This window comes from Actinoplanes xinjiangensis, from assembly GCF_003148685.1.
GTDB lineage: Bacteria > Actinomycetota > Actinomycetes > Mycobacteriales > Micromonosporaceae > Actinoplanes > Actinoplanes xinjiangensis.
Window position 1 is genome coordinate 1 of record NZ_QGGR01000012.1, and the last position, 57,671, is coordinate 57,671.

At 72.0% G+C, this 57,671-nt stretch carries 45 protein-coding genes and 1 riboswitch (1 of these 46 running past the window's edge); of the genes, 22 read left to right on the forward strand and 23 right to left on the reverse strand.

Annotated features, from left to right (window positions below; translation table 11 throughout):
• Window positions 1-102 precede the first annotated feature (102 nt).
• Window positions 103-1,770: an AfsR/SARP family transcriptional regulator gene (locus BC793_RS25440; RefSeq protein ID WP_158319360.1), complete on the forward strand. Its 1,668-nt coding sequence runs from the start codon at window positions 103-105 to the stop codon at window positions 1,768-1,770.
• A gap of 3 nt (window positions 1,771-1,773) precedes the next feature.
• Here BC793_RS25440 and BC793_RS25445 read toward each other — a convergent pair whose 3' ends face one another.
• Together BC793_RS25445 and BC793_RS25450 are read right to left on the reverse strand one after the other, a co-directional pair.
• Entirely contained in the window at window positions 1,774-2,517 is a 744-nt protein-coding gene (locus BC793_RS25445) for a hypothetical protein (protein WP_146246440.1), read from the reverse strand.
• A 201-nt stretch (window positions 2,518-2,718) separates the two neighbouring features.
• Window positions 2,719-3,897, reverse strand: a complete 1,179-nt coding sequence (locus tag BC793_RS25450) for an FAD-dependent monooxygenase (RefSeq protein WP_109596485.1) — start codon at window positions 3,895-3,897, stop codon at window positions 2,719-2,721.
• Window positions 3,898-3,971: 74 nt separating this feature from the next.
• Here BC793_RS25450 and BC793_RS25455 point away from each other — a divergent pair, with 74 nt between their 5' ends.
• The gene (locus BC793_RS25455; protein WP_109596487.1) at window positions 3,972-4,514 is read left to right on the forward strand and encodes a TetR/AcrR family transcriptional regulator; all 543 of its coding nucleotides are present in this window, start codon (window positions 3,972-3,974) and stop codon (window positions 4,512-4,514) included.
• An 82-nt stretch (window positions 4,515-4,596) separates the two neighbouring features.
• Here the strand turns inward: BC793_RS25455 and BC793_RS25460 are convergent, their stop codons facing one another.
• From BC793_RS25460 to BC793_RS25495, 7 genes are all read right to left on the reverse strand, one after another.
• Window positions 4,597-5,220: a maleylpyruvate isomerase family mycothiol-dependent enzyme gene (locus BC793_RS25460; RefSeq protein ID WP_109596489.1), complete on the reverse strand. Its 624-nt coding sequence runs from the start codon at window positions 5,218-5,220 to the stop codon at window positions 4,597-4,599.
• A gap of 96 nt (window positions 5,221-5,316) precedes the next feature.
• Window positions 5,317-5,763 carry a MarR family winged helix-turn-helix transcriptional regulator gene (locus BC793_RS25465; RefSeq protein ID WP_109596491.1) on the reverse strand — a complete coding sequence of 149 codons (447 nt, stop codon included), beginning with the start codon at window positions 5,761-5,763 and terminating at the stop codon, window positions 5,317-5,319.
• A 126-nt stretch (window positions 5,764-5,889) separates the two neighbouring features.
• Window positions 5,890-6,648, reverse strand: a complete 759-nt coding sequence (locus tag BC793_RS25470) for a class I SAM-dependent methyltransferase (protein WP_109596493.1) — start codon at window positions 6,646-6,648, stop codon at window positions 5,890-5,892.
• A 247-nt stretch (window positions 6,649-6,895) separates the two neighbouring features.
• Window positions 6,896-7,450, reverse strand: a complete 555-nt coding sequence (locus tag BC793_RS25475) for a TetR/AcrR family transcriptional regulator (RefSeq protein WP_109596494.1) — start codon at window positions 7,448-7,450, stop codon at window positions 6,896-6,898.
• Window positions 7,451-7,459: 9 nt separating this feature from the next.
• Complete coding sequence (cydC, locus tag BC793_RS51575) at window positions 7,460-11,884, reverse strand: thiol reductant ABC exporter subunit CydC (protein ID WP_249037391.1); 4,425 nt, start codon at window positions 11,882-11,884, stop codon at window positions 7,460-7,462.
• Between the two features lie 212 nt (window positions 11,885-12,096).
• Window positions 12,097-13,077: a cytochrome d ubiquinol oxidase subunit II gene (gene cydB, locus BC793_RS25490; protein WP_109596496.1), complete on the reverse strand. Its 981-nt coding sequence runs from the start codon at window positions 13,075-13,077 to the stop codon at window positions 12,097-12,099.
• A 12-nt stretch (window positions 13,078-13,089) separates the two neighbouring features.
• Entirely contained in the window at window positions 13,090-14,502 is a 1,413-nt protein-coding gene (locus BC793_RS25495; protein ID WP_109596498.1) for a cytochrome ubiquinol oxidase subunit I, read from the reverse strand.
• Window positions 14,503-14,575: 73 nt separating this feature from the next.
• On the opposite strand from BC793_RS25495, the gene BC793_RS25500 reads away from it, so the two are divergent.
• From BC793_RS25500 to BC793_RS25510, 3 genes are all read left to right on the forward strand, one after another.
• Window positions 14,576-14,932, forward strand: a complete 357-nt coding sequence (locus tag BC793_RS25500) for a BlaI/MecI/CopY family transcriptional regulator (protein ID WP_109596500.1) — start codon at window positions 14,576-14,578, stop codon at window positions 14,930-14,932.
• Window positions 14,929-15,837 (forward strand): M56 family metallopeptidase, encoded by a 909-nt coding sequence (locus tag BC793_RS25505; RefSeq protein WP_109596502.1) that lies wholly within the window; start codon window positions 14,929-14,931, stop codon window positions 15,835-15,837. Before BC793_RS25500 ends, BC793_RS25505 begins: the two co-directional genes overlap by 4 nt.
• 139 nt (window positions 15,838-15,976) lie before the next feature.
• Window positions 15,977-16,109: riboswitch (cyclic di-AMP (ydaO/yuaA leader) on the forward strand.
• A gap of 16 nt (window positions 16,110-16,125) precedes the next feature.
• Complete coding sequence (locus BC793_RS25510) at window positions 16,126-17,115, forward strand: C40 family peptidase (protein ID WP_249037392.1); 990 nt, start codon at window positions 16,126-16,128, stop codon at window positions 17,113-17,115.
• A gap of 48 nt (window positions 17,116-17,163) precedes the next feature.
• Here the strand turns inward: BC793_RS25510 and BC793_RS51580 are convergent, their stop codons facing one another.
• Entirely contained in the window at window positions 17,164-17,526 is a 363-nt protein-coding gene (locus tag BC793_RS51580; protein ID WP_239169918.1) for a MarR family winged helix-turn-helix transcriptional regulator, read from the reverse strand.
• On the opposite strand from BC793_RS51580, the gene BC793_RS50305 reads away from it, so the two are divergent.
• Complete coding sequence (locus BC793_RS50305) at window positions 17,506-18,432, forward strand: epoxide hydrolase family protein (RefSeq protein WP_146246442.1); 927 nt, start codon at window positions 17,506-17,508, stop codon at window positions 18,430-18,432. The two genes, BC793_RS51580 and BC793_RS50305, sit on opposite strands and share 21 nt — an antisense overlap.
• 1 nt (window position 18,433) lies before the next feature.
• Here BC793_RS50305 and BC793_RS25520 read toward each other — a convergent pair whose 3' ends face one another.
• Window positions 18,434-19,114 carry a DivIVA domain-containing protein gene (locus BC793_RS25520; protein WP_109596508.1) on the reverse strand — a complete coding sequence of 227 codons (681 nt, stop codon included), beginning with the start codon at window positions 19,112-19,114 and terminating at the stop codon, window positions 18,434-18,436.
• A gap of 252 nt (window positions 19,115-19,366) precedes the next feature.
• Between BC793_RS25520 and BC793_RS25525 the strand changes: the two genes are divergently transcribed.
• The 5 genes from BC793_RS25525 to BC793_RS25545 all read left to right on the forward strand — a co-directional run bounded on the left by BC793_RS25525 (window position 19,367) and on the right by BC793_RS25545 (window position 23,926).
• On the forward strand, window positions 19,367-20,653 hold the full coding sequence (locus BC793_RS25525) for an AAA family ATPase (RefSeq protein ID WP_109596510.1): 1,287 nt from the start codon (window positions 19,367-19,369) through the stop codon (window positions 20,651-20,653).
• 34 nt (window positions 20,654-20,687) lie between these two features.
• A complete protein-coding gene (locus tag BC793_RS25530) occupies window positions 20,688-21,695 on the forward strand; it encodes a tetratricopeptide repeat protein (RefSeq protein ID WP_109596512.1) in 1,008 nt (335 codons plus the stop codon).
• A gap of 89 nt (window positions 21,696-21,784) precedes the next feature.
• Complete coding sequence (locus tag BC793_RS25535; protein ID WP_109596514.1) at window positions 21,785-22,519, forward strand: phosphatase PAP2 family protein; 735 nt, start codon at window positions 21,785-21,787, stop codon at window positions 22,517-22,519.
• A 38-nt stretch (window positions 22,520-22,557) separates the two neighbouring features.
• The gene (locus BC793_RS25540; protein ID WP_109596516.1) at window positions 22,558-23,235 is read left to right on the forward strand and encodes an HAD family hydrolase; all 678 of its coding nucleotides are present in this window, start codon (window positions 22,558-22,560) and stop codon (window positions 23,233-23,235) included.
• 49 nt (window positions 23,236-23,284) lie between these two features.
• Window positions 23,285-23,926, forward strand: a complete 642-nt coding sequence (locus BC793_RS25545; RefSeq protein WP_109596518.1) for a tyrosine-protein phosphatase — start codon at window positions 23,285-23,287, stop codon at window positions 23,924-23,926.
• A 169-nt stretch (window positions 23,927-24,095) separates the two neighbouring features.
• On the opposite strand, the gene BC793_RS25550 is transcribed toward BC793_RS25545, so the two are convergent.
• On the reverse strand, window positions 24,096-25,286 hold the full coding sequence (locus tag BC793_RS25550) for a LolA family protein (protein WP_109596935.1): 1,191 nt from the start codon (window positions 25,284-25,286) through the stop codon (window positions 24,096-24,098).
• Between the two features lie 118 nt (window positions 25,287-25,404).
• Here BC793_RS25550 and BC793_RS25555 point away from each other — a divergent pair, with 118 nt between their 5' ends.
• The 4 genes from BC793_RS25555 (at window position 25,405) to BC793_RS25570 (ending at window position 29,216) form a co-directional block, all read left to right on the forward strand.
• Window positions 25,405-26,328, forward strand: a complete 924-nt coding sequence (locus tag BC793_RS25555) for a dioxygenase family protein (protein WP_109596520.1) — start codon at window positions 25,405-25,407, stop codon at window positions 26,326-26,328.
• 54 nt (window positions 26,329-26,382) lie between these two features.
• The gene (locus BC793_RS25560) at window positions 26,383-27,063 is read left to right on the forward strand and encodes a response regulator transcription factor (RefSeq protein ID WP_109596522.1); all 681 of its coding nucleotides are present in this window, start codon (window positions 26,383-26,385) and stop codon (window positions 27,061-27,063) included.
• Window positions 27,064-27,116: 53 nt separating this feature from the next.
• A complete protein-coding gene (locus BC793_RS25565) occupies window positions 27,117-28,418 on the forward strand; it encodes a sensor histidine kinase (protein WP_373871209.1) in 1,302 nt (433 codons plus the stop codon).
• A 66-nt stretch (window positions 28,419-28,484) separates the two neighbouring features.
• The gene (locus BC793_RS25570) at window positions 28,485-29,216 is read left to right on the forward strand and encodes a Pr6Pr family membrane protein (RefSeq protein WP_109596526.1); all 732 of its coding nucleotides are present in this window, start codon (window positions 28,485-28,487) and stop codon (window positions 29,214-29,216) included.
• Between the two features lie 128 nt (window positions 29,217-29,344).
• Here BC793_RS25570 and BC793_RS25575 read toward each other — a convergent pair whose 3' ends face one another.
• Together BC793_RS25575 and BC793_RS25580 are read right to left on the reverse strand one after the other, a co-directional pair.
• Window positions 29,345-34,528, reverse strand: a complete 5,184-nt coding sequence (locus tag BC793_RS25575) for an Ig-like domain-containing protein (protein WP_109596528.1) — start codon at window positions 34,526-34,528, stop codon at window positions 29,345-29,347.
• A gap of 196 nt (window positions 34,529-34,724) precedes the next feature.
• A complete protein-coding gene (locus BC793_RS25580) occupies window positions 34,725-35,765 on the reverse strand; it encodes a helix-turn-helix transcriptional regulator (RefSeq protein ID WP_109596530.1) in 1,041 nt (346 codons plus the stop codon).
• A 143-nt stretch (window positions 35,766-35,908) separates the two neighbouring features.
• Here BC793_RS25580 and BC793_RS25585 point away from each other — a divergent pair, with 143 nt between their 5' ends.
• Complete coding sequence (locus tag BC793_RS25585) at window positions 35,909-36,370, forward strand: VOC family protein (protein WP_109596532.1); 462 nt, start codon at window positions 35,909-35,911, stop codon at window positions 36,368-36,370.
• Window positions 36,371-36,534: 164 nt separating this feature from the next.
• On the forward strand, window positions 36,535-37,521 hold the full coding sequence (locus tag BC793_RS25590; protein ID WP_109596534.1) for an SEC-C metal-binding domain-containing protein: 987 nt from the start codon (window positions 36,535-36,537) through the stop codon (window positions 37,519-37,521).
• Window positions 37,522-37,678: 157 nt separating this feature from the next.
• On the opposite strand, the gene BC793_RS25595 is transcribed toward BC793_RS25590, so the two are convergent.
• From BC793_RS25595 to BC793_RS25610, 4 genes are all read right to left on the reverse strand, one after another.
• The gene (locus BC793_RS25595; RefSeq protein ID WP_146246443.1) at window positions 37,679-38,656 is read right to left on the reverse strand and encodes a Clp protease N-terminal domain-containing protein; all 978 of its coding nucleotides are present in this window, start codon (window positions 38,654-38,656) and stop codon (window positions 37,679-37,681) included.
• Window positions 38,657-40,143: 1,487 nt separating this feature from the next.
• The gene (locus BC793_RS25600; protein ID WP_203896134.1) at window positions 40,144-40,533 is read right to left on the reverse strand and encodes a hypothetical protein; all 390 of its coding nucleotides are present in this window, start codon (window positions 40,531-40,533) and stop codon (window positions 40,144-40,146) included.
• A gap of 891 nt (window positions 40,534-41,424) precedes the next feature.
• Entirely contained in the window at window positions 41,425-43,110 is a 1,686-nt protein-coding gene (locus BC793_RS25605) for a serine/threonine-protein kinase (protein WP_109596537.1), read from the reverse strand.
• A gap of 134 nt (window positions 43,111-43,244) precedes the next feature.
• Window positions 43,245-44,603 carry a family 43 glycosylhydrolase gene (locus BC793_RS25610; RefSeq protein ID WP_109596539.1) on the reverse strand — a complete coding sequence of 453 codons (1,359 nt, stop codon included), beginning with the start codon at window positions 44,601-44,603 and terminating at the stop codon, window positions 43,245-43,247.
• 107 nt (window positions 44,604-44,710) lie between these two features.
• Here BC793_RS25610 and BC793_RS25615 point away from each other — a divergent pair, with 107 nt between their 5' ends.
• Window positions 44,711-45,178 (forward strand): peroxiredoxin, encoded by a 468-nt coding sequence (locus tag BC793_RS25615; RefSeq protein ID WP_239169916.1) that lies wholly within the window; start codon window positions 44,711-44,713, stop codon window positions 45,176-45,178.
• A 5-nt stretch (window positions 45,179-45,183) separates the two neighbouring features.
• Here BC793_RS25615 and BC793_RS25620 read toward each other — a convergent pair whose 3' ends face one another.
• A complete protein-coding gene (locus BC793_RS25620; RefSeq protein ID WP_109596543.1) occupies window positions 45,184-46,272 on the reverse strand; it encodes an acyltransferase family protein in 1,089 nt (362 codons plus the stop codon).
• On the reverse strand, window positions 46,269-47,372 hold the full coding sequence (locus BC793_RS25625) for an alpha/beta hydrolase (RefSeq protein WP_146246444.1): 1,104 nt from the start codon (window positions 47,370-47,372) through the stop codon (window positions 46,269-46,271). The genes BC793_RS25620 and BC793_RS25625 overlap by 4 nt, the downstream gene beginning before the upstream one ends.
• A 122-nt stretch (window positions 47,373-47,494) precedes the next feature.
• On the opposite strand from BC793_RS25625, the gene BC793_RS25630 reads away from it, so the two are divergent.
• Window positions 47,495-48,646, forward strand: a complete 1,152-nt coding sequence (locus tag BC793_RS25630; protein ID WP_109596547.1) for a sensor histidine kinase — start codon at window positions 47,495-47,497, stop codon at window positions 48,644-48,646.
• Window positions 48,643-49,320 (forward strand): response regulator transcription factor, encoded by a 678-nt coding sequence (locus BC793_RS25635; RefSeq protein ID WP_109596549.1) that lies wholly within the window; start codon window positions 48,643-48,645, stop codon window positions 49,318-49,320. The genes BC793_RS25630 and BC793_RS25635 overlap by 4 nt, the downstream gene beginning before the upstream one ends.
• Before the next feature lie 15 nt (window positions 49,321-49,335).
• Here BC793_RS25635 and BC793_RS25640 read toward each other — a convergent pair whose 3' ends face one another.
• Complete coding sequence (locus BC793_RS25640) at window positions 49,336-50,700, reverse strand: glycoside hydrolase family 10 protein (RefSeq protein ID WP_109596551.1); 1,365 nt, start codon at window positions 50,698-50,700, stop codon at window positions 49,336-49,338.
• A 295-nt stretch (window positions 50,701-50,995) separates the two neighbouring features.
• Here BC793_RS25640 and BC793_RS25645 point away from each other — a divergent pair, with 295 nt between their 5' ends.
• Complete coding sequence (locus tag BC793_RS25645; protein WP_109596553.1) at window positions 50,996-54,154, forward strand: LamG-like jellyroll fold domain-containing protein; 3,159 nt, start codon at window positions 50,996-50,998, stop codon at window positions 54,152-54,154.
• A 19-nt stretch (window positions 54,155-54,173) separates the two neighbouring features.
• Here BC793_RS25645 and BC793_RS25650 read toward each other — a convergent pair whose 3' ends face one another.
• Window positions 54,174-55,643 carry a hypothetical protein gene (locus BC793_RS25650; protein ID WP_109596555.1) on the reverse strand — a complete coding sequence of 490 codons (1,470 nt, stop codon included), beginning with the start codon at window positions 55,641-55,643 and terminating at the stop codon, window positions 54,174-54,176.
• A 97-nt stretch (window positions 55,644-55,740) separates the two neighbouring features.
• Between BC793_RS25650 and BC793_RS25655 the strand changes: the two genes are divergently transcribed.
• On the forward strand, window positions 55,741-56,991 hold the full coding sequence (locus BC793_RS25655; protein WP_109596556.1) for a low temperature requirement protein A: 1,251 nt from the start codon (window positions 55,741-55,743) through the stop codon (window positions 56,989-56,991).
• Between the two features lie 6 nt (window positions 56,992-56,997).
• On the opposite strand, the gene BC793_RS25660 is transcribed toward BC793_RS25655, so the two are convergent.
• Window positions 56,998-57,671 carry the 3' portion of a transketolase-like TK C-terminal-containing protein gene (locus BC793_RS25660; protein ID WP_109596558.1) on the reverse strand. The gene runs 1,663 nt beyond the window's last position, so 674 of the gene's 2,337 nt are visible here — the last part of the coding sequence; its start codon lies beyond the right edge, outside the window — the gene reads right to left on this strand; the stop codon is at window positions 56,998-57,000.

Sequence of the window (57,671 nt, forward strand, 5' to 3'; positions counted from 1 at the left end):
GGTGGGGGTGCGTCGGGCGGGGGTGCGTCGGGTGGGGGTGCGTCGGGTGGGGGTGCGTCGGGTGGGGGTGCCTCCGGCGGAGGCGCGCCGGGTGGGGGGGCGGTGAAGGCGGCGGAGAGCGCGCGGCGACCCGCCGAGGCCGGGCGGTTTCTCGCCGAGGCGGCGCGGATCTGGGCGGACGTCGGTGACCCGGTCGCCGCCGCCCGGGTGGACCTGGCGCTGGCCCGCACCGGCGCCGGTCGTGCCCCGATCGCCGCCCGGGTGGTCGCCGAGCACCGGCTACGCGCGCTCGGCGCCGACCCGTCGTCCGGCACCCGTTCCCTGGCCGGCGCCCCGGCCCGGCCGCCGGTGACGGTGCGGATGCTCGGCTCGTTCGCGGTGCTGCACGGCGACGACCCGGTCCCGGTCGCCGCCTGGCAGAGCCGCAAAGCCCGGGACCTGCTCAAACTGGTGATCGCCCGGCGGGGTCGGCCGATCACCCGGGACGCGCTCGGCGAGGCGCTGTGGCCGGGCGAGGCGAAGGTCGCGAACCGCCTGTCGATCACACTGTCGGTGCTGCGCGGCGTCCTGGACCCGGACCGTGGCCGGCCGGCCGATCACTACGTGACCGCGGGTGCCGGTGGCCTGGCCTACGACCCGCACACGCTGGCCGTCGACGTCGACGCGTTCCTGCAACTGGCGCACGCCGGAACGGCCGCCGCCCGGGAGGGCCGCGCGGACGAGGCGCGGGTACTGCTGTCGGCGGCGGACCTCGCGTACACCGGTGAGGTGCTGGCCGACGAGCCGGACTTCTCCGGCGCCGGGCCGCTGCGGGCGGAGGTACGGCTGGCGCGCCTGGCGGTGATGCGGGCACTCGGCGGCGTGCACGTGGCCGCCGGTGACCTGGACAGCGCGGCGTGGGCCTGGTCACGGCTGCTGGCCGACGACCCGTACGACGAGGACGTCGCGTTGCGCCTGGTCACCGAGCTGACCGCGGCCGGGCGGCACGGGGAGGCGGCCCGGCAGCGGCGCCGCTACGAGGTGCGGATGCGGGAGCTGGGCATCCCCACCCACAGCGGACCAAAGGCCGCTTCCGATGATCGGTGGCGTGACTTCTGGAACCGTATGGACTTCGACGGACGCGTGGGTGTTCATGGCGCTCGGCGGTACGAGCGAGGACGACCCGAGTCCGCTCAGCGAGATCATCACCCGGGCCGACGCGATCGAGCACGCCGTCCTGGAGAGGGCGGAGTTCACCACGTCGGCCGGCCGGCTGATCGCCGCCGGTCTGGTCGCGTCCGGCGGCGGTGGCTGGTGGCTGACGACGGCCGGGCAGGAGCTGTACGCCGAACGGACCCGGCGCAGCGGCTGGCGCGACAATCTCCTCCGCGGTCTGCGCAGACTCGGGCCGCCACCGGAGGCACCGCTGACCGTGGAGCCGGACGAGTTCGACGGGGCGGCCGGCCGGTGAATGACGACGACAACCCGGTCGAGGCCCTGATCCGGCACAACATCGAGGCGCACGACACGCCGCAGGTCCGGTTCCTGCAGAACCTGATGACGGTGCTGCTCGTGGTGTCCGGCGCCGGCGCGATGGCGGCGGGCGTGTGGCTGCTGGTCACCGGCACGCTGATGATCAGCGGCGTGATGGCGATCCTGGTCGGGGCGTTCCTGATCTTCTGGGGGCCGTATTCACGCCGCCAGATCCGGGCGGACACCGAACGCAAGGCCGCGGCGGTGCGCTACCAGCTCGACCAGGCCAAGGCGTGGCGACGGCACAACGGCTTGTGACGGTTACCAGTCCATCCACCCGTCGACAGACGGTTTACGCAGGTAGGGCGGCTCGTCGAAGTCGATGGCGGTGAGCCATGCCTCCTCGGCGACCGCCCGGTGGCCGAGCGTCCGGGTCAGTTCCCGCACCACGAGCGGCATGTGTGCCGCCCCGAACACCACGGCCACCTCGATCTCCTCACCGGCGAACGCGCCGTCGATCTCGTGGATGACGCCCAGCAGCAGCCGGTCCCGCTCGGTCAGCCCGTCCGGGCCGACCGTCTCGCCGGGCATCGGCGCGAACACGGTGCTGTCGTCGATGTCGAGGGTGTCGTCGGCGATCCAGTCGTCGCGCCCGGAGAGCGCCATCTGGAGGGCCAGCCGCGGCGTGGAGACGATCACGTCGGCCCAGCCGATGTCCGGCATCCGGCGGTCCGGGTCGGGCGGTGGAGCGGTGTGCGCGTCCGGGAAGACGATCGGCACGCCCAGCGCGCCGTAGTCGATGTCCTGGTGCACCAGCTCACGGCCGGCCCGCTGCCGGGTCAGGCGCATCGCGGTCACGTACGCGTACCCGGTCGAGCTGGGCCCGTCGTACTGTTCGGCGATGACCGCCTGGCAGGAGCGCAGCCGCTGCCAGATGGACCAGTAGTAGTCGGGGTGGCCCAGGTGGATCGTCGGGATGACGACCCATCGCAGGCCGCCGTCCGGGCGCTGGAAGACCCGCACCGACGTCCGGAAGCCGGTGGCGCTCCACTCGGTCAGCCGCATCCCGTCAGGGTAGGAACGCGGCGCCAGGCGAAACCCCGCCACGGCCGTCGCCCGGTCCACCCCGCGGCACAGCGCCAGGCGATACGCCGCCACGGTCGTCGGCCGGTCCGCCCCGCGGCACCGCAGCCCCCGGAGTGCACTGCTCTAGCCCGGAGTGCACTGCTCTCCGGGCAGGTCACGTCAGGCCTGCGCGGAGATGGTTCATCGCAGCACCAGGCCGTCGAGCATGGCGGCCGGGCCACCGCCGAACGACGTGAGACGGCGCCGCGCCGGGCCGGGCAGGCGCGGGATCAGCCGCATCGCCTGCGCGGTCGCCCACACCTGGAGCCGGCTGCGCGGCACGATCGCGTCGAGGACCTTCGGGCCGATGCGGCGGCTGTGCCGCACCGGACCGGCCAGCGCCTGCTCGTACCGGTGCAGGGCCGTGGGGATCTCGCCCGCGGTGACGTCGCGCAGCTCCGCGGCCAGCACGTAGGCGCCGGCCGCGGCCAGGCTGGTGCCGCCGCCGACAGCCGGGCCGGGACCGTATCCGGCGTCGCCGACCAGGGTGACCGGCCCCCGCGACCAGCTGTCCATCCGGATCTGCGAGATGTCGTCGAGATAGAAGTCGCCGGCCCCGGCGGCGTGCTCCAGGATCGCGCTGACACGCGGCCCGAGTCCGTCTCCCACCAGGCGGGTGAGCTGGTCCGGGCCGCGCCGGTCAAGGGGAAGATCTTCGGGTGTACGGACGAGGAACAGTGCTCTCGACAGTCCGGGGGTGAGTGTCGGGTAAACGGTGGCGGCGAGGTCGGGCGCGGTGAACGCGGCGACCGTCGGTCCGGTGCCGAGCACGTCGGGCAGCGTGTAGACGGCCAGGTAGGCGCCGAGGAACCGGCGGTGGTCGGGTTCCGGCCCGAAGGTGAGCGCCCGCACCCGGGAGTGCAGCCCGTCGGCACCGGCGACCAGGTCGGCCTCCACCGTGCTGCCGTCGGAGAGCACCGCTCGCGCCCCGTCCAGCTGCTCGATCACCGTCTCGAACCGGTAGTCGACGTCGTCACGGGTGGCGTCGTGCAGCATCCCGGCGAGCGTGCCGCGCATGATCTCGACGTGCCGGCCGGAGATGCCGCCGGCCAGGTCCGCGGTGGCCAGCGAGATCGGGTCCCGGCCGGTACGGAACAGGGTGATCGTGTCGTTGGCGGTACGGGCGGCGGTGACCCGGGGGAGCAGGCCCATCCGTTCGATGACGTCGACGGCGGGGCCGAACAGGTCGACCGCGTGGCCACCGTCGCCAGCGCGGATGCCGGCGGCCTTCTCGACGACGGTGACCTGCCATCCGTGGCGGTGCAGCCAGTAGGCCAGTACGGGGCCGGCGATACCGGCGCCGGAGATCAGCGCGTGCACGGGTGCTCCTCCCGGTCGTTTGTTTACCTATCGGTAAGTAAACAACATTGTCGCCAGTTGGCTAGACTCCCGGCGTGCCACGTGCCCGCACCACCGAGACCGCCGACCGGATCCGCAGCGCCGCGCTGGAGCTGATCGCCAGCAAGGGTGTGCACCAGGTCAGCCTGCGGGAGATCGCCGAGCGGGTCGGTGTCAGCAAGCCGGCGCTCTACTACCACTTCGCGTCCCGGGAGGAACTGGTCCGCAGCCTGGTCCAGCCGTTCATCGACGACGTGGAGGCGGCACTCGCGCCGTTCGGGGACGGCGCCGACCCGCGGGAACTGCTCGGTGCCTACTTCGATGTGACGTACCGGCATCGCGAGATCACCGCCATGATCATGCGCGAGCCGAGCATCCTGGCGCTCGTCGACCTCGCCGCCGCGGTCGGTCAGTGGCGCAGCCGCATGGTCGCCATCCTGACCGGTTCTGATCCCTCGCTCGAGGCGACGGTCCGGGCGCAGATGGCCATCGGCGGGCTCGGCGACTGCACCGTGGTGCTGCCGGACGCACCAGCCGACGCACTGCGGTCAGCCGTCCTCGACGCGGCATGCGGCCTCCTGCTCCGCCCCGCCACCTGATCCACTCCGGCCCGATGTTCGCCCGTGGCAGGCGTGCCGATGCGGCCGGGTGTCGGGGCGGTCCGACCGACACCGGCGGCTCTTATCGCAGCCGCGTGACCCCGGGGCCGGACAGGTCGGCCAGCGCGGCCCGCCGCCCGGTGATCGCCATACCCAGCGCCTCGGCCGGCCCGGAGACCAGCGCCCCGTCACCCGCCGCCCAGTCGATGTCGGTGGCCACCAGCCGGAGCCCGGCCAGGCGGCCCGGCGGTGTGAGTGCCGGCGCGGCCGCGGGCGAGGTCAAATAGTCGAGCAGGATCCGCCAGTGCTCCACGGGCACGTCGGCGTCCAGACCGAGTGGCCGCGCGATGTCCCGCAGGTGCACGCACGTCTCAGCGAACGGTCCCATCGGCCCGACGCGGGGCGGGTCCACCCGGTCCCCGGCACGCGCGCGGAGGAGGGTGGTCAGCTCACCGCGGGGTCGCTGTGCCAGCCGGCGGGTGAAGTGGTCGACGGTTCGCGCGGTGTCACCTCGATAGCGGAACGAGGCGAGGAAGAAGCGTCCGAATCCGATCAGCATCGGCTGAACGAAGTGCGCGGCCAGGTGATGCACCGTCCAGCCGTCGCACAGCGTCTCCTCTGTCCAGGCCGCATCGTCGAGCCCGTCCAGGAAGTCGGCGATCATCAGCCGGTTCGCCGTGGTCAGCCGGTAGACGTCGGCGGTCATGACGAAAGAACCTCCACGGAGACGTCAGGGTTCGAGGTGGTCACCCGGACTGTGATCATGGCCGGCGCCGCGCGGCTGGAATCGCTCCGCGGGTGCTCACGTCCGGACCTCGGCACGGACATCGCGGCTCAGGGCGGCCAGCACCCGTAGTGCGGTGGTGATCTCCTCGGACGTGCACTCGGCGGCCATGCGGTCCAGACGGGACAGCTCGCCCTCGCGGATCCGGGCGAACAGCTCCGCGCCGGCCGGGGTGGTGGCGATCAGCACCGACCTGCGGTGGGCTGGATTGATGCGGGACTCGACCCAGCCGAGCCCGGCCAGGTCGTTGACGTGCCGCTGGATGCCCTGGCGGGCCAGGTCGAGGCGGTCAGCGATGTCGGGGACGGTCATCGGGCCCTGCTCGGCGAGCATCTCCAGCACGGCCCGCATCCCGACGCTCACGCCGTCGGCCCGCAGGGAGGCCTCGACCACCCGTGCCGAGTTGAGGACGAGTGGCCGGACGTGCCGGAGGATCTCGTAGACGGTCGCGCCTCGCTCGGACATGACAACAATGATGTCATATCCAGTCAAGGCGATTCCTGCCAGGCCCTCGCCGAACTCGCGCCGCGACGTGATCGCGTCGAAGTGTTCACACCGCGCCTGGCCGGAGGCAACCGCGGCGGATCGCCATCACCCGGTGCCGCGTGTCGCCTCGATCAGCGTGCGCGACGAGTGGGCCACGAATGCGCCGTGCTCCCGGATGTGCGCGTCCAGCCGGAGCAGCTGTTCCCGGTAGCGGTCCACATCGAAATCCGGAACCCACCACACGCACTTGCGCAGAGCCCAGACGACCGCGCCGACATCGAAGAACTCCATCCGGCAGCGGGCGGTCCGCAGGTCCACCACGTCCAGCCCGGCCGTGCGCGCCTCGTCCGCCTCCCGTACCGGATCGCGGGCCAGACCCTCCCGCGGCAGCGGCTCGAGAAACCACTCGATCAGCTCGAACGCCGACGCCGGCCCGACGTGCTGCGCGAGATAGGTGCCACCCGGAGCCAGCACCCGGGCGATCTCCGCGAAGTCCGGCCGTACCGGATGCCGACTGCTGACCAGCTCGAACGTCCCATCCGCGAACGGCAGCCGCGCTCCCGGAGCCACCTCGGCGACCTCGACGCCGCGCGGCCCGAGCAGCCGTCGTGCCCGTTCGGCGTTCGGCGCCCAACCCTCGGTCACCGCCGTCCGCGGCGGCAGTACCGGCATCTCCGCGAGGACCTCCCCGCCGCCGGTGTCGAGATCCAGCGCCGATCCGGCAGCCTTCAGGCGCTCGGCGAGCAGCCGCGCATATCCCCACGGCGGCCGCTCCTCGGTGGCCCGCCCGTCCAGCCAGCCGAATCCCCACCCGCCGACGTCCGCCTCGACCCCATCAATCAAAAGCTCATCAAAGGTACGCACACCGACTCCCGTCCTCGACCTGTCGGCAGTGTTCGCCCCATCCCGGCCGAGCGCACCCGATTTCCCCGCCCGCACCCGCCGCCCCGCGCCCCGCTTCTGCCCCGCCGCTCAAGTGGTCCGCCTTCGGTCTGGCTTGCGTTCCCTCCAGCCGAGCCCGACGAGCGTCGCTTCGCGCCGCCGGCACAGCTGTCGCAGCGATAGGGCACCACTGCCGTCGAAGACGCCATCCGCCGACCCTACCGACGGTTTACGGCGCTTCGGTCGGCCGTACCATCTCGGTTATCCAATCGACGGCGACCGACGCCTGCGCCGGCGTTCCGGAGTAGAGGCCGTTGACGACGAGCCAGATCCGGTCGGTGAGCAGTGCGTCGCCGCCCGCGCCGAGCACGAGGCGGTCCATCTGGGCGCGGCTGTCGGCCAGGTAGGCCTGGGCGACGCGGGCGGGTTCGTCGGTCTCGCCGGGGAACTCGGTCAGATAGTTGCGGAAGGCGCAGCCGCGGTATCCGGGCCGGCGGACGCTGTCGGCGATCTCGGTGACCAGCGCGAGCAGGCGGTCGACCGGGTCGGCGGACCAGCGCAGGGCTTCGGTGACGGCGCGTTCGCGTTCGTGGCGGGTGAGGTTGAGATATGCCGCCGCCAACTCCGCTTTGCTGGGAAAATGCTTGTACAGCAGGTTCTTGCCACATCCGGCCGCCTCGACGACCTGGGCCATCCCGACGGCGCGGACGCCGAACTCGTAGAAGAGCCCGGCGGCCGCGGTCAGGATGGTGTCCCGTGTGCCGGGGGCCGGCGTCCGCGCCATATGATCACTTTAACGGACTGATCGGTCCAATCCGACATTCTTCTCTTTGAGCCCGTTCGCGTCGAGTTCGAGAACCCGGTCGACCAGATCGAGGCCATCCGTACGATGCGCGAGCACCAGCACGGTCCGCCCCGACGCGGCACTCAGCAGGTCCATCATCATCTCCCGCGCGCCCGCCTCGTCGATCCCCTCGGTCGGCTCGTCCAGAATCAGGAGCGCCGGATCCGCGAGCAGTGCTCTCGCGGTCGCCAGCCGCCGCCGCTGCCCGCCGGAGATCGTGCCCCCACCGGCGCCGAGCCACGCATCGAGATCCATCCACCCGAGACCGACCCGCGCCAGCACGGCCCGCAACTGCGGATCGGTCGCCGCAGGCGAGGCAAGACGCAGATTCTCCCGTACGGTCGACGCGAACACATGCCCCGTCTCCTCTCCGACGAGGACCGCGGCCCCGCTGACCTGCACGTTCCCGGCCGTCGGCGGCAGCAGCCCGGCCAGCACGGCCGCCAGCGTCGACTTCCCGCACCCCGACCGCCCCATGATCGCCGTCCGCGACCCGGCCGTCAGCTCCAGCGTCACACCGTCCAGCACCGGCACCCGCCCCGCATCCCACCCCGCCACCAGACCACTGACCCGGACCACCCCGCCGCCCATCGCGCCGGCGTTGGCCACGCACTGCTCACCACTGACCCGGCTCGCGCTGTCGCTCGGCGTGCCGGCGTGGGTCATGTCCCGCTCACCGCTGGTGGCCGCGGAACCACTCTCGATCAGAGGGGCGATAAGCTCACCGCTGTCGACCGCGGGACCGTTTTCGATCAGGCTGGCGACGCGCCTTCCGGCTCCCGCGGCCCGCCGCCGGGCGATCGCCGCCTCCGGCAGTGCCACCACGGCCTCGCCGAGAACGACCACGCCGAGCAGCACCACCGCGCTCCATTCGGCGGTGAGCCCACCGCTCCCGAGCACCACCGCGACCCCGGCGACCGCCGCTCCCCACCCGACATGGGCGACGGCCGCGGCGAGTCCGGCCCCCCGCGCCGCCCGCGACTCCAGGTCGGCGAGGGCTCGGCTTCTCTTCCCGGGTACGTCCGGACGCCCCCCACCGCCGGCCAGTTCCTCCACCCCGTCAACGGTTTCGACGACGGCGTCCCGCAGCGCGGCCCGTGCCGCGCCGGTGGCCGCCTCCTGCCGGTCCGCCTGCCGGGCCGCGACCATCGGGGCGAACAGCCCCGCGACCAGCAGACCGACCGCCATCGGCACCGCGGCCCCCGCCGCCACCCAGGCGACCACCGCGACGGCGAGCCCGGCCGTGACCGCCGCGGCGATGAGCGGCAGCCGCCCCCGCAGCAGCCCCTCGGTGGCCGCATCCACATCGTCGACGAGCCGGGTGAGCAGGTCCCCGCGCCGGTGCAACCGCGGTCCCGGAACGTGCGGAATCAGACCCGCATACACTGCGGCCCGCCGTCTACCCAGCCGCGCAAACGCCACCTCATGGGACACGAGCCGCTCCAGATACCGCAGGAGGGGCCGGGCGACGGCGCTGCCCCGGACCAGTACCACCGCCGTCGACAGACTGAGCACCGGCGGCAACGACGACGCCCGGACCAGCAGCCACGCGGCGGCCCCGGTCAGCACGATCCCGGCGACCGACGATCCGGCCCCCAGCCCGGCCGCCACCCAGAGCCGCGCCCACCACCGCCCGCCCGCCGTCTCCCGCCGCTCAGTCCGACCATCCGCCGAAGCCGCCGCCTCAGCGTCGTCGGGCCGGCTGGCCGTGGCCGCTGTCTCAACGCCACACAGGCAGCGCCGAGCGCCGCCCGCCGTCCCTCGGCTGGTCCCCACCGCTGTCTCGACGCCGTCGAGACAGCGGTGAGAGCCAGCCGGATGCCCCTGGCTGGTCGTGGCCGTCGTCTCGACCGCGTTGAGACAGCGGTGGGAGCCAGCTGGATGTTCTTGGCTGGTCGTGGCCGTTGCTTCGGGAGTGTGGAGACAGCGGTGGGAGCCAGCCGGATGCCCCTGGCTGGTCGTGGCCGTCGTCTCGACCGCGTTGAGACAGCGGTGGGAGCCAGCTGGATGTTCTTGGCTGGTCGTGGCCGTTGCTTCGGGAGTGTGGAGACAGCGGTGGGAGCCAGCCGGGTGTTGCTGGCTGGTTGTGGGCGTTGTTTCGGGGGTGTTGAGGCAGCGGTGGGAGCCAGCTGGATGTTCTTGGCTGGTTGTGGGCGTCGTTTCGACGGCGTCGAGACAGCGGTGGGAGCCAGCCGGGAATTCGGAGTCGGTGGGGGCGGGCGGGGTGCCGGCGGGGGGTGTTGCTGCCCAGGACGGGAGTTCGAGGGGGTTGGTGAAGGCGGCGGTGACGGCGAACCGGGACAGGACGGTGCCGGCCGGCGGGTGCACGTCGACGATGCGGTCGGCGGCGGCCAGCAGGGCCGGGCGGTGGGCCACTACCAGGACGGCGCAGCCCTGCGCGGCGAACTCGTGCAGGCGTTCGATGACCTGGTGTTCGGCGGCGCTGTCGAGGTGGGCGGTCGGTTCGTCGAGCAGCAGGGTGACCACCGGCGCGGTGTCGCAGTCGCGGTGGGCGGCCACGGTGCGGGTGGCACGGTGCAGCAGAACCGCGAGGGCCAACCGTTGGCGCTGGCCCGCGGAGACTCCCGCGACCTGCTCGCCGAGCGGGGTCTGGGCGGTGACCTCGCCGGTCAGGCCGGCGAGGTGCAGCGCCTCGCTCATCTCGGCGGCGGTGGTGTCCGGCGGGAACGCGTCGGCCACCGTCCGGGCGTGCGGCAGGCTCGGCCGTTGTGGCAGGTAGAACACGCTTCCGACGGCGATCGCTCCAGCTTCGGCCGGGTGGAGTCCGGCCAGGACCCGTAGCGCCGTGGTCTTGCCGGCGCCGGACAGGCCCCGCAGCGCGACGACCTCACCGGCGCGGACGGCCAGCTCCGGCAGATGCAGCGCGTCTTCGAACGCGTTCGGGTAGCGGGCCCGGATGCCGGCCGCCCGGACACCCCAGCGTCCAGCCGCGGCACGGCCGAAGAGGGGCGTCGCCGTGGTGATCCGCCCCGACTGCCCGAACGGATCGCGGGTGTACGGGGTGACGTGACCGAAGGCGGACGACAGCCCGGTGACGTCCCGTGAACGCCCGGCCGGGACGGCAGGCCCGAAGGCAGCTGACGGCGGTTCGGGCGTTTGCGGGCGGTAGTGGACGGGAGCGGGTGCCGGTAGTTGCGGTTCGAGGGCTCGCACGCGGTGGGCGGCAGCGGCCGACGGCGGTTCCGGTTCGAGGGCGTGGGGACGGTGGTGGGTGAGTGCGGGTGCCGGTGGTTGCGGCTCGGGGGCTTGTGGGCGGTGGGCGGCGGGAGCGGGTGACGGTGGGGTGGGCCTGGACGGAGAGGGGGCCGCGGCCGGGGTGGCATGGTCCAGAGGAGAGAGGATCTCGTCCACGTCGGCGATGACGGCGCCGGCGTCGGTGGAGGCGTGGTAGCGGGCCGCCATCTCCCGCAGTGGGCGGTAGGCCTCGGGGGCCAGGAGGATCACCAGGAGAGCGGGGCCGAGTTCCATCGAGCCGGCCGCGACCCGCAGGCCGGCCTGGACCGCGATCAAGCCCACCGCCAGGGTGCCGACCAGGTCGAGGGCGGTCGACGACAGGAACGCCACCCGCAGCACCCGCATGGTGGCCGCCCGATGCCGGTCGGTCAGGTCGGCTATGACGTCGATCTGGCGTTCGGCGCGGCCGTACATCTTGAGGGTGGGAAGGCCTCGCACGACGTCGAGGAAGTGGCCCGCCAGGCGGGAGTCGGCTGCCCAGCGCTGTTCGGCGCGGGCCTTCGTCGCCCAGCCGATCAGTGCGCCGAGCAGTGGGATCAGCGGCAGGGTGAACAGGGTGACGGTGGCGGAGGCCGGGTCCACTACGGCCATGATCACGACGACCAGCGGCGGGAGCAGGAGGCCGAGGACCAGGGCCGGCAGGTATCCGGAGAACCACGGGCGCAGCGCTTCCAGGCCACTGCCGAGGACGGTGGTCAGCCGGCCGGTTCCGTAGGCCGCCACCCAGGCGGGGCCCCGGCGCACCACGCGGTCCAGCAGGGACTGCCGTAGTTCGTGGGTGACGCGGGCGGCGGTCCGCTGGGCGACGACCTGCTCGGCCCAGGACAGTGCGCCGCGTGCCGCGAAGGAGACCGCCAGCACGATGATCGCCGCGCCGGTCGTGGCCGGGAGCAGGTGGCTCAGGGATTGCGCCGGGGTGCCGGCCAGCACGCCCGTCGCGCCGGCGGTCAGCGCGGTGACGATGCCGCAGAGCGCCACCGCGATGGCGATGGTGGTCAGGGCCTGACCGAACCCGATCAGGGCGAGCACGGCGACCCCGCCCCGGCTGGCCCGCGCATGCCGCAGCAGTCGCGGATCAACCGGCCCCCGGGCAACCCGCCTGACGGCCGCCGAGGGCACCGAGGGCACCGAAGACGGTGAAACGTCGGCCCGCGGGGTGGCGGTAGGCGGAGCGGCGGCCGGTGAAACGTCGGCCCGCGGGGTGGCGGTAGGCGAAGCGGCGGCCGGTGAGGCGGCAGCAGGCGGAGTGGCGGCAGGCGGAGGGGTTGTCGGGCGGGCGGCGGGTGACGGACCTGCGGAGGAGCCCGGGCCGCGGGCAGGCGGGGTGGCGGTCATGAGGCGACCCGTTCGCTGGCCACCCGGCGGCGGAAGACCCAGTAGGACCAGGCCTGGTAGACGAGGACACCCGGCAGGATCAGCACGCCGGCGATCGTGATCAGGCGCAGGGCTTCCGGGCCGGCGGCGGCGCTCGTCCTGGTCAGGGACCAGGCCGGGTCGAGGGTGCTGCGCAGGACCACGTCGCCGTGAGTGGTGAAGACGGTGACGACCGTGGCGGCCACGGCGAGGGCGACGGCGGTGAAGGACATCGCCTCGCGGGTGCGCCGGGCCAGCAGGCCGGCGGCGAAGACCACGGCCGCGGCGGCCAGGGTGAGGCGGCTGCCCGTACCGATGCCGATGAGCAGAAGGGTGACGGCGCCGACCGTGCCGGTGTGGCGGGCGAGGTCGCGTGCCCGGCGGCGGACCGGGCCGGTGGTGCGCAGGGCGAGGAACGTGGCGCCGAGCAGCACCGCGGCGAGCAGTGCGGCCAGCGCGCCGAGGCCGGCGGCGGGGGTGGCCAGGGGGCCGAGGCTGCGGCCGAGGCCGGTTCCGGTGACCTCGCCGTCGGCGCGGAGGGCGAGACCGTCGACGAGGATGCCCAGGACGGCGCCCCAGAGCAGGACGATGCCGGTGGACGAGCCGGCCAGGAGCAGGTCGGCGCGGCGCCGCCAGGACGGGGAGTCGTGTTTGCCGCGGAACTCCAGGGCCACCCCGCGGACGGCGAGGAGCAGCAGGATCGCCACCATCGGCAGGTAGAGGGCGGACATCAGGGCGGCGTACCAGGCGGGGAAGGCGGCGAACGTGACACCGACGGCGGCGACCAGCCAGACCTCGTTGCCGTCCCAGAACGGGCCGACGGTCCGGATGGCGGCGCCCCGTTCGTGTTCGTCGCGGCCGAGGACGGGGGAGAGCATGCCGACGCCGAAGTCGAAGCCTTCGAGGACGAAGTAGAGGACCCAGGCGAGGACGAGTACCGCGAACCAGAACGTGATCATGGAAGGTCGCTCCTAGTAGGCGGGAACCGGTTCGGGCTCTTCCGCGGCGGAGACGGGCGGGGCGAGCGGCTTGCGGGACAGATGGACGACCAGGCGGCACCAGACGACCGCCAGCAGGCCGTAGACCAGGGTGAACCCGGCCAGGGACGCGATCACCTCGGCGCTGGTGAGGCCGGGGGAGATGCCGTCGGCGACCTTGGAGATGCCGAACGCGAGCCACGGCTGCCGGGCGGTCTCGGTGAAGACCCAGCCGAACGTGTTGGCGGCGGCCGGCAGCAGCGGGGCGAGGAGCACGAACCGGCGCAGCCATCCGGGCGTTCCACGCCCGGGCTGCAGGAGATCCGGCAGCAGCGGCAGGCGGCGGGTGGTCTCCCAGGAGGACCAGAGGTGGTACGCCGCCAGCGCCATCCCGAGCACGCCGGCCCCGATCATGAGCCGGAACGTCCAGAACGCGACCGGGATCATCGGCACGTAGCTGCCCGGCCCGTACTGGGCGACGTAGGCCGCCTGGAGGTCGTCGATGCCCTGTACGGTCCCGCCGAACGTCCCGGTACCGAGGAAGGACAGCAGCCCGGGGATCTCGATGCTGAAGAACGGCCGGTCGTGCCCGAGTTCGCCGATCGCGAAGACCGAGAACGGCGCCGACGTGGTGGTCTCGTAGAGGGCTTCGGCGGCGGCCATCTTCATCGGCTGCACGGCCGTCATCACCTTGCCGAGGTGGTCGCCGCTGATCGCGGTGACCGCCCCGCCGACCAGCAGCATCCACGCCCCGGCCCGGGACAGCGTCCGGTAGGCGGCGTCGGCGGAGACCCGCCAGATCCCGATCGCCATCAGCAGCCCGCCGCCGGCCATCGCCGCCCCGCCCATGGTGTGCGGGAACGCCGCGAGCACCACCTCGTTGGTGAGCAGTTCGGTGAAGCTGGTCAGGTGGGCCCGCCCGGTGGCCGGGTCGAGGGCGTAGGCGACCGGGTTCTGCATGAACGAGTTGGCGGCCAGGATGATGTACGCCGACAGCAGTGTCCCGACCGCGACGATCACGATGGTGGCGGTGTGCAGCAGGCGGGGCAGCCGGTCCCAGCCGAAATACCACAGCGCCAGGAACGTGGCCTCGAGGAAGAACGCGAGCATCCCCTCGATGGCGAGGGTGGGCCCGAAGACGTCGCCGTAGAAGCGGGCGAACGCGCTCCACCCGAGCCCGAACTGGAACTCCTGGACGAGCCCGGTCACCACACCGACGGCGAACGTGACGATCAGCAGCTTGCCGGTGAACTTCGTGAGGTGCAGGTACTTCTCGTTCGCCGTCCGGATCCAGGCGATCTGGAACCCGGCGGCCGCCGACGCGAGCGATATCGACACCGGGACGAAGAGGTAGTGGTAGATCGTCACGACCGCGAACTGGAGCCGGGTCAGGTCGAGCACGTCCATGGTTACCCCTCTACGACGGTTCGTAGTAGATACTACGACGCGTAGTACGACGTGGTGAAGTAGAGTGGGTCACATGGCGAGGAACGACCTTGAGCGCGAGGTCATGACGAAGTTGTGGGACGCGGGCGAGCCGCTCACCGTCCGGCAGGTGCACGACCTGCTGAGCCGGGAGCGTGACCTGGCGTATACGACCGTCATGACCGTTCTCGACCGGCTCGCCAAGAAGGGCCTGGTCACCCAGCAGCGAGCCGACCGCGCCTACCGGTATGCCCCGGCGCAGACCCGGGAGGAGATGACCGCCGGCGTGATGCTCGACGCGCTCAGCTCCACCCCCGACATGGACGCCGCGCTCGCCTACTTCGTCGGCCGGTTGCCACCGGAGGCGCTGCGGGCCGCGATCGAGAAGGCCACCCGTAACATCGAGCGGTGACCGCCCTCCTGCTCGGCGCCCTCGGGCTGACGCTCTCGCTCCTGGCGCCGAGGCTGCTGGCGGGCGCCCGCTGGACCGACCGGGCCCCGGTCGCGGGGGTCCTGCTCTGGCAGTCACTGACGCTCACCGCCGTACTCTGTGCTCTCGGTGTGGTCCTGGCCGCGCCCGAAGAGGTCGCGCGCGCCGCCGGGGCCCGCCATCCGGAGACGGTCGCCGCGCTGCTGTTCTCCCTCGCGGTGGCCGCGACCATCGTGATCCGGCTGATCGTCTCGCTGATCCGGGTGAGTTCCCGGGCCCGCGCCCGCCGTGCCCGGCACCGGATGCTCGTCGACCTGCTCGACCGCGTCGAACAGCACGAGGGCCTCGGCGGCGAGGAGGTGCGGGTGCTCGACGGGGCGCTGCCGCTGGCCTACTGCGTGCCCGGGCGGGAGCCGCGGGTCGTGCTCAGCGACGGGGTGCTGCGGACCCTGGACCGTGAGCAGGTCGACGCGGTCCTCGCCCACGAGCGGGCCCATCTGCGGCACCGGCACGAGCTGGTGATGGAGTCGTTCACCGCGTTCTACCGGGCGGTGCCCGGCCCGCTCCGGTCGAAGGCGCCGCTGGATGCCGTACATCTGCTGCTGGAGATGGTGGCGGACGACGCGGCCCGCCGCCGGACCGGATCGGCGCCGTTGCGTGCCGCGCTGGCGCGGCTGATCGACGCCGTCCCCCTTGCGGAGGAGGTGACGGCCGACCCGGCGGGTGAATCGCGGCGCCGCCGGCTGGCCCGTCTGGACGGTCCGGTCCGGGGCTCGACGGCCCTCACCGCGGCGGGGGTGAGCGCCGCCGCCGGCCTGCTGGTACTACCCACCGTCATCGTGGTGGTGCCCTGGCTGGCGCGGGCCCTCCACAGCTGGCCGTTTTAGACCACGCTGCGTATCGCTGACGGTGCGTACAGTTCGGCGGGCTGTGCGACCTTCATTTGCCGTCTTGATCCGAGTACGGTGGTCCCCGGTCCGCCCAGCCCCCCATCGGCCACCCGGCCGATCTGGCGGACCACCGCCTAATCGCGCGTGGCCGAAACGGCCGGGTGCGAGCCGGGGAACCGAGCACCTGGGGTGAAGCCGCGGCGACGCGGCCGGGCAGACTTCCCGCCCGAACCCGTCAGCTAACCCGGTCGGCGGCTGAACGGGAAGAAAGGACAACGCACCAGCGTGAAACGGATTGGCGCGCGTCGCACCGGCCTCATGCGCGTCCTGCTGTGCGCGGCGGCCGCGGCCGGAATCCTGGTCACGGGTCCGACCGTCGCTCATGCCGAGCCCAGTCCCGGCCAGATCGAGAAACAGATCGACGAGGAGTGGAACCAGCTCGAGCCGGTCATCGAGGATTACAACGGCACCCACACCAGGCTGGTCAAGTTGCGCAAGCAGCAGAAGGATCTGGCGAAGACGCTGGCTCCGCTGCAGGCGCAGGTGGACGCCGCGATGGTGGAGGTGCGAGGCCTCGCCGTCGACGCGTACATGCAGGGTTCACCCAGCATGGTCAACGCGATGGTGCTGACCGGTTCGCCGACGGGCATGGTGGACAAGCTCACGCTTCTCAACCAGCTCGCCACCAACCGGGAGGCGTCGATCGCCGAGGTCGCGAAGCTCCGTGACAAGTACGCCGCCGACAAGGCCAAGGTCGACCAGCTCGAGTCCGAGATCGAGGTCCGCGACACCGATCTCGGTACCAAGAAGGTGGCCATCGAGAAGGAGATCACGAAGCTCCAGAAGCTCCGGATCTCGGCCTACGGCAAGGCGAACGCCGACGACGGGGAACTGCGCACCGGCCCGTGCCCGGTCGACTACACGAACGACAAGGGCGGCCGTGCCGCTCAGCGGGCGTGTGACCTGATCGGCAAGCCTTACGTCTTCGGCTCGAACGGCCCGAACAGCTACGACTGCTCGGGTCTGACGCAGGAGGCCTGGGCTGCGGTCGGCGTGCATCTCGAGCATTACACGAAGGATCAGTGGGGCTCCACCAGATCGGTGAGCCGGAGTGAGCTGAGGCCGGGTGACCTGGTCTTCTACTACTCCGACGTGCACCATGTCGGCCTCTACATCGGTGGCGGCAAGGTGGTGCACGCTCCGAGCACGGGCGACCACGTGCGGATGGCCACGATCGACCGGGGACCCATCGCCGGTTATCGCCGGCCTGCCTGACGAAACCCCCGCGAAAAGGTCGCCGTCCGAAACGACGGCGGCCTTTTCTCATCTCGTACGGCTGTGATGCTCCACCAGCCGGCGCAAGAGGCCGGCGAACCGCGCGCGTTCCTCGCCCGACAGTGGCGCGAGCAGATCGTCCTGGATCGCCTCCACCCGCTCGGTCAGCTCACCGGCCCGCTCCCGCCCGGCCGCCGTGACCGCGACGACGTTGCGCCGCCGGTCCGCCGGGTCGGGGGAGCGCTGCACGAACCCGGCCGTCTCCAGGTCGTTGAGCGCCCCCACGAGATCGCTCAGGTAGATCCCGGTGCGCCGCCCGAGCGCCGCCTGACTGGCCGGCCGGTCCGCCGGACCCGCTGGCCCGACGCGTACGGCATCACCCTCGACCGGGTGCGTGCCCTCGCCGAGCACTGGCTGGCGTTCGACTGGCGCGCCCACGAGGCCGAGCTCAACGCACTGCCCCAGCAGGTCACCGAGCTGCACGGCGACCGGGTGCACTTCTTCCACGTACGCTCCGGGAATCCCCATGCCCTGCCGTTGATCCTCACCCACGGCTGGCCCGGCTCCACGGTGGAGTTCCTGGACGTCGTCGGCCCGCTCAGCGAGCACTTCCACCTGGTCGTTCCGGCGATCCCCGGATTCGGCCTGTCCGGCCCGACCACCCGGCCCTGGGGCGTCGCGCGCGTCGCCGCGGCCTGGGCCGAACTGATGGCGCGCCTCGGCTACCCCCGCTACGGCGCCCAGGGCGGCGACTGGGGTTCCGGCATCGCCCGCGCACTGGCCGCCGTCGCACCGGAGAACGTGGTCGGTGTGCACGTCAACTACCTGCCCACGCCGGGCTCTCCGGACGGCCTGGGCCCCGCCGACCGGGAGCGGCTGGCGAAGACGATGCGGCTGGCCGCCGAGCGGCACCCCCACCAGATCCTGTTCGCGGCGACCCCGCAGACCCCGGCCTACGCGCTCAACGACTCACCGGCCGGGCTGCTCGCCTTCCTGGGCGAGAAGTTCGACACCTGGGCCGACCCGGCGACCCCGGTTGCCGACGACCGGATCGTGGCGGACGTCGCCCATCACTGGCAGTTCCGGACCGCCGGCTCGGCCGCCCGCCTGGTCAAGGAGAGCGGCCCACCGGAGACCAACGGTGTCCCGCTGGGTGTCGCGGTCCTGCCCGGCGACATCGTCCAGTCCGTCCGCCCGCTGGCCGAGCAGCGGGCGAACATCGTGCACTGGACCGAGTTCCCCCGGGGCGGCCACTTCGCCGCCCTGGAGGTCCCGGACCTGTTCACCGCGGACGTGACCGCGTTCTTCACCAGGTGAGTCAGGCCGGCGGCAGGGCCGGCGCGCCACCCTCCAGATCGTGCAGCTGCTGGACCACGTGCTGACCCAGCGCCGACCGGTAGTCCTGGGCCAGCTCGTCGAGCCGCTCGATCTCGGCCACCATCGCGGCCCGGTCCCGGGCCACCTCGTCCAGCGCCTCGGCGTGCAGGCGCCGGGCGTCGGCCTCGATCGTGTCGGCCGTCCGGATCGCGTCCCCGGTCATCTGATCGGCCTGGGCCCGCGCGCTGACCAGCAGATCGTCCGACTCGCGCTGGGCGTCGCGGACGTGCTCGTCGGCGGTGCGGTGCGCCATCCGCAGCACCCGGTCGTCGATCGCCGCGACCGGCCTGGGCTGTGCCGACGCGCGCACCTCGTCATGCGCCCGCTCCAGCTGGACCTGCATCTCCCGGGCCTCGTGCTCGGCCCGGGCCAGGCCCTCACGCATGTGCCGGAGATGGGCCGCCAGCTCGGCGACCTCGCTGTTCAGCACCGTGGTGTCGGCCACACCGTTGGAGACCTCACGCAATCGGGCGGTCAGCGCCCCGTTCTCATCGAGCAGGCGCAGCATCTCCTGGCTCGCTTCCTCGAGGAGAGCATTGACCTCCTCCTCGTCGTAGCCGCGCTTGCCGATCGGCGGCTTCCTGAAGTCCACGTTATGGATGTCTGCGGGAGTGATCGGCATCCTTTACCTCGCTTCCCGGCGTCCCTGACGACAGCACAACGCCCGGGGAACCGGTTTCGGCACGGCGGCACAGTGGTCCGGCGTGGACGGGCGCTGGCGAATCGTATCCGCCGTCCGCCAGTCCAGCAGGCGTAAGCGGGCCGCGATCACCCATGAGCGGACGCAAAAGACCAGGTCGGCGCCATCTGTGCAGAATCCGTCACTCGGTGGCCCCGGCCGGGTGACATGGGGGGCGGGGCATAATCGCTTGTCATGAGTGATGCCTTGATCAACAGCCTGGTCGCCGCCGTCGAGGCGCGACCCGACGACCTGACGCTGCGGCTGCACCTGGCCGAGTTGCTGGTCGCGGCCGGCCGTGGCCCGGAGGCGATCGGGCACGCCGCTCAGATCCTGGCCCGTGAGCCCGGTCACGAGGCGGCTCGGCAGCTGATGGCCCGCGCTCTCGGTGGCGGTGCTCCGGGCGTACCGCCGCAGGGGTCCGCGCAGGATCCGCCCGCGGAGAGCGCGGCAGCCACGCCGGCCGCCGGACCGGCCGCGGAACCCGCCCCGGGCCGGGCCGGCATCGACTGGGCCGCGATGGAGGAGCAGTTCGGGGACGTGGTGCCACCGCGGTTCGCGCGGGCCGACGGCGAGCCGGACCCGGTGCGCGGGCACGCCGACCGGGCGTTCGACGTCGAGCGGTCCACCGTGACGCTCGCCGACGTCGGCGGCATGACCGACGTGAAGAAGCGGCTCGAGGTGTCGTTCCTGGGCCCGCTGCGCAACCCGAAGCTGCGCACCCTGTTCGGCAAGAGCCTGCGCGGCGGCCTGCTGCTCTACGGCCCGCCCGGATGCGGCAAGACGTTCCTGGCCCGGGCCGTCGCCGGCGAGATGGGTGCCGCGTTCATCAGCCTGAGCATCACCGACGTGCTGAACATGTGGATCGGCAGCTCCGAGCGCAACCTGCACGACCTGTTCGAGTCGGCCCGCGGGCACGCGCCGTGCGTGCTGTTCCTCGACGAGATCGACGCCCTCGGCCACAAGCGCAGCCAGCTCCAGTCGTCCATGCGGACCGTGGTCAATCAGCTACTGACCGAACTCGACGGTGTCGACGGCGGCAACGACGGCGTGTTCGTGCTGGCCGCCACGAACGCACCGTGGGACGTCGACTCGGCGCTGCGCCGCCCCGGGCGTCTGGACCGCACCGTCCTGGTGCTGCCGCCGGACGACCCGGCCCGCGCGGCGATCCTCGAATACCACCTGCGGGGCCGGCCGGTCGCCGGCATCGACCTGGACGCGGTCGCCGCCGCCACCGAGCACTACTCCGGCGCGGACCTGGCGCACCTGTGCGAGACCGCCGCCGAGTACGCGATGCGCGACTCCATCGACACCGGCGAGATCCGCATGATCAACCAGGCCGACATGCTGGCCGCCGCCCGTGAGGTGCGCCCGTCCACCGACGCCTGGTTCGCCACCGCCCGCAACGTGGCGATGTTCGCCAACGAGAGCGGCGCCTACGACGACCTGGCCGCCTACCTGAAGAAGCGCAAGATCCGATGAGCGCCGCCGGCCGGCTCGAGAGACGCACGATCCGATGAGCGCAGCCGCCGCCCGCGCGCGGGCGCTGGCCGGTGTCGGCCGCCTGGAGCAGGCCGAGACCGCGGTCCGGGAGGGACTGGCCGAGACCCCCGCCGACGCCGAGTTGCTCGGCCTGCTCGCCGGGCTGCGCCGGTTGCGGGGCCACTACGCCGACGCGCTGGAGTTCGCCGACGCCGCGGTGAGCGTGGCACCCGGGCAGCCGGTCGTGCACATCGAGCGTGCCGAGTGCCTGCTGCTGCTCGCCCGGCCCGGTGACGCGGAGGCCGCGGCCCGTGAGGCGGTGCGCCTGGCGCCGGACCGGCCCGAGCCGCACCGCGCGCTGGCCCGCTGCCTGGTGCTGCGCCGGGAGTTCGGCGCGGCGCGGGCGGCGGCCGGCCGGGCGGTGGCGATCGCGCCGCACTCGGTCCCCGACCTGATGACGCTGGCCGAGGTGGAACGCAACGCCGGCGACCGCGACGCCGCGCGGCGGGCGGCGGCACGGGCGCTGGCCGAGGACCCGGAGGACGCCGAGGGCCGCTGGATGATCGCCCTGCTGGACGCGGAGAGCCTGCGGGTCCGGGAGGCGATGCACGGCCTGCGGCAGCTCGCCGCCGACCACCCCGACCGGTACGGCGCCCCCGCACTGGCCTGGCCGGTCCGCGGTCTGCTCGCCGGACTCCGCCGGGGGACGCCGGCCGGGCTTCCGGTGGTGGCCGTGCTGGCCCTGGCCGACCACTGGTGGGAGCCGGCCTCGCTGCTGGCCAGGGGCACGGCGGCCGTGATGGCGCTGGTCACCGTGGGCCTGGCACTGCGGGTGCTGCTGCCGGCGGGCCGTCTGCCGTGGCTGTGCGTGGGCCTGCTGCCGGCGCGCACCCGCCGCGCGATCGGCGCCGGGCTGCTCGCCGCGAGCGGTACGGTCCATCTTCTTCTCTGGTACGCGGTGAGCCCCCACCCGCTCACCCTGGCGCTGGCGGCCGTCGCGGTGGCTGTGCTGCTGGCCGCCGGTGCCGTCGAGCGCACGTGAACGGGGGGTTACCTCACTCTTTCCTCCACGAATCTTGCACAAACTGCAAGATCGGCGGATGCTGTGCCCCTTGATCAACGGGGGGCGGTATGGCGAGCGATACACGACGGTTGTCCGCGCTCCGGGAACTCGCCCTGATCGCCGCCCTGTTCCTGGTCTACAAGGCGGCGCGGCTCGGCGCCGACGGCCATGTGGACGAGGCGTTCCGCAACGCCCGGGCGATCTGGGACACCGAACGTCTGCTGCGGCTCCCCGGTGAACTGGCCGTTCAGCAGTCCCTGCTCGGCTGGAACGGCCTGATCGAGGTGGCGAACAGCTACTACGCGTACGTCCACTTTCCCGCGACCGCAGCCTGCCTGATCTGGCTCTACCGGTGGCGGCCCGCCCACTACCGGTGGACGCGCAACGTCATCGTGCTACTCACGGCCGGTGCGCTGGCCGTACATTTCCTGATTCCGCTCGCACCGCCGCGCATGCTCACCGACACCGGCATGCTCGACCTCGGCCGTCTCTACGGCCCCGCCGTCTACGGCCCGCCGGAGACCGACCAGATCTCCAATCAGTACGCGGCCATGCCGTCCCTGCACGTCGGCTGGGCCCTGGTCGTGGCGGTCGCCCTGATCGCCGCCACCACGAGCCGCTACCGGGCACTGTGGCTGCTCCATCCGGTGATCACGCTGCTGGTCGTGGTCGCCACCGGCAACCACTACTGGCTCGACGCCCTCGCCGCGGCCGCCCTGCTGGCCGGCGCCTACGCCCTGCTGCGCCACCAGCGCCCGCTACGGCTCCCGGTCCCACCGAACCCGCTGGCCGCCGTCGGGTAAGTTGATCCACCGTGATCGACACCGCTGCAACTCCGCCGGTGACGCGTGCTGAGACGCCGCTTCGGGCGATCGTCTTCGACCTGGACGACACGCTCGTCGATCAGGTGACCGCCTCCGGCGCGGCCGTCGTCGCCTGGGCCGCGACACTCGGTGTCACCGGGCCGGACGTGCCCGGCCGCTGGGCGGCGCTGTCCGAGCGGCACTACGCCCGCTACCAGCTACGCGAGATCACCTTCAGCGGGCAGCGGCGCGAACGGGTGCGCGAGTTCCTGGGCGCCGAACTGAGCGATGCCGAGGCGGACGGCCTGTTCGCCGGCTACCTGGAGCGTTACGAGGCCGGCTGGACCGTCTTCGGCGACGCCATCCCGGCGCTGCGCCGCGTCCGGGCGGCCGGGCTGACCGCGGCCGTGCTCACCAACGGCGACGAGGGCCAGCAGCGCCGCAAACTCGACCGGCTGGGCCTGGCACCCGAGATCGATCTGATGGTGGCGTCGTCGTCGCTCCCGGCCGGCAAACCCGACCCCCGGGCCTACCGGCACGTCGTCGACCTGCTCGGGGTCGCGGCCGGAGCGGCGCTGATGGTCGGCGACTCCCTGGTCAGAGACGTCCGCGGTGCCCTGGCCGCCGGTCTGCCCGCGGTCCTGCTCGACCGCTTCGACGCGCACCCCACCACCGACGTACGCCGCATCCGCACCCTGGACGAGCTGACCTTCTGACCCCGCCCCGCGCGGCGGTCCAGCCGGCACGCCGGTCTAGTTTCGAACGGTGCGACTCGACTGGCCCGGCTGCCTCAACGCCCGCGACCTCGGCGGCACCCCGACCCGTGACGGCGGCCGCCTCCGCGACAACGCCCTGATCCGCTCCGACAGCCATGCGCTGCTGACCCCCGCCGGGATCGCCATGCTCCGCGAGCGGCCACCGGCTCTGATCCTCGACCTGCGCTGGCCGCGCGAGTGCGCCGAGGCCCCGAGCCCGTTCGCCGCCGAGGCGTGGTACCGCAACCTGCCGCTGCTCGCCGACCCGCTCGGCTACGACCCGCCCGACGACACCTACGCCCCGATGCTCGACCACAACGCTGAGCGGGTGGCCGCGGCCGTGCACGAGATCGCGGCCGCCCCACCCGGCGCCGTGATCATCCACTGCCACGGGGGCCGGGACCGTACCGGTCTGCTGGCCGCCGTCCTGCTCGGTGTCGCCGGTGTCGCCCCGGACGACATCGCCGCCGACTACGCGGCCACGCCGGGCACCGACGCCGCCGCGATGAGCCACACCCTCCAGCACGCCGAGACCCGTTACGGCGGCGTGGAGCAGTATCTGCTGAGCCACGGCGTCAGCGCTGCCGAGATCACCACGGTCCGGCGCCGTCTGGTGCCCGGCTGGCTGTCACCGTTGTCTCGCGGCGTTTGAGACGTCGGTGGGGGCCAGCCGGATTCGCTGGTGTCCGGCTGGCTGGCTGTCACCGTTGTCTCGCGGGGCTTGAGACGTCGGTGGGGGCCAGCCGGGCCTGTTGACGGTCCGCACAAGCGAACTGCCGCGCCGTGGAGAGCCGGCGCGGCAGTTCGAGCGGGGTGGTGCCTTACTTGGCGGCGGCCGCCTCGTACAGGGCCTCCGGGGTGACGGCGCCGGCGAGGATCCGGCCGTCGTCGGTCATCAGGACCGTGAACAGCGAGCCCGCCAGCAGCTTGCCGCTGCCCCAGGCGCCGCTGACCGGCTGGAGCGTGCCGAGGAACTGCTCGGCCAGCTGCGACGCCTCGGCGCCCTCCGCGCTCTGCTCGCCGGACTTGCCGGTGAACTCGCTCAGGTCGTCGAGCCGCGGACCCTTGGCGACGGCGATGCTGGTCCAGCCCTCACCGACGACCTTGAAGTCGTTCTTCTCGGCGCCGGCCTCACGGGCGGCCTTCTCAGCCTCCGCGGCGGCCTTGTGCGCGTCCTTGCCGGCCTCCTTCGCCATGTCCTCCGGGATGGCCTCCTCGGAGACCTTGGCGCCGGGCGGCGGGTTGAACGCGAACTGCTGGTCGTCCGGCACCGTGAAGTCGATCTGCTCGAACGCCACCCGGATCGCCGGCTTGGTGGTGTTCTTCGCGTAGACGTCGACGCGCAGCGGGATGTGCTCCTTCGCGTCGATCGCCAACCGCACCTGACCGACCAGCGAGTCGGCGTCACGTGGGCTGATCACCAGCTCGTAGGCGTCCCGCCCGGCCACCTCGGCCGCGCCGGTCGTCTCGACCCTGGTGGTGCCGTCGATCGCGGCCAGCGCCGCGTCGGCCGCCTGCTGCGGGCTCACCGCGAGGGCACTCGCCGACGGCGCCGCCTCCCGGGTCGTCGCGCCGGCCGGCAGCTTGACGTGCGTACCGGTGTTCTCCTTGCTGTCCCAGACCCACACGTCGGAACCGTTGCGGATCACGTCGGTCTCGCTGCTCGTGCCGAGCAGGGAGAACCGCATCTTCTCCTCACCCGCATACCACAGGCGAGCGGTGTTGCTCCCGGCGATCAGGCTGGTCAGGTTGCCGCTGCCGCCGGTCGCGTTGCCGAGCAGCCCCGCGATGCCCGGCAACCCGAGATCGGCGCTCTGCACCACGGTGCCGGAGAACCCTGACGGGTCGGCGCTCTGCAGGTCGACGAGCAACTGTGCGGCACTGCGCTCCGGCAGCGCCGGATCGGCGTTCGCCACGATCGTTCCGGCCGCTGCGCCGCCCCCGATGACCACAACCGCCGCAGCCGACGGGATCAGCCAACGCAATGCAGGCCTTGACCTCAACACGGACACGATGTCCACCTCCCGAATCTCTGCCACCACTGTGCGCCGGAGCCGCTGTGATCCGGCTGAGAAGGTCCCCTAGGGGATGGCCCCCGGATAGCTTTATAGACGACAAAAGGGGACTTAGATGAATACCTACCAGGGTCGCCCGTTGCCCCGGCCCGGCGAGGACGTCGTCGATCAGGGGCTGGCCTTCGACCTGGCGACTCTGCGGCGGCGGCAGGCGCTGCGGGTGTTCGGCCTCGGCGCGGTGGCCCTCGGCCTCGGTGGATGCGGCAGGGCGGAGGACACGACGGCGTCGACCGGGATCGGGCCGCCCGGCGAGATCCCGGACGAGACGGCCGGCCCGTACCCCGGCGACGGCTCGAACGGGCCGAACGTGCTCACCGGCAGCGGGGTGATCCGCCGCGACATCACGTCCAGCTTCGGGACCGCGACCGGCAGGGCGGCCGGTGTGCCGATGACCCTCACCCTCAGCCTGAAGGACCTGGCCAACGCGGGCGCCGCCTACGCCGGGCCGGCCGTCTACGTCTGGCACTGCGACCGGGCCGGGGCCTACTCGCTCTACTCCGAGGGCGTCACCGGAGAGAACTACCTGCGCGGCGTGCAGATCGCCGACGACGCCGGCGAGGTGACCTTCACCAGCATCTTCCCGGCCTGCTACACCGGGCGGTGGCCGCACGTCCACTTCGAGGTCTACCCGGACCAGGCGAGCATCACCGACGCGTCGAAGGCGATCGCCACGTCCCAGGTCGCGCTGCCCAGGGAGACCTGCGACGAGGTCTACCAGCAGACGGGGTACGAATCCTCGGTCACCAACCTCGCCCAGGTCTCCCTCGACAGCGACAACGTGTTCGGTGAGGACTCCGGCGCGCTGCAACTGGCGACCGTCACCGGCACCCCGATGAGCGGCCTGGTGGTGACCCTCGAAGTCGGCGTGGACACCACGACCACCCCGACGGGCGGACAGCTCAGCGGGGACGGGGCACCCTCCGGTGCGCCGCCGTCGGGGGGACCGGGCGCACCGGGCGGGGCGCCGCCGAGCCGCTGAGAGATCGCTGAGAGCCGCACCGGGAAACGGGCGCCCACGTGGCAGGGTGTGGGAGTGCGGGTGCTGGTGGTGGAGGACGAGGCGCGGCTGGCTGCCGCGCTGCGACGGGGCCTGCAGGCCGAGGGTTTCGCGGTGGACGTCGCCGCCGACGGTCAGGACGGCCTGGAGATGGCCCGCCACGGCGGCTACGACGCGATGATCCTCGACGTGATGCTGCCGCGCCTGTCCGGCTACCGGGTGGTCCGGCAGCTGCGCGCGGAACGGCACTGGCTGCCGGTGCTGATGCTCAGCGCCAAGGACGGCGAGTACGACCAGGCCGACGGCCTCGACTGCGGCGCCGACGACTATCTGACGAAACCGTTCTCGTACGTCGTGCTCCTCGCCCGTCTCCGTGCCCTGCTGCGCCGCGGCGCCCAGGCCCGCCCGGTGGTGCTCGCGTTCGGTGACGTCGAACTCGATCCGGCGGAACGCCGGGTCCTCGTCGGCGGCGCCGAGGTCACCCTGACCACCCGCGAGTTCGCGCTCCTGGAATATCTGATGCGCCGCCCCGGGCAGGTCGTCTCCAAGACCGAACTGCTCGACCACGTCTGGGACGCCGCCCTCGACACCGCGCCGAACGCCGTCGAGGTGTATGTCGGCTACCTGCGCCGCAAGATCGGCCGCGATCGCCTGGAGACGGTCCGTGGCGCGGGTTACCGTCTCGCCGTCGTCGAGCCGGGCACCCCGGTGGGCTGATGCGCCGCCCCGGCCTGCGCCGCATCAGGGAGCTGAGCCTGCGGGCCCGCCTGCTGCTCGTCTCGGCGGCCGGGCTCACCCTCGGCCTCGCCGCCGGTGGGGTGCTGCTCACCGTCGTCCTCGGCTCCGCGCAGCTGCGCTCGGTGCACAGCGAGGCCATGAACACCGCGCGCGGCGTCGCCGACCTCGTCGACCAGAGTTCGCTGCCCAACCCGATCCCGGTCACCCCCGGCATGCAGGTGCAGGTGATCAACGCGGACGGCTCGATCCGCGCGGTGTCCGCGACCGCCGACCGCCTGGTGCCGATCCTCTACGACCACGAGCTGGCCGACCTGGAGGACGGGGACAGCCGCACCATTCCCGGCGCGCGGATCGGGGAGCGCAGCGACGTCCGGGTCGTGCAGGTCACCGCCGGGCCGCCGACCGCCCCGCTGCGTATCCTCGTCGCCCGTCCCATCGGGCAGATCACCCAGAGCGTGCACATCCTGCGGATCACCCTGCTCATCCTGTACCCGCTGCTGGTGGCGCTGCTCGCGGCCGGACTGTGGCGGGCGCTCGGAGCCGCCCTGCGGCCGGTCGACGCGCTGCGGGCGGGCGCCGAGGAGATCACCGGCGGGACCAGGGCCGGGCGGTTGCCCGTACCCGACTCGAAGGACGAGGTGCACCGCCTCGCGGTGACCCTGAACGACATGCTGCACCGGCTGGATTCGGCCCGCGCGCGTCAGCGTGCCTTCGTCGCCGACGCCGCCCACGAGCTGCGCAGCCCGCTGACCAACATGCGCACCGAGTTGGAGGTGGCGCAGCGGCTGCCGGACGACACCGACTGGCCGGAACTGGCCGAGGACCTGCTCGCCGACGTGCAGCGCCTGTCCCGGCTGGTCGACGACCTGCTGCTGCTGGCCCGCTCGGACGAGGGCGTGCCCAGCACCCGCCTGGAGGAGATCGACCTCGCCCAGTTCGTCGGGGAGGCCGCCGAACGCTACCCGGGCGTCGAGTTCGACGACCCCGGCGTGCGGTTGCCGCTGCTCGTCGAGCCGGACGCCCTGGCCCGGGTGGTGACCAACCTGCTCGACAACGCCTGCCGGCACCGGCGGTCCCGCGTCACGGTGTCGGCGGCGTCCGACGGCCCGCACATGGTCGTCGTGGTCACCGACGACGGGCCGGGCATCCCGGAGGCGGACCGCGAGCGGGTCTTCCAGCGCTTCACCCGCCTCGACGACGCCCGCGCCCGCGATGCGGGCGGTTCCGGCCTCGGCCTCGCCATCGTCCGGGAGCTGGTGCGCCGGCATCGCGGTTCGGTCACCCTCGGCGACGCTCACCCGGGCCTTCGGGTCGAGGTACGGCTACCGAAGTAGTAGAGCCCGGTCACCTGCGGCGGGGTGGCCGTAGCGCCGTCTGCAAGATCAAGCTTTACTACCGGGGTGAATGGATCTCGCGTCTACGCCCGGCTGTGGCATGGGCTTCTCGCTGTCGTGGTGCTCGGCTCGCTGGTCACCCAGATCGCTCTGACGGCGCAGGGATCGCCGGGCCCGGACGGGGTCGTGCAGCCGGTGATCACCCGGTTCGTTCGGCTGTTCAGCTACTTCACGATCCAGAGCAACATCCTCCTGCTGATCGTTTCGGTGACGCTGGCCCGGAATCCCGACCGCGACGGGCGGCTCTGGCGGGTGATCCGCCTCGACGCGGTCCTGGGCATCATCATCACCGGCCTGGTGTACGCGACGGTGCTGGCCGGCACGTCGAACCGGTCCGGTGCCGGCTGGTGGTCCAATCTGGGCTTCCACTACGTCGCGCCGTGGTGGGCACTGCTCGGCTGGCTGCTGTTCGGGCCACGGTCGCGGATGGACCGGCGGACGCTGTGCTGGGCGGTGCTCTGGCCGGTGGCGTGGATCGGTTACACCTTCGCCCATGGTGCGGCCACCGGCTGGTATCCGTACCCGTTCACCGACGTCACGAAGCTCGGCTCCCCGGCGGTGCTGATCAACCTGACGGCGGTGGTGGTGATCACGCTGCTCTTCGGGGCGGTCCTGCGGCTGCTCGACCCGCGCCTTCCGTCAGCCCGTCCGGCCGAGCCGGCTGCTCCCATGGTGCCGAGCCCACGTTCCGGCGTGGAGAGCCCGAGTGCTTCCCAATCTGGCACGAGGACCAGGTGAGCTACCTGGAGACGCCGACCGACGACGGTGGTACGGCGGTCGCCATCGACCACGACGGCCGCGTCACCGGCGACGTATGGGCGCCGCCAGGCCCCGGTGTCCGAAACAGCGGCCCGGGCCGCTGTCCGTCAGTGATCGCGCACGCCGGATCGAGTTCCCGCGTAGCCCCCCGTGTACAGCACGGCCCCGAGGAGGCAGGCCAGGCAGCCGATAGTGACGGAGACCAGGTCCGGGCCCGTACCCGGCAGGTCGGGTTCCGGCCGACCGTCCGGGGGTGGTGGTGACGTCTGCGGCGGCGTCGTTTCCGGCGGGCTGGCGGTGGGCGAAGTGGGCGGGAGGCGCGTGGGTGCCCGGCTGACCGGGACGGTGGGGACCGGCGCTACGACCGTCGGCGGCGCCGGCGGGGTGGTGGGCGCGGTGGGTGGGGTCGGCGCCGAGGTCTCCGGGGTCGGCGACGCGCCGGCCGGTGGGGCTACGGTCACGACGATGGTGCCATAGGCGATGTTGCCGTCCGCGTCGACGATCTCGTAGCTGAACCGGTCGACGCCGGTGAAGCCGGGTTCCGGCGTGTAGGTGATCGTGCCGTCCGGGTTGAGCCGTACCGACCCGTGCTGCGGTTGGCCGACCTGGCCCACGGTCGCCGGGCGGCCCTGCTCGTCGGTGCTGGGCAGCGGTATGTGCACCGGCCGGTCCGATGGTGTGGAGACCTCGCGGTCCGGGGCGGTCGGTGGCTCGCCGACGGTGACGGTCACTGTCGCGCCGGTCTGCGCGCCGTCCGCGGTGGCGGCGGTGTAGGTCAGGACCGCGGCACCGGAGAACCCCTGCGGTGGTGTGTAGATGACCTGCTGGTCGTCGTCGGCCCGGGCCTTGCCGTGGTCCGGTTGCGTCACCGCGACGATCCGCAGGGTGCCGCTGGGGTCCAGGTCGTTGGCGAGCACCGGCACGGTGACGGGGCTGCCGTACGGGGTGAACCGGGAGTCGGCGACCGCGTACGGAATCTGGTAGGTGACCGTCAACGCGACCGTCGCCTCCGCCGTCGCGCCCTGGTCGTCGCGTATCGCGTACCGGAGATGGTCCTGACCGCTCCAGCCGGCCGGCGGCGTGTAACGGACCCGGTCCCCGGCCCGCCTCGCGGTGCCGTGCTCAGGTGTGCCGATCGTGTCCAGGAGGAGGGTCTGGCCCGGGTTGTCGTCGGTGTCGTTGGCCAGCACGTCGATCAGTACCGGGCGATCGGCGAGGGTGGCGGCGGCGTCGTCACGGGCGACCGGGGGCGCGTTGGCGACCTGGACGGAGACCCGCGCGGTGGCGGTGTTGCCGATCGGATCACGGACCGTGTAGCGGAAGGTGTCGGTGCCGGTGAATCCCGGCCGCGGTATGTACCGGACGGTGCCGGGTGTGGGCAGTGTGGTGAATCCGTGCCCCGGCACGGCGGTTCCCGCTACGTCGAGCGCCTGCCCTTCGGGGTCCGCATCGTTGATCAGCACCGCGATGTCCACCGGAGTGGAGGGTCCGGTGCTCGCCGTGTCGTCGGCCGCCGCCGGGGCGGCGTCGATGGTGATCGCCACGGTGGCCGTGTCGGTGCCACCCAGATCGTCGCGCAGCAGGTATTCGAAGGTGTCCGCTCCGGTGGCGCCGGGTGCGGGGGTGTACTCGAACGTGCCCGCCGCGGTCGGTACGGCGGTGCCCCGTGGCGCCGCGCCGGCGGAGTACACGGTCAGTGGCTGGCCGGTGTTGGCGTCGCGGTCGTTGTCGAGCACCGCGAGGGTGGCGATGCCCTGCTGCGCGACGGTGTAAGTGTCGTCGGCGGCCACCGGCGCGGCGTTGCGGACCGTGATCGACACGAGGGTGGCGAAGCCGGCCGTGTGCGGGTCCTCAGCCGTGTAGGCGAAGCCGTCGATCCCGGTGAAGCCGGAGTCGGGCGTGTAGAGCAGGGACCCGGTCTGGCCGGCGGTGACCGTGCCGTGTGCGGCGGCGGTCCAGCCGGAGACGGTCAGCGGCTCGCCGTTGGGATCGCTGTCGTTGGCGAGCACGTCGATGGCGACCGCCGTGTCGGTGTCGGTGACCGCGGCGTCCGGCCGGGCCACCGGGAACGCGTTGACCAGCTCGAGCGTCACGGTGGCGCCCGAGGTGCCGAGGCGGCCGTCGTCGATCGTGTAGTGGAAGGAGTCGCCGCCGGACCAGCCGGGCGCCGGGCGGTACTCGACGAGGCCGCCGCGGACGGTCGCCGTGCCGTGCCCGGGCGGCGTGTCGATCGTGACGGCGAGCGGGTCGCCGTTCGGGTCGTCGTCGTTGGCCAGCACGTCGATCACGGACAGCTGCCCGGTCGGCAGGGTGACCGCCTCGGTACGGGCGGTGGGCGGCGCATTGAGGACGGTGACCGTGATCGTGGCGGTGCCGGTCCCGCCACGGTTGTCGGCGATCGTGACGGCGAACGTGTCCGAGCCGGACCAGCGGTCGTCGGGGGTGTAGGTGAGAGTGCCGTCCGGATTGTGTACGACCAGCCCGTGGGCTGCCGCCGTGATGCCGGCGACGTGCAGCGGATCGTTGTTGGCGTCGGTGGCGCCGGTGAGAGCGCTGAACGTCGCCGGTGTGCGGTAGGCGGTGCTCACGCTCGCGGCGGCGGCCACCGGGGCGGCGTTGGCGACCACGACCGTGATGTGACCGGTCGCCGTGCCCCCGTGGTTGTCGGCGATCGTGTAGTCGAAGACGACGGTCCCGGCGAAGCCGGCCGCGGCCTGGTAGACGACGTCGTCGCCGGACGGGGTGGCGGTGCCCGATGACGGCGGGTCGACACCGGTGAGGGTGATCGGGTCCAGGTTGCCGTCCGCGTCGTTGGCCAGCGCCGGGATCGTCACGCTGTCGGCGTGGGCGACGATGGCCAGGTCGTCGCTCGCGGTGGGCGCGGCGTTCGCCACGTCGACCAGGATCCGGGCGTTCGCGGTGTCCCGGCCGTCGCTGACGGTGTAGCCGATGGCGGCCTGCCCGACGAAGGTGAGCGACGGCTGGTAGGCGACCGTGCCGTTGCCGGCGATGCGGACGGTTCCGGCGCCGCTCTGCGGACCGCTGACCGCGGTCACGGCCAGCGTGTCACCGTTGGCGTCGGTGTCGTTGCCGAGCACCGAGACGATCACCTCAGTGCCGGACGGGGTGGCGTCGGCGTCGTCCCGGGCGACCGGCACGGCGTTGGCGGTCCGCACGGTCACCGTACCTCTGGTGGCGCCGCCGTCCGCGTCACCCAGCACGTAGGTGAACGTGTCGTCGCCGGCCCATCCGGCCGTCGGCGTGTAGGTGATCGTCTGGTCCGCCTCGACCACCGCGGCGCCGTGCCCCGGAGAGGTGCCGATCGACACCGTCAGCGCGTTCGCCGGCCCGTCCGGGTCGTCGTCGTTGCCGAGCACCGCGATGTTGGCCGGCGTCGTGTTCGTGGTCGTCGCCGTGTCGTCGACGGCGACCGGCGCGCGATTGACCAGGAACGTGGCCGTGGCGGTGTCGTTCGCGGCGTCGGTGTCGCCTCCGGTGCCGGTGGTCGTCAGGGTCGCCGCAGGGGTTGCGGAGGCGGAAGCGCCGACCGTCGCCGGGATGATCACGGTGCCCGTCGTGCCGGGCGCCAGCGGCCCGAGGGCGCACGTGACCACCTGGGCGAAGGCGCCGCAGCCGGCGGGCAGGACACCCGGGGTGACCCAGGGCGGCAGGGTCAGCTCGGCGATGGTGGCGTTCTCCGGCACGGTGCCGTCGTTCGTCACCGTCGCGGTGTAGTCGACCGTGCCCGGCAGGGTCGGCCGCTGGAGGACGGTGGGTGCGACCGTGAGGCCGGCGACCAGATCGGTGCCGCCCGCGCTGACCGCGGTGGACACCGCGGCGGCCGGCCCGGAGACACGGACGTTGGCGGTGTGCCCGGTGTAGCTCAGATCGGCCAGGCCGGTGATCGAGTAGCCGGGTGGCACACCGGAGTCCACCCGAACCCGCAGGACCGCCTGCACCACCGCGCCGCTCGGGAGGTCGGCGAGGGTCAGTTCGGTGCGGCCGCCCGCGAAGGTGCCGGCGTCGTCGCCCGCCGCGTCGGTCATCGCGGCGCCCCGTACGCGCATCGAGCCCGGGACGTAGGTGGTCCAGGTCGGCACGAGCGCGGAGATGACCGCGTCGTCGGCGGTGTCGTTGCCGTCGTTTCGGACCGTGATCAGGTATTCGATGAGGTCACCGGGGAGCAGGTCGCCGCCGTCGACGTCGGTGCCCGTCATGGTGGTGGTCATCCGCGGGGCGTACAGGTCGATGGCGAAGGTGACCACACCCGGGAAGTAGGTGTCGTTGGTGGTGGTCAGCGTCAGGGTGGCCGAGGTGGCCGCATGACCGAGCCGGCCGGTCGCGTCGGACTGGTCGATGTCCACGCCGAACAGGTTGGACCAGCCGGGAACGCGGCCGCCCACCTCCGTGCCGCCGCTGCTGACCGTGCTGTTGAAGAAGTTGTCCGCCGGGTTGGCGCCGTCGCTGACCGCGGTGCCGTCGATCTCCAGGCTGTCACCGACCTTACCCCGGTCACCTTCGTAGACGACCGTGCCGACCTCGGCGCGAACGGTCCCGCTGTGCGGGGTCTCGAAGCCGCCCACGGTGATGTTGACGTCGCCGGAGGTGCTGCTCACCGAGCCGTAACCGTCGTAGACACGCAAGGCACGCAAGACCTGCACCGGATTGCGGTACGCGATGGCCAGCGTCCAGCCGGCGTACCGGTCCTGCCCCAGGCCGGCCTGGATGTTGGCCACCCCGTACACGCCGTTGCCGGCACCGGCCACCAATGCCGTCACGTCGGCGAAACCCTGGTAGGCGCCGCTGCCACCGCCGAACATGGTGGACGCCGTCACCGGCTGCCATCCGGCAACGGGAGTACGGAACAGCACGCGGTTGCGGTGCCCCGGCGTCGGGGCACCCGCGCCGGAGGTGCCGGCGGTGGTGTCCGCCGCCCAGTACAGCGCTGCGAACAGCACCGAGCTGCCCGGTGGTACGGCCAATGTGGCGGTGCTGTCGTTGACCGTGGTCACGCCCAGGTCCCCGTCGGCGTCCGCGTTGATCATCACGTAGCCGTTGTTGTCCAGCGACTCGCCTGAGGGCCGCAGACCCTGACGGGCGTTGGGGCAGCCGCCGACCGGGGTGCAGACCAGGTTGGCATTACCGCGCAGCAGGATCGAGCCGTTGGTGTTGGCGGCGTAGCGCAGCGTGAACGGGCTCGTCACCGCGGCCGCAACCGGCCGGGCCACGAGGGACGTTGCGGCCAGCAGGGTGGCAAAGATCAGCAGAACCGCGGTCACGGTCCGGTGCATCGCTCGTCCTCGCGGGTCGCATCCGGGCCCCGGTGACCCGGCGTGATCCCTACGCTAACCGCCAGCAAAGCGGTAATGTCTAATATTACTCGCATATCGGAGAGCGCGGCATGCCGCGCGGGCGCAGGCTCAGGATCACGCCGCCGGGGGCCGTCGATCCGGCACGCCGGCTCTTTCCGGCCTTTCCGCCTTCGCCTCATCCTGGGGACGGGCCCGTATCGCCTTCCGGGGTGTCCGGGATGGCGTGGCCCGCGGCGGTGCGGCTGAACCGGTGGGCCAGATGGGCGAACGCGCCGGTGAGTTCCGCGGGGCCGACGACGGTGATGTCGGTGTCGTAACGGGCGAACGCCGCAGCGAGGCTGGGCCATGACCAGGAGCCGAGAGTCAGCCGGCAGCGGTCCGGGCCGATGTCCTCGACGAGGCCGTCGCGGGTGTAGGTGGCCACGGTGGCTGAGGGCAGGTTGAGGATGACCGTGCCCTGGCAGGGCCACCCGCCGTCGGTGGAACCTCGGAACGTGCTGGTGACGAACGCGGCGACATCGCCTCCGGGCAGCGCGCGCGGGGGGAAGCGGGGCCCGTTGGGAGTGCGCAGGCTCATCCGGTCGACGCGGAAGGTGCGCCAGGCGGCGTGGTCGAGGTCCCAGGCGACGAGATACCAGCGGCCGTCCCGGATGACCACGTGGTGCGGCTCGGCACGGCGGGCAGGACTGTCCGTGATCGTTGAGCCTTCCGTACTGGTCGGGGCCTCCTTGCTGTAGTCGAAACGCAGAGTCTCGCGGGCGTGGACGGCGGCGCTGACGGCCAGTAGGACGGTGCCGTCGACCGGTTCGGCCGGCCGGGTGCTGGGGCGGTCGACGGCGGTGACGCTGAGGGCGGTGATGCGGTTCCTCAGCCGGGCGGGCAGCACCTGCCGGATGGTGTTCAGCGCCCTCCCGGCGGCCTCCGCGAGGCCGCTGCCCTGGGTGGTCGCGGCGATCTGCAGGGCCACCGTGAGGGCGACGGCCTGCTCGTCGTCGAACAGCAGCGGCGGTAACTCGGTGCCCGCGCGGAGCCGGTAGCCGCCGTCCGGGCCCTTCACCGCGGCGATGGGATAGCCCAGCTCACGCAGCCGGTCGATGTCGCGGCGGACGGTGCGCAGGCTGATGTCCAGCCGCTCGGCCAGCACCGTGCCGGACCAGTCGCGGCGGCTCTGTAACAGCGACAGCAGAGCCAGCAGTCGTGCGGAGGTCTTCGGCATGAATCTGATTCTGCCCGTGGTAGGTGACACATCCTGTCACCTACCGCTGCGAATCTTGGCTGCGAGCCGGTGGTCCGGCACATCCCCTTTCTGCACCCGTTTCGTCGGCGACCTTCTCGTCGACAACCCAAGAGGAGTTCAGCATGGCCATCTCCACCACCACGCACCTCAACTTCCGCGGCGACGCCCGGGCGGCGCTGGAGTTCTACCAGTCGGTCTTCGGTGGCCACCTCACCGTCGTCGCCTACGGGGACTTCGGCATGCCGAAGGACCTGCCGGATGCCGACAAGGTCGTCTTCGGCCAGGTCACCGCGGAGAACGGCTTCAGCATCATGGCCTACGACGTGCCCGGCCAGGCTCCCGCCGCAGCGGTGCCGGCGGCCACCACCCGTGCGAACGGCATGACCCTGACCGGGGAACGGTTCTTCGTCTCCGTCCGCGGTGAGACCGTCGAGGAGATCAGCCCGCTGTGGGACGGGCTCGCCGACGGTGCCGACGTCATCGAGAAGTTCGGTCCCTCGCCGTGGGCGCCGGGCTTCGGGATGCTGACCGACCGCTTCGGGGTCACCTGGATCCTCGACGTCACCGCCCCGTACGCCGGCTGACCGCCCGCACCCGGACCCGGTCCGAGGCTGTCGTCACGGCCGCCTCGGGCCGATTCCGGCGGGAACGCCGTCGGCGCATCGGGTCGCGCCGGTCACCGGGTTGTTCGTGATAGGAGTGACCGAGATCTACAGCGGGGCGAGGCTGCCCGCAGTAGCGTGGCGGCGTGTCCTTGAAAGCAGATCTGACCAGCGCCGATCTCAATGAGATCCGGCAGTCCGCTCTCGGCGCCGCCGACCCCCTCGGTGTCGCCGCCGATCTGGCGAACGCCGCGGAGGCCGGGCGTCTCGCCGATCCACAGGATGCGGGCCTCGCGCTGACGCTCGCCGCGGAGATCGCCGAAAGCCGTTCGAAACTCGACGCCGCCCTGCGATATGTGGACGGCGCGCTGGAGGCGTATGGCAAACGCGACGACAGTCCGGCCGCCGGGGCACGGGCGCTGCGAGCCCGGATCCTGTTCCGGACCGGTCGCGGCGATGAGGCGTTCGCCGAGGTCGAGCCCCTGCGCCCGCTGCTCACGCAGTACCCGGACGCCGCCGCCTACATCACCGCCGCCCTGGCGGTCGGCGGCCGCGCCCGCGAAGCCGAGAAGTGGCTGACCGAGGCGGTGCAGCAGGTGGTGGCCGATCGCGGCGTCACCGAGCCGTCCGACCCCGACGACGCCGGGGTGCTGTTCTTCCTGCTTCAGCAGCGGCACCGGCTGCGGCACGCCCTCGGCCTGCAGCACGACACCCACGACAACCTCGCCGAACGGCTGGAGACCAAACTGGCGAACGCCGGTACCCGCTCCGCTGCCGTCCCGGCGGACGACCTGGTGTTCTGGCCGCGGGCGGAGTTCGAGCGGCTGGTCAAGCAGACCGACGCGTACGGCGCGAGCTGGGACGATCACCGCGCGCGCCTGGAACACGAACTGGTCCGGCAGGCCGGTGCGGGCCGTACCGACCTGGCGCTGCTGCCGGGTTCGGTCGACGCCCTGACCGCCGAGGCGGGAGTCGGCGGCGACCCGGCATCTGCCGAGAACCGCGCTGCCTACGCCCGCAAACTCTCCACCCGCACAGTCCGTCTCCCCTGGCCACCGGAGCGCAATGCGGCCTGCTGGTGCGGTTCCGGCCTCAAGTACAAGAAGTGCTGCCTGCCGCGTTCGCGCAGCTGACCTGCCGCGACATCACGACGGCCCGGCCCACCAGCCGGGCCGTCGGTCCACTGTCTCCGCTCCCGGAATGGGTGCGGAGCGCGACCTGGTCGGGCGGGTTTCGGTCATCGTCCGGTTCCGGCCTGGCGGTGTGAGCGGGGGACCGGGTGGATGCTGGTCAGGCTTGGCTTCCGGCTGAGATCGGGGTGCGTGCCGAGGTCAGCGGGTTCCGGCCCACTCTGCGCAGCACGCGAGCGGCACGCGTGCCCGAATGAGTGGTGAGTGCACGCAGGAGCGCAGCCGTGTCCTGCGGCCGGCCCGGACCGTTCCTGAGCAGGCTCTTGAGCGGCACAGCGTCGTCACCGGGTTCGGCTGCGGCTGCGGCTGCCAGGTCGCCACGGTTCACGTCGGTGAGCAGGGCCCGGGTGCCGTTGTAGCGATCGGCGGCACCGCCGGACAGGTGCGGGTAGGCCTCGGCCACCTCGAACGTCGTCACCATCGCGAGCAGGACGTCATCGGTGCGCGCCTGCCGGCCGTGCTGTTTCGCCAGCTCGTCAGCCTCCAGCGACGCCCACATGACCGGCTCTGCCGCGTAGTTGACGTTCGTCCGCGTGAACATCGACGTCAGCAGGTCGCGCAGGCCCCGACCGCGGTACTGCCGGCGGCCGACCAGTTTGTCCCGGACCGGCCACAATGGCGCGGGCAGACGCTCGGCGCGGGCCGGCAACTGTCCGGTTCGCAGTGCCCGTCGCACCCCCTCGACATCAGCGCCGCAGAACCGCAGCAGGCTCATCGCCCCGGTACCCGGGTCGTCGAGGATGGTGGCCAGCAGCTGTTGCGACGTCCGATTACCCGAGTGGTACGCGGCGCAACGCACCAGCGCCGCCCGCAGCCCCGCCGTCAGCGCCAACGTCTCGTGACCGCGGAGAACCGCGGCCACCGGAGGCGCCGGACCGTCGCCGATCACACGGTCCCGCAGCACCGCACGAAGCACCGCCGGCGTGACGTCGAAGGCGTCGAGCAGCGCCGTGACCTCGGGCGCCGCGCCGGCCATCCCGGTCAGCAGGTGAACCGTGCCGAGCTCGTCGCGGGTCATAGCCCGGGCGGCGGCGAGAACTGCGGGAAACCGGTCATCCCCGGTGAACGTGACAGCCATGCCGAGAAGGCTAGGGACGACAGCCGCCCGGCACTTCTGCCTATGAGCCGAACTCACCTCTACCAAAGGGCATAGAGCCGACGCTGCGGCCACCGGTCGCCGAGCGCCTTGCGCCGGCGCAACCTCGGACAGGTTGCCAGCAACGAGCGAGCCGGACAAGGTACGACCACGAGCCGGCCGCACCCACGCCTCGCCCCTGTGGAACCCATCCGGTGACCGCCCACAGCACAATCAGATGGCGACGTGGCTACACGGACAAAGGACGCGAGCCGCGGCCGAAAATTGCAGCCGAAACCTCGGAGATCGAGCTCGGATCCGGAAGGTGATGAGTAGGAAGAAAGGTTCGGAGGAAGATTATCGCCGCCCGCGGCACGGCAGCAACTCGGCATCTGGACCGACCCGGTATCGCCGAGTGAAACCGCAGCCGTCGCTCGACATCGTCCACCCGCATTCGTGCGGTTGATGCCGTGAGTTGGTCGAGGCAGGCTCCGCGGGCGCACTCGTGCGCCGAGAAACGCGGTAGCAGGTGGCCGGACGTCCCTTGCCTCTGCGGCCGTCGATCGTCGCTCTGTTCCGGCAGGTGTGATCACTGGCTGAACGACTGCCGTCGGCTGAACCGTCGCCGCGGGGATCGTCGGCTCCGACTTGACCGAAACCGCAGGTCGAGGCGTCCTGCGAGAGAGTCCGGTCGGCTGCGGCGCGGTTCGGGTTGGCTGCTGCGTGGTTCGGGGCCGCTGCTGCGCAGCAGGGATTTCCCGCTCGCGCCTCGCCGTTCGCGCATCTGCGACCCGCAGGTCCGCTGGGTGCGTGGGGCCGCAGGTGGTGGGCCCGGGGCGGCTCGGGTGGAGACGGCGAAGCTTCTCAGCATGGCGGCGTTGCAAGCCCCAGGCGCGGTGCCTCTCATGTTGCCGACGGAATTCGTTGCGTTCCGCTGAATAGTTTCGGGACGCGGTCCGGTCGCGCATGGAGGCGATTTCCGCCCTACTGAACAGCGATCCCTGAGCCATGCATAAATTGTTCCCCATCTCGCACCGAAAGTGTCAGATGTCGATCATGCCAAAATGCTCTTCCGCGACTTCTTCACGAGTTCCTATCGAGATGCGGACCTAATTCCGGATGAACGGAGGCGAACCCGTCGCGCGGAAGCAGAGGTGCATCGGACGGAAGGCAGAAGTGCGGTCAGCGGCGATGGCGCGGCGGCAAGGGCGAGGGTGGCGCGGGGTGAAAGGCGGAGAGGCGAACTGGCGAAGCGTGCGCGCGGGCGCGGCGGCGTGGGCGGGAGAGTAAGGCGCAGCGGCGAAGGCGCGATGGCATGAGCGCGGCGGCGTGGGCATGGGCGCGGTGGCGTGGGCATGGGCGCGGTGGCGTGGGCATGGGCGCGGCGGCGTGGGCGGGGGACGGTGAGGGGCACTGGCGAAGGCGCGGTGGCAGGGGAATGGGCATGGGCGCAACGGTGCGGGACGGGAGGGCAGGGGCACTGGCGAAGGTCAGCCGCGGCAGCGGTAGGCGACCTGCGTGCCCACCTGGAGCGGGGACGGTTCGATGATGTTGATGGTGGCGGTTTCGGTGGCTGTGCCGACGCCGCTGAACGTCCATTTGAGGGTGAGCGCTGCGGTGCGCTGGCCGCTGCCGACCTGCTCCGTCAGTACGGCGCCCGGTGGTGCGTCCGAGCGGAACCACTGGTAGCGGATCACGCCGCTCCTGCCGTTGGTGCGCACGGTGGCGACCACGTCGACGGTGGTGTCACAGCGACTTCCGGCAGGTTGAGGTACGGCCACCGTCACGCCCTCCACCTCGAGCGGGCTGAGTCGCTGCCAGATGTAGAACCCGACCACCCCGATCAGGGCCAGGGTCAGCAAGGTGGAGATCAGTGACACCAGTCTGCGCCACAGCGGCCGCGACCGTTCGGCTGTGGCGCCTCCCGGCCAGGCAGGGGCTGCCATTGGGGTCGCCGGCACTCCGGGTCCGAAACGCAACTCGTTGTGGGCACGAACGGTAGGCGTCGAGTCGTCGGGATGCACCGTCGGAGCAGATCGCCCGCCGTGGACCGTAGCCGGAACCACCGGATCCGGCCCGGACAGATGCACGGTCCGGTCGGTCGAACCGATGCCGACCGTCCGACCGGGATCGTCGAGGTGTGCTGACGGACCACCGCCATGCCCGCTGCCGTCACCAGGACGAGCGGTGGGCTGGCCGAAGTAGGCGCCGTCGAGGTGCACGGTCGGTTGCCCGAGCTGCGCGGTGGGCTGCCCGAAGTAGGCGGTGGCATCGCCAAGGTGCGCGGTGGGTTGGCCAGACGGAACGGTGGGTTGCCCAGGTTGGGCGTCTGATCGGCCGAGGTGCGCGGCGGGCTGCCCGGGTCGGGCGTCTGGCCGGCGGAGGTGCGCGGTGGGCTGACCAGGTCGGGCGTCTGATCGGTCCAGGCGCGCGGTGGGTTGCCCCGGCTGCGAAGCCGGTTGACCGAAGTAGGCGGTGGCGCCGTCGAGGTGCGCGGTGGGCTGACCAGACTGCGGGGAGGGATGCCCGAGGCGCGTGGTGGCGTCGCCGGAAGCGGCGGGATCGCCGGGACGTGTGGCCGGCCTGTCGAGGGGCGCGGCCGCACCGCCGAGATACGTGGTGGGGCTGCCGAGGTTCACCGTGGGGCCGGGCTGGTCGGCGGCCGCCCACGGGTCGCCGGGTGACGGCAGCGTGTGGTCGTCGAGGGGTTCCTCCGGGCGGGTCACGCCGACCGTCCCCGCGTCGAGGCGAAGGTGAGCACCGGCGTACTCCTATCCGGGAGTGCAGTAGTTGTTGAGGGTCACGTAGGCCGTGGACGGCGACCGGCCCGAATTGCCCGCGGCGTCGACGGCGACCACCGAGATCGGGATGCGGGTGGTGGTCCTCGGGGCCGGCAGCGGGCCGAGAGTTCCCTGGAAACGGCCCCGCCCGACCGATTTCATCGTGACGGTCGACGTGCCGCCCAGGGTGTACCGGAAGGTGACCGTCAGCGCGGCCGGCCCGCTCACGTCGTCGGTGACGGTCACCGAGACGGTGCTGCTGCGGGCACCGTACGGGCAGCTCTCGCCCTCGATCACCGTCGGGCTGGTGGCGGCGGTGCCGACGGTGGGCGCGGTGGTGTCGGTCGGGGTCGGCGAGGTGCCGGCCGACGCGCTGGGTGACGACGATGCCGAGGGGGAGGACGACGACTTGCCGGGTGTGGCGGTCGGCGACTTCGTGGGGGTGCTGCCGTCCGCCGGTTTCGTGGTGGTGGTCGCGGTGGGCGTACCGGAGGTGCCCGGTGTTGATGTCGTGGAGCCGATCGGGGTGGCCGAGACGACCGGGGGCACCACGCCGGACGGGCCGCCGACCGCGGGCGCGACCGTGGCCGGGCCGGTCTGGCCGCCGCCGACGGTCGTGTTCTCCTCGGCGGCGGCGGCGTAGCGGTAGCCGACGCCGCCGATCAGCAGGGCCACCACGATGGCGCCGCCGGCCACCGCGGTCCAGGTACGGCTGCCGCGGGCACCGCCGGAACCGCCGCTGGAGCTGCCGGCCGTGGCGCCGAGGGTCGTCGTGGCGACGGCGGTGGCGCCGGCGTTGCCGTCCGGGAACGGCCACAGTGCGGCGAGCAGCGCGGCCCGGCGGGCGAGTTCCCGCAGCCCGCGGTCCTCCCAGTCGGGGCCGTACGCCGTGCCGGCCACCTGCTCCAGGATGTCGAGGAAGGCCAGGGCGTGCGGGGGCCGGTCGGCGGGCTGTTTGGCCAGGCCCTGCCGGAGCAGGTCGTGCACCGGCGCCGGGGCCGGGTCGGTCGGGATGGGCGCGTTGGCGTGCTGGTCGTGCAGGGCGAACAGGTTCGTCCCGTCGTACGGCGGCCTGCCGGTCAGACATTCGAAGAACGTGGCGGTGGCGGCGTAGATGTCGCAGGCCGGCGTGGCCGGGGCGCCCGTCCACTGTTCGGGGGCCATGTAGCGGGGCGTGCCGGTGACGACCGTGCCGGTGCCCTGGCCGACCGGCGTGGCGATGCCGAAATCGGCGAGCTTGCTCCGGCCCTCCCCGGTGACCAGCACGTTCTCCGGCTTGTAGTCGCGGTGCACGACACCGTGGGTGTGCGCCGCGGCCAGCCCGGCGAGGGAACCCTTCAGCACGCACAGTGCCGCCTCGGGGGTGGTCGCGCCGTGCTCGCGCAGCATCTGCCGCAGCGACACCCCGTTGACCAGCTCCATCACGATCGCGGCACCGTCGGCGGACTCGACGTATTCGTACAGCCGGGAGACGTACGGGTCGTCGATCTCGCCGAGCAGCTGCGCCTCGCGCCGGAACGCGGCCCGGAACGAGGCGTCGTCGCCGAGGACGTTCGTCAGGTACTTGATCGCGACCGCGGTGCCGGTCTGGTCGTGCGTGGCGAGCACGACGCTGCCCGACGCCCCGGCGCCGAGCTGCCGGACGGGCGTGTATCCGGACAGCTCCCAGCCGCTCATTCGCGAAACCCCACCGTCAAGGGGCGGATGCTCGCCTCCGCCGCGCCGATCATTCTGGTCGTGACCAGGCTACAAAGCATCCGCACATCGGGTGCTTTCGATGACCGGAAGGGCGACCCCCTTGAGGTACGGGGTCAGGCGACGTCGATGGCGTCGATCTCGGCGAAGTTCGCGCCCTTGCCGTACGAGAGGGTGTTCGTGCCCGCCCGCAGGGTCACCGGGCGTTCGCTGACCTGCCAGTTGTCCCAGCCGGTCACCGGGTAGTCGACGGTGCCCGCGGCGGCGCCGTTGACGGTCAGGGTGTGGCTCGCCGCGCCGGCGTCGGATCCGTTGGCGTAGCGGGTGTGCAGCCGGTACTCGCCGGCCCGGGGCACGTGGACGGTGAAGGTGACCCGGCTGTCGTCGAAGTCGACACCACCGACGACGGCTCCGCCACTGGCGCCGCCGGCGTACCGGGCGTTGGCGCGGGCGAAGTCGGCGTCCTCGGCCTCGTAGCGGATCTTGGCGCCTTCCACGATCGGCCGGGCACCCTGCCAGTCGAGCCGCCGCGAGTACATCGCCCGGTAGGTGAAGTCGGCGTTCCAGCCGTGGAAGACGATCCGGTCGCGCCCGTCCGGCCCGGTCACCACGTCCTGGCCACCGGGCCCGCGCACGGTGCCGCCGAACGCGTCGGTGGTCATCAGGGGTGCCGCGGCCTTGGTGTACGGCCCGCGCAGGCTCGTCGACGTGGCATAGCTGCTCATGTAGCTGCCGTTGCCGAAGAAGTTGGCCGAGTAGAACAGCACGTACGTCCCGCCGCGTTTCCACAGCGTCGGCGCCTCGACGAGGGTGCCCTCGAACGGCTTGTTCTGCTTGATCAGGGCGGTCTCGGTGCCGGTCCGGCGCAGTCCGTCGGCGCTCACCTGCTGGAGGCGCAGCCAGGTGTCCTGCCGGCAGCAGTTGCCGTCGTTCTTCCACAGCAGATAGCGGCGCCCGTTCTCGGCGTACGAGGAGGCGTCGATGGCACCACCGATCTCCGGGGTGCAGACCAGGGCGGTGTCGCGGGGAACGAACGGCCCACCCGGCGTGGTGGCGGTGGCCGCGCCGATGCACTGTTTGCCCGAGGCGCGATCGTGCGCCGTGTACCACATGACGAAGCTCCTCGGCCCGGTGGCGAACACCTCCGGCGCCCAGACACCGTGATCGGTGGATCCGCCCGGCGGGAACGTCCAGTCCGGGTCGGCCCAGGCGCCCAGCGCCGGCAGTGCGTCGCTGTCCTGCACCGCCCAGGTGGTCAGGTCGGTGGAGGTGGCCCACCTGATGTTGCGCCCGTCGCTGTTGGTCGCGTAGGCGTAGTAGGTGCGCCCGACCTTCATCACGTCCGGGTCGGCGAAGTTCTGATCGATGACCGGCCCGGCCGCGGCCGTCGTGGCGGGGCCGGTCGGGGCGGCCGGGGCGGTGAACAGGCCGGCGGTCATGACCAGGGCGGCCAGGACGGCATAGGGCTGGATCATGGGAGTCTCCACGGGGTCGGTGGAAAATCATCATGGTCATTTCCGGCAAGTTTCTGTCAAGAGAACACCGTCGATCAGTCTCGGTGGGATCGTCGTACGCTTGCCGGGTGAACATCGGCAAGGGTGACATCGCTCCCGACTTCGAACTGCCCGACCAGGACGGCACGCTCCGGCGGCTGACCGATCTGCTCGCGGACGGCCCGGTCGTGCTCTTCTTCTACCCGGCGGCGATGACCCGCGGCTGCACCGCGGAGGCCTGCCACTTCCGTGACCTCGCGTCGGAGTACCGGGCGGCCGGTGTCCAGCGGGTGGGCATCAGCAGGGACCCGGTGGAGAGGCAGAAGCAGTTCGCCGACGCGCACACCTTCGACTACCCGCTGCTCTCCGACCCGGAGTCGACCGCGATCGAGGCGTACGGGGTGAAGCGCCGGCTGAATCTCGGCGCGCTGAGCACCAGGCGGATGACCTTCGTGATCGGGACCGACCAGAAGATCCTCGACGTCATCCACAGCGAGCTGGACATGAACCAGCACGCCGCCGACGCGCTGCGGGTGGCGGCCGCCGCCAAGGCCTGACCGGGTCACTTCTCGAAGCGGTGGAAGGCTGAGCAGAGCCCGGCCAGCGCGAGCGCGAAGACCGGTAGCCACAGCAGGCGATGGACGGGCCAGGCGCCGGCCGGCTCGTCCAGCAGGCCGGGCAGCCGTCCGAGGGTCATCCCGGCGAAGGTGACCAGCAGCAGGGCGGTCTGGTGCCAGCAGTACACGGTCATCGCCGCCAGGTTCAGCGCGGCGATCGGCGCCCACACGAGCGGTCGCCGCAGCCAGGCCGCGAGCCGGTCGCGGACCAGCAGGAACACGCCGAGCTGTGCCGCGGCCAGCGCCAGGGCGAACAGTGACGGCGGGTCGAGGTTGGACCAGCCGTCACCGGGGACACCGACCGCACTGGCCGGATAACCGGCCAGCAGCACCAGCCCGGCGCCGGCGGCGATGCCGCCCGGCAGCAGGACCGGACCGGCCCGGCGGGGGAGCACTCCCTGGGCCAGCGCGATGCCCAGCAGGTACGGCGCGGCCCAGCCCGCCACCGTGGCCACCGGATGCAGCCAGTCCGCCGTGCCCAGGTGCCGGGTGACGTCACAGGCCGCGACCAGCGCGACCGACGGCATCAGCGACCACAGCCCGTAGCGGGTGACGGCGGCCCTCAGCAGCGGAGCACACCCGGTCAGCGCCAGAAAGACCAGGAGAAACCACAGCGGGTGTACGAGCAGCGACCGCACCACGTGCAGGGTGCTCTCCGGCGCACTCATGGCACTCAGCAGCAGCCAGGCCGGCACCCAGACCACGGCGAGCACCGCGACCGGACGGGCCAGGCGGGTGAACCGGGTGGCCAGCCACGGCAGCGCCCGTCCCCGGCTGCCCCGCGCGGCCGCGTACCCGCCGGCGAAGAAGAACAGTCCCAGGGTCTGCAACAGCCACGTCGCCGGGATCAGCGCCGGCCGGTCCGCCAGCGGACTCGCGCCGTGCCAGGCCGCGGGCCGGGCCGGGTCGCTGACCACCGCGGAGACCAGCCAGTGCCCCAGGACCACGCCCACGATGGCGACGGCCCGCAGTGCGTCGATCGTCCGGTCCCGGTGCGCCGGAGTGGCGGCCTCGATCCGTGCCACCAGGCTCATCGCGCGTCTCCGGCGAGCGGGTGGGCGGCGGTTCGGGCGAGCGGGTGCGCGGCGGTTCGGGCGAGCGGGTGGGCGGCGGTTCGGGCGAGCGGGTCTCCGGCGATCCGGGCGAGCGCCGCCAGCGAGTCGGTCCCGGGCGACAGGTAGTGGTCGTGGTCGTGGACGTCGTCGGTGGCGAACGGCCGGGCGCCGAACTCCGGGTCGGTCGGCCGCGTCCCGTGTCCCAGTTCGGACATGCGTCCGGCCGGCACCCAGCCGATCCAGTCCCCGTCGCTCTGCCCGGCCCACACCCGCGCGCCGGTGTGCAGGGCGGTGACGTCGTCCACGCCCATGCCGGGGCTGCCGAACACGGCGATGTCGGTCACCCGCGGGCTGAGCCGGGGTGCGGCGTGCCCGATCACGGTGGACCCGTAACTGTGCCCGAGCAGCGCGATCGTGGCCTGCGGGCGGACCGCGACGAGCCCGTCCACGAACGTCACCAGCGTGTCGGCGCCGGTCCGGGCCAGGTTCGCGCGGGCCGCCTCGTCGACACCCTGCGGTGTGTCGTAACCGAGCCACGCGATCACCGCGAACCCGCCGGAACCCGCGCCGGCCCGCTGGAGGTCGGCCGCCCACACGGCCGGTGACCGGTATCCCTGCCCGCCCACGCCGCGCCAGAAGTTCTGCAGCCGGTTGCGCATGCCCGGCACGATCACCGCGATCCGCCGTGCGGTCGGCAGGTCACCGAAGACCTGGGCGACCCGGCCCCGCCCGCGCGGGTCGAAGAGCAGGTAGTCGCCGTCCGGGCAGGTGATCCCGGCCGCCCGCAGGGACTTCCGGTTCGCCTCGTAGCGCAGGCCGGGCGGGGCACCGTCCAGGTTGCCGACGACACCGGGATGCCCGGCGGCCAGGGCGCGCCGCTCGTCCTCGGGCCGGGCGGCGAACCAGGCACGGGCCGCCCGCGGGTCCAGCGGGTAGGGGTGTTCGGCGTGCCAGGCGGCGATGCCGACCGGGGGGAGGGCCGCGGCGGTGGCGGGCGGGGCGAGTACCGAACCCGCGGCCGGCGCCACGATGACCGCGGTGACCGCCAGGATCGTCCGGAACCGTCTGATCAGATGCATGGCGTCACCGTGCCGGGACGGCGGCGCCGGCACATCGGCCCGTGGATCACAGCGGGGGTGGCCCGTGGGCGTAATCCCCCGGGCCGATGCCGGTGGATCTTTGCGTCGATACAGTCGGCCGCATGTCGACCTTACGAAGCCGGACGGGTGCCGTGCTCGCCTGGACCGGCGCGATCCTGTTCCCGCTCGCCCTGTTCACCGTGCTCGCCCTGCCGGGTGTCGACGACCCGTTCCTCCAGGCGGTCACCGTCCTGGTGGCACTGCTGCTGCCGGTCGCCCTGGCCCGCCGTTCCCCGCTGGCGGCGCTGACGCTGCTCGTGGTCGGCGGTGGGGCCGTGTCGGTGCTCGCCATCTCCGGTGGTCTGCCGGAGCAGGCCGCCGTCGCCGTCTTCGTGGTCCTCGCCGACGTCATGGTCGGTAACGTGGCGGCCCGGCGGCCGCGACGGGTCTCCGTCCCGGCGGCGGTCCTCACCGTGCTGGTGCAGGCGGCGCTGGTCCTGCTCTTCGAGAACCCGGGTGACCTGCTGACGATCCCCGCCGTGATGGCCCTCGCGGGGGTCACCGCCTGGGTGATCGGTGATTCGGTCCGGCAGCGCCGCCGGCACGCCGCCGTCCAGCGTGAGCAGTCCGAGGCCCGCGCGGTGGAGGCGGAACGGCTGCGGATCGCCCGCGAGCTGCACGACATGGTCGCGCACAGCATCGCCGTGATCGCCGTCCAGGCCGGGATGGGCCGCCGGGTCATCGACACCCAGCCGGCGGAGGCCCGCAACGCGCTGGCCAACATCGAGGAGACCAGCCGGGACACCGCGGCGGCGCTGCGCCGGATGCTGGGTTCGCTGCGGCGTACCGATGCGGGTGCCGGCCCCGCGCCCCGGGATCCGGCGCCGGGTCTGGCCGACCTGGACGGTCTGGTGGCGCGCAGCGCGCAGGCGGGTGTCGAGGTCGGCCTGCGGCGGGACGGCGATCCGGTGCCGCTGCCGCCGGACATCGACCTGTCCGCGTACCGCATCGTCCAGGAGGCGGTGACCAACGTGATCCGGCACGCCGGCGTCGGCCGCTGCGACGTCGCGGTCCAGCAGGACGCCGGCACGCTGAGCATCGAGATCACCGACGACGGGTCCGGTGGCGGCGGCGCCGGCGACGGCAGCCGCAACGGCATCACCGGCATGCGGGAACGCGTCAGCCTGCTCGGTGGCGAGTTCGACGCCGGCCCGCGGCCCGGCGGCGGCTTCCGGGTGTCCGCGCGGATCCCTCTTCCCGAGGCGGTCCGATGACCATCCGGGTGGTGCTGGCCGACGACCAGCCGCTGATCCGCAGTGGTCTGCGGGTGCTCATCAACGACGCCGAGGACATCGAGGTGGTCGGCGAGGCAGCCACCGGCGCGGAGGCGGTCCGGCTGGCCCGCGAGCACCGGCCGGACGTGGTCGTGATGGACATCCGGATGCCGGTGATGGACGGCATCGAGGCCACCGGGCACGTGGTGGCCGGGCCGGATCCGGCCCGGGTGCTCGTGCTGACCACGTTCGACGACGACGAGTACGTGTACGCCGCCCTGCGTGCCGGCGCCAGCGGTTTCCTCGTCAAGGACATGGCACTCGACGACATCCTCGGCGCGATCCGGGTGGTGGCGGGCGGGGACGCGCTGATCGCACCGAGTGTCACCCGCCGCCTGATCCAGCACTTCGCGGCCGGCCCGGGAGCGGCTGCCGCGCCCGCCCCCGTGCCGCCGCGGCGCCGTCCGGACGACACGATCACCGAGCGGGAACGGGAGGTGCTGACGCTGGTGGGCCGCGGCCGCTCGAATGCCGAGATCGCGAAGGACCTGCACATCAGCCCGGCGACCGCGAAGGCCCACGTGGCCCGGCTGTTCACCAAGCTGGACGCCCGGGACCGGGTGCACCTGGTGATCATCGCCTACGAGATGGCCCTGGTCACTCCGCCGGAGTGACCAGGGCCATGCCGGTCAGGCGGTCCGGCAGGTCAGCGCGGGCCAGGCCCAGTTGCCGCCGTGCTGGATGGTGAACCCGAAGGTGTTGCCGCCGCCGTTGGGGCGGCCGGTCATCACGTTGCCGCTGGAGTCCCAGCTCGCGCCGACGTTCCAGGTGGCGATCATGCGCTGCGGTGCGGAGACCGTGACGGTCACGATCCAGTCGGCGGACCCGGTGACGGTGACCTGGCCGTTGAAGCGGTCGCCCCACTTCTGGCCCTCGCTGTAGGTGGCCGTGCAGCCGCCACCCGACGGCGTGGACGGGCTGGGGGACGGGCCGCCCGGCGACTGGCTCGGCAGGGGCTGCCCGGTGTTCAGCTGGGCGAGCACCGCGTCGTACGCCGCCTTCTTCTGGCCGTTGCCGTTGAACAGCAGGGGGGTGCCGGAGGCGCGCCACGAGTCGCTGTCGCGGACGCCCCACACGGTGATGCCGGTGCACCGGGCCACCGACTGGCAGGCCTGCACGACGCCGCGGTACTGCTCGGCCTGGCTCGACCCGGAACCCTCGATGTCGAGTTCGGTGATCTGCACGTCCACCCCGAGAGCGGCGAAGTTCTGCAGGGTGGTGTGGTAGTTGCTCGGCACCGGGTTACCGGAGTTGAAGTGCGCCTGGAAACCGACGCAGTCGATCGGCACGCCCCGCGACTTGAAGTCCTGGACCATCCGGTAGACGGCCTGGGTCTTCGCGTGTGACCAGTTGTCGGTGTTGTAGTCGTTGTAGCAGAGTTTGGCGTTCGGGTCGGCGGTGCGTGCGGCCCGGAACGCGGCCTCGATCCAGTCGTTGCCGGTGCGCTGGAGGTTCGAGTCGCGGCGGGCGCCGGAGGAGCCGTCGGCGAACGCCTCGTTCACCACGTCCCAGGCGTAGATCTTGCCGCGGTAGTAGGTGGCGACCCGGGTGACGTGATTGAGCATCGCCTGCCGCAGCGAGGAGCCCTCCATCCGCTGCATCCAGGCCGGCTGCTGGGAGTGCCAGGCCAGGGTGTGGCCGCGGAGCCGCTTGCCGTTGCTGATCGCCCAGTTGGCGATCCGGTCGCCGGCGCTGAACGTGAACTGGTTCTGGTTCGGCTCGGTCGCGTCGAGCTTCATCTCGTTCTCGGCGGAGATCATGTTGAACTCGCGGTTCGCGATGGTCGTGTACTGCGAGTCGTTCAGTCTGCCGCCGGCGATCGCGGTGCCGAAGTAGCGGCCGCGCTCGGCGGCGGAGGCACCGAGCGTCGACGCCGCGCTGGAGGTGCCCTGCCACAGGACCGCGGTGGTGGCCGTCATGGCGACGACGACACCGGCGACGGCGGCGGCGCGCCACCGGCGCCGGGCGGGGGCGCCACTGTTCTGTTGGTTCATCGGGGATGTGCCTCCTCGACACGGGAACGGGGATTCCGAAACTTCCGGAGGGGTACCGGAAATTCATGGGGATCCTACGTGGTCTTTTCCTCGACAGATAGACGATACCCGCTATCAAAGGGCTGAAAGAATTCCGAAACTATCGATGGAAAACTCGTTATGCGCGCGACCGCAGTCGAGTCGGTGGTGACGGGATTAGCGCGAACGTGTCCGAAGCTGTTTTCTTCTGTTGACTTGATGCATGTAAATAGTTCACTGTGTTTGCAATGTGCCGTTGATCGAAGGGAAACAATCGATGCCGCGATTGCCCTGGAGGCCCCTGCTCCTCGCCGTCCTCCTGGTCCTGTCCACCCTCGGTGTGCCCGCCGGCCCCGCCTCGGCCGCCGGTCCCGTGCACGGCCTCAAGGGCGAGTACTTCCGGATGTCCGCCCCGGGAGCCCGTGACTTCGCCGAACTCGGTGGAATCGTGCTGGACCCGAACATCGACCTGCCCGGCCTGGCCGGCTCCTTCGAGTCGCTGACCGGGCGCACCGAGCACACCACCGCGCGCTGGACCGGGAAGATCACCGCCCCGGCCACCGGCGACTACACGTTCTCCATGATCGGCGACAACGGGTTCCGTCTCCTGATCGACGAGCGGCCGGTGATCGACCACTGGGTCGGCGACTGGGACCGCGAGCAGGTCAGCGCGCCGGTGTCACTGGTGGCGGGGGAGGCGCACACCGTACGCATCGAGATGTTCCAGGACATCGGCGGCGCGAACCTGTTCCTGCGCTGGTCGGGCGCCGGCATCGAGAAGCAGATCGTTCCGGAGAGCGCTTTCACGCCGCCGGACGGCTTCCAGATCTTCCCGGTCACCTTCACCGTCCAGCCCGACGGCCGGACGGTGATCGCCGACTTCGACGCCACGGTGGACGACCTCGGCACGTCGGCTCAGCACCTCGAGGTCGAGGTCGACACCACACCCTTCCCGATCCGGAGCGTCCGGAAGAACCGCGACCGGGTCGTCATCACGCTCGCCGAGAAGGTGCAGAAGAACCAGAAGGTCCGCGTCGACTACGACGGCACGGGCGGCCTGGTCGTCGGCGGCGAGACCGTCCCGCAGGTCATCCGGTCCGCGGCGAACACGTCCACGCACCGGCTCACCACGCCGTGGGGTGACCGGGTCGACGAGCGCAACCCGCTGCCCGAGTACCCGCGCCCACAGTTGATCCGCAAGGACTGGCTCAACCTCAACGGCCAGTGGGAGTTCGCCGGCGTGCAAGCCGGTGAACAGCCGGTCTTCGGCCGGCGGCTGGCCGAGCGGATCACCGTGCCGTTCCCGGTCGAGTCGCAGCTGTCCGGTATCGAGCGGCGCGAGGACCACATGTTCTACCGCAGGCTCGTCACCGTGCCGGGCGGCTGGAAGGGCAAGCGGATCAAGCTCAACTTCGGCGCCGTCGACTACCAGGCGAAGGTGTGGGTCAACGGCACCCTGGTCACCGAGCACACCGGCGGCTACACCGCGTTCACCGCCGACATCACCGGCGCACTGAAGAGGCACGGCCCGCAGGAGATCATCGTCGGCGTCACCGACGTGACCGGGCCGAACCAGCCGAAGGGCAAGCAGTCACTCAACCCCGGCGGCATCGTCTACGAGCCGTCGTCGGGCATCTGGCAGACGGTCTGGCTGGAGCCGGTCGCCCCGGTCGCCGTCGACGGCCTGGTCATCACGCCCGACGTCGCCACCGGATCGGTCGCCGTGCGCGTGAACTCCGCGGCGTCGTCCAAGGTCACCGTCACGGTCAAGGACAGAAGGGGCCGAAAAGCAGGCCAGATCTCGGGTACGTCCAACGCCGACCTCACCGTCAAGATCGCCGAGCCGCGTCTGTGGAGCCCCGACGACCCGCACCTCTACGACGTGGACGTGAAGCTCGGCGGTGACACCGTCCGCGGGTACTTCGGGTTGCGTGCGGTGTCCGTACAGCAGGTCGGTGGTTTTCCGAAGTTGACGTTGAACGGCAAGCCGGTCTTCTCCCTGGCGACCCTGGACCAGGGGTTCTGGCCGGACGGCCTCTACACCCAGCCCAGCGACGCCGCCCTGCGGTTCGACCTGGTGGAGACGAAGAAGCTCGGCTTCAACGCGGTCCGCAAGCACATCAAGGTCGAGTCGGCCCGCTGGTACCGGCACGCCGACGAACTGGGCCTGCTGGTCTGGCAGGACTTCGTGTCGGCCGACATCACCGGCACCGCCGGTCAGGAGGCGTTCCTCAGCCAGGGCCGGGAGATGATGCGCCAGCTGCACAACTTCCCGTCGATCATCGGCTGGATCGTGTTCAACGAGGGCTGGGGCGAGTGGGACCGCACCGCCACCGGCCGGATCGCCGACGAGATCAAGGCGCTCGATCCCAGCCGGATCCTCAACGCGCACAGCGGCGTGAACTGCTGCAACTCCAAGGGCGACTCCGGCCGGGGTGAGGTCATCGACCATCACGACTACGTCAACAACGACCCCGCCTACCCGGACGCCACCCGCATCGCGATGGACGGCGAACACGGCGGCTTCACGCTGCGTACCCCCGGGCACATGTGGCCCGGGCCGCCCGCCGTCATCTACAGCGGCGTCGCCGACAAGGCGGCTCTGACCGCCAAGTACGTCGACAACACCGAGCGGTTCTACCTGGAGGCCGCGGCCAACGAGCTGTCCGGCTCGGTCTACACGCAGATCACCGACCTGGAGACCGAACTCAACGGCCTCTGGACCTACGACCGGCGCGAGATCAAGGTCGACCCCGCGGCGGTACGGGCGGTCAACGCCCGGATCATCGCGGCCGGCGCGACGTCCGGGCAGGCCAGGACGTACCCCGGCCACGGCGACTGGAACCTGGACGAGAACAGCGGCACGACCGCCCGCGACAGCGGCGGCGACAGCCACCTGACCCTGACCGGGGACACCACGTGGACGCCCGGCGTGACCGGGTCGGCGCTGAAGTTCGACGGTGACGGCGACTACGCCGACACCGCCGCGCCGGTCCTCGACACCACGAAGGACTACACGGTGAGCGCCTGGGTGACGCTCGACGAGCTGCCGGGCAACTACGCCACCGTCGTCAGCCAGGACGGCCGTCGCACCGAGAACCCCTTCTACCTGCAATACGGCCAGGGCGCCTTCGCCTTCAGCACACCCGGCGGCAACCGGGCCCGCCTGGTCACCACGCCCGAGCTGAACCGCTGGTACCACCTGGCCGGCGTCCGCGACCACGCCGGCGGCGAGATCCGCCTCTACGTCGACGGAATCCGGGTCGCCACCGTGCCGGCCGGCCCCGATGTGGTCGGCACCGGCCCACTGTCGGTGGGCCGGGCGAAGTACGCCGGTAACCGCGTCGACTTCTGGTCCGGCTCGATCGACGGCGTGCACGCCGTCGGCCGCGCGCTGACCGACGAGGAGGTCACCACGCTGTACCAGGCACGGTGATCCGTGAGCCGGCGCCTCGTCAGTCCTTGAGGCGCCGGCTCAACTCCTCGGCCAGCCGGGTGTTCAGCTCGGCCAGTTGCCGGTCGGTGAGCCCGCTCAGGTCACCGGTCTGGCCCTGCTGCTGTTCCTGCTGCTGTTTCTGCTCCTCCATGCGCTTCAGCTCCTGCTCCTCGGGGGAGCCGGGCGCCGCGTACGCACACCGGATCAGCACGCCCTCGGCGGTCTTGAGGCAGGTGGCCTCCCGGCCGTTCACCTGGCCGCGGCCCTCCACCCGGTAACGGATGCTCTGCTCGCTGCCGACCGTGGCGGTCCACGTGGTCCCGCCGGTGGGCACCACCTCGAACACCCGGTCCTCGTTCCAGCAGCAGGCGTCCCGGTACTCGGCCTTGATCAGCGCCACCACGGCCTCCGGCGACGACCACGTCGGGTTCAGCCGGTGCACGGTCATCGGGGCGAGGGCCAGTCCGGTCTGCCGGGTCGGCACCGTCGAGACGGCCACCACCGAACTCGCCTCGCCCTGCGGGGTGAGTGGCGTGACGTACGCGCTGTTGCTGCCGTCGGTGTACCGGAGCGTGAACTCGGAGTTGTTGTCCTCGTTGGTGCCGTCGTCGGAGGCGTCCCAGCCGCCGCGCTCGAACCACCAGTCGGCGAAACCACCCACCGCCGCCGTCCCCTCGCGCTGACGGGCGGCGAGGCTGATCGGGTAGGTCGACCCGGGGATCGACGCCGTGTCGGTCGTGACGGTCAACTGCCCGGTGCGCCCGTTGTAGAGGGCGGCGCCGGCCGGCCGCTCGGTCACCGTCAGCACACCGACCTGCCGTTTCAGCGGGACCACGACCATCGGGGTGTCGCCCGCGCAGTACACGTAGACGTCCCGCTCATCGAACCGCACCCACCGCTGCTCGGCCGAGATCTTCCGTCCCAGGTTGTGACCGAACCAGCCGCCGATCCGCGCACCGGCCGCGTCCAGGTCGAAGGCGCACCGCTGCGAGCTGCGGCTGTTGCTGCCGAGGGGCACCTCCTGGACCAGGCCCACCTCGTAACCGGACAACCAGCCGCGCCGCTCCACCAGCGTGCCGAACCGGTCGGCGTCCGGCAGATAGGTGATGTCGGCGATCTCCCCGGTGACGTCCCCCAGGTTCGGCGCCGCCTGCGCCTCGCCGACCAGATAGGGGGCGCGGGCATTGAGGCTGGGCACCGGATCGTCGACCACGCTCATGGCCGCGGCGTAGTCGCGGTCCTGGAGATACGAGTTGTAGAACAGCCAGCCGATGCCGAGGACCAGCCCCGTCGCCGCACCGAGCCAGCCCAGGAACACCCCGGCCCGGGCACCGGCCACCGCCAGCAGGATGACCAGAGCCAGCAGGACCAGCCAGGGAGTCAGATTCCGCAGCTCCCAGACCACGATCGTGGTGGCATAGGAGGCCCACCACACGATCAGCCCGGCAACGGCGACGATCGGGAGAACCCACCACAGCACACGACCCACCGGATCCTCCTCGCGACATCGTGGAGGCTCCGATTCTGGGGCACCGTGTCCACCGGGAACCCGGTTGGGACCGGGCCCGGGCGGGTAGGGCGGAGCCGTGTCAGAGGAAACAGGGACCACCACCGCCGACGGCCCGTCGGCCGAGGACCGCGCCCGCCTGGACCGCGAGGACCGGGAAGAGCGCGAACTCGTCCGCGAACCGGACGTCAACCAGGAGTCCAACCGGTCGGCGACCCGGCTGGAACTCTTCTTCGACCTGGCCTTCGTGCTGTTCGTGGCGGGCTGCGCGGACATGCTGGCGAAGGACGAGACGATCACCGGAGGTCTCCGGTTCGCGGCCGTCGTCGCCGTCGGCTGGTGGGCGTGGGCGAGCGCCACCCTGTACGCCAACCGGTTCGACACCGACGACGCGATCTTCCGGCTGCTCACCCTGATCGGCATGGGTGGCGTGATCATGATGGCCGCGGCGGCCGACCAGGTCACCGGCCCGGCCTGGACGTGGTTCGTGGTCGGCTACGTCGTGCTGCGTGTCATGCTCGCCCTCGGCTACCTGCGGGTGTGGCGCACCCTCCCGGAGACCCGCGCCGGGATCCGTCCGTACCTGATCGGTCACGTCGCCGGCGGTGCCTTCTGGCTGGTGTCGCTGACGGTGCCGGCGCCGGCCCGGTACGTGCTGTGGGCGGCCGGCGTGCTCGTCGATCTGCTCGGCCCGACCCTGAGCGCACGCCGGCCCGACGCTCCGCCGCTGCACATGGAGCATCTGCCCGAGCGGTTCGGTCTCTTCGTCATCCTGCTGCTCGGCGAGTCGGTCGCCGCCACCGTGCACGGGCTGCACGACGGGAAGTGGACGTCCGGGGTGACCGTCACGGCCATTGCGGCGTTCCTGCTGACCGCGGCGCTGTGGTGGTCGTACTTCGACCTGTCCGGCGGCGCCGCGAAACGCCGCCTGGTCCAGGAGGGCGGCGAGCGTACCCACCAGGGCGTGCACGACTTCTACGTGTACGCCCACCTGCCGGTGGCGATCAGTCTCGCCGCGGTGGCGGTCGGCCTGGAACACGCCATCGCGCACGGCTCCGACGGGCATCTCCCCGCCGGAGCCCGCGGTGTGCTCGGCATCGGGCTGGCCGGCTACCTGCTCAGCGCCGCCGTCATCCAGGGCGTGCTCTCCGGCCGCCACCGTGCCGCGCTGATCTGGCCGGGCCTCGGCATCCCGGCGATCGTGGTGATCACGATGCTGGATCTGCGCCCGGCGGTACTGGTCGGCCTCTGCGCGGCGGTGCTGGTCGCGGGTGTCGTCACCGGCATCCGCCAGCACCGCCACGGCGAGATCAAGGTGGCCAAGGTCTGACGCCGGTCAGCGGTCCGTCACCGTCAGGGCCGCGTCGACGATCGACGCGGTGTCGATGCCGTGCAGCCGGTAGGCGTCGGCCAGGCTCGACGACTGACCGAACTCGGTCACGCCGAGGCACCGGATCCGGTCGCCGCGGACCGCGCCGAGGAACGCCAGGGTGTGCGGATGCCCGTCGTGCACGGTGACCAGCGGAGCCCGGCGCCCGTCCGGGAACAGCTCCGACACGATGTCACCGCCCACCCCGGCGTCCCGGCCGCCACGCTGCTGGAACGACCGGAACACCAGGTCCGGGCTGGTCAGGCAGACGACACCGGCGTTGACGCCGGCCGCGGCCAGCGCCCCGGCCGCCGCGATCACCTCGGGCATGATCGCGCCGACACCGACGAGGGTGACGTCCTCGGACTCCGGCGGATGCCCCGCCGGCAGCCGGTAGCCGCCCGCGACCGCCTGCCGGCGGCGCCGTTCCCGCAGGGCCGGATCCTCCGGCACGGCGGCCTGCTGCGGGTCGATCGGCCGGGTGGAGAGCCGGAAGTACGCCGACGTGCCGCCCGGCACGCCGACCCGGCTCATCGCGTGCAGGAGGCACCACTCCAGGTCCTGCGGGAACGCCGGCTCCCAGGCCACACAGCCGGGCTGCTCCAGCCCGATCGACGGCGTCGTGATCGACTGATGTGCCC

Bases quoted from the DNA above. Each gene is read 5' to 3' on its own strand.
- BC793_RS25445 (WP_146246440.1), bottom strand. From the start codon at position 2,517: ATGCGGCTGACCGAGTGGAGCGCCACCGGCTTCCGGACGTCGGTGCGG.
- BC793_RS25460 (WP_109596489.1), bottom strand. From the start codon at position 5,220: ATGACCGCCGACGTCTACCGGCTGACCACGGCGAACCGGCTGATGATC.
- BC793_RS25465 (WP_109596491.1), bottom strand. From the start codon at position 5,763: ATGTCCGAGCGAGGCGCGACCGTCTACGAGATCCTCCGGCACGTCCGG.
- BC793_RS25475 (WP_109596494.1), bottom strand. From the start codon at position 7,450: ATGGCGCGGACGCCGGCCCCCGGCACACGGGACACCATCCTGACCGCG.
- cydB (WP_109596496.1), bottom strand. From the start codon at position 13,077: ATGATCACGTTCTGGTTCGCGGTACTCGTCCTCGCCTGGGTCCTCTAC.
- BC793_RS25495 (WP_109596498.1), bottom strand. From the start codon at position 14,502: ATGGACGTGCTCGACCTGACCCGGCTCCAGTTCGCGGTCGTGACGATC.
- BC793_RS25500 (WP_109596500.1), top strand. From the start codon at position 14,576: ATGGCGAGGAACGACCTTGAGCGCGAGGTCATGACGAAGTTGTGGGAC.
- BC793_RS25520 (WP_109596508.1), bottom strand. From the start codon at position 19,114: ATGCCGATCACTCCCGCAGACATCCATAACGTGGACTTCAGGAAGCCG.
- BC793_RS25525 (WP_109596510.1), top strand. From the start codon at position 19,367: ATGAGTGATGCCTTGATCAACAGCCTGGTCGCCGCCGTCGAGGCGCGA.
- BC793_RS25530 (WP_109596512.1), top strand. From the start codon at position 20,688: ATGAGCGCAGCCGCCGCCCGCGCGCGGGCGCTGGCCGGTGTCGGCCGC.
- BC793_RS25535 (WP_109596514.1), top strand. From the start codon at position 21,785: ATGGCGAGCGATACACGACGGTTGTCCGCGCTCCGGGAACTCGCCCTG.
- BC793_RS25555 (WP_109596520.1), top strand. From the start codon at position 25,405: ATGAATACCTACCAGGGTCGCCCGTTGCCCCGGCCCGGCGAGGACGTC.
- BC793_RS25575 (WP_109596528.1), bottom strand. From the start codon at position 34,528: ATGCACCGGACCGTGACCGCGGTTCTGCTGATCTTTGCCACCCTGCTG.
- BC793_RS25580 (WP_109596530.1), bottom strand. From the start codon at position 35,765: ATGCCGAAGACCTCCGCACGACTGCTGGCTCTGCTGTCGCTGTTACAG.
- BC793_RS25585 (WP_109596532.1), top strand. From the start codon at position 35,909: ATGGCCATCTCCACCACCACGCACCTCAACTTCCGCGGCGACGCCCGG.
- BC793_RS25595 (WP_146246443.1), bottom strand. From the start codon at position 38,656: ATGGCTGTCACGTTCACCGGGGATGACCGGTTTCCCGCAGTTCTCGCC.
- BC793_RS25605 (WP_109596537.1), bottom strand. From the start codon at position 43,110: ATGAGCGGCTGGGAGCTGTCCGGATACACGCCCGTCCGGCAGCTCGGC.
- BC793_RS25610 (WP_109596539.1), bottom strand. From the start codon at position 44,603: ATGATCCAGCCCTATGCCGTCCTGGCCGCCCTGGTCATGACCGCCGGC.
- BC793_RS25620 (WP_109596543.1), bottom strand. From the start codon at position 46,272: ATGAGCCTGGTGGCACGGATCGAGGCCGCCACTCCGGCGCACCGGGAC.
- BC793_RS25625 (WP_146246444.1), bottom strand. From the start codon at position 47,372: ATGCATCTGATCAGACGGTTCCGGACGATCCTGGCGGTCACCGCGGTC.
- BC793_RS25630 (WP_109596547.1), top strand. From the start codon at position 47,495: ATGTCGACCTTACGAAGCCGGACGGGTGCCGTGCTCGCCTGGACCGGC.
- BC793_RS25635 (WP_109596549.1), top strand. From the start codon at position 48,643: ATGACCATCCGGGTGGTGCTGGCCGACGACCAGCCGCTGATCCGCAGT.
- BC793_RS25640 (WP_109596551.1), bottom strand. From the start codon at position 50,700: ATGAACCAACAGAACAGTGGCGCCCCCGCCCGGCGCCGGTGGCGCGCC.
- BC793_RS25645 (WP_109596553.1), top strand. From the start codon at position 50,996: ATGCCGCGATTGCCCTGGAGGCCCCTGCTCCTCGCCGTCCTCCTGGTC.